The 57,671-nt window shown below is 34.4% G+C and carries 51 protein-coding genes (2 of these 51 only partly in view); 31 read left to right on the forward strand and 20 right to left on the reverse strand.

Annotation, left to right across the window (positions count from 1 at the left end; all coding sequences use genetic code 11):
* The 30 genes from H9L01_RS07855 to H9L01_RS07995 form a co-directional block, all read left to right on the forward strand.
* Window positions 1-79, forward strand: the 3' portion of a protein-coding gene (locus H9L01_RS07855) for an exopolysaccharide biosynthesis polyprenyl glycosylphosphotransferase (RefSeq protein WP_187533408.1). The gene continues 1,265 nt to the left of window position 1, outside the view; the window shows 79 of its 1,344 coding nt (coding positions 1,266-1,344); its start codon lies beyond the left edge, outside the window; the stop codon is at window positions 77-79.
* A gap of 26 nt (window positions 80-105) precedes the next feature.
* Window positions 106-1,122 (forward strand): SDR family NAD(P)-dependent oxidoreductase, encoded by a 1,017-nt coding sequence (locus tag H9L01_RS07860; RefSeq protein ID WP_187533409.1) that lies wholly within the window; start codon window positions 106-108, stop codon window positions 1,120-1,122.
* Window positions 1,119-2,234, forward strand: coding sequence for a polysaccharide biosynthesis C-terminal domain-containing protein (locus H9L01_RS07865; protein ID WP_187533410.1), 1,116 nt, complete (start codon window positions 1,119-1,121; stop codon window positions 2,232-2,234). The genes H9L01_RS07860 and H9L01_RS07865 overlap by 4 nt, the downstream gene beginning before the upstream one ends.
* Window positions 2,235-3,365, forward strand: a complete 1,131-nt coding sequence (gene wecB / locus H9L01_RS07870; protein ID WP_187533411.1) for a non-hydrolyzing UDP-N-acetylglucosamine 2-epimerase — start codon at window positions 2,235-2,237, stop codon at window positions 3,363-3,365. It abuts the gene before it with no gap.
* Window positions 3,366-3,469: 104 nt separating this feature from the next.
* Window positions 3,470-4,975 carry a murein biosynthesis integral membrane protein MurJ gene (gene murJ, locus H9L01_RS07875; RefSeq protein ID WP_187533412.1) on the forward strand — a complete coding sequence of 502 codons (1,506 nt, stop codon included), beginning with the start codon at window positions 3,470-3,472 and terminating at the stop codon, window positions 4,973-4,975.
* A 23-nt stretch (window positions 4,976-4,998) separates the two neighbouring features.
* Window positions 4,999-6,114 (forward strand): glycosyltransferase family 1 protein, encoded by a 1,116-nt coding sequence (locus H9L01_RS07880; RefSeq protein ID WP_187533413.1) that lies wholly within the window; start codon window positions 4,999-5,001, stop codon window positions 6,112-6,114.
* Window positions 6,098-7,240 carry a glycosyltransferase family 4 protein gene (locus H9L01_RS07885; RefSeq protein WP_187533414.1) on the forward strand — a complete coding sequence of 381 codons (1,143 nt, stop codon included), beginning with the start codon at window positions 6,098-6,100 and terminating at the stop codon, window positions 7,238-7,240. The genes H9L01_RS07880 and H9L01_RS07885 overlap by 17 nt, the downstream gene beginning before the upstream one ends.
* Window positions 7,230-8,318 carry a glycosyltransferase gene (locus H9L01_RS07890; protein WP_187533415.1) on the forward strand — a complete coding sequence of 363 codons (1,089 nt, stop codon included), beginning with the start codon at window positions 7,230-7,232 and terminating at the stop codon, window positions 8,316-8,318. The genes H9L01_RS07885 and H9L01_RS07890 overlap by 11 nt, the downstream gene beginning before the upstream one ends.
* Window positions 8,318-9,394, forward strand: a complete 1,077-nt coding sequence (locus tag H9L01_RS07895; RefSeq protein ID WP_187533416.1) for an EpsG family protein — start codon at window positions 8,318-8,320, stop codon at window positions 9,392-9,394. Before H9L01_RS07890 ends, H9L01_RS07895 begins: the two co-directional genes overlap by 1 nt.
* Window positions 9,391-10,587, forward strand: coding sequence for a glycosyltransferase family 4 protein (locus H9L01_RS07900; protein ID WP_187533417.1), 1,197 nt, complete (start codon window positions 9,391-9,393; stop codon window positions 10,585-10,587). Before H9L01_RS07895 ends, H9L01_RS07900 begins: the two co-directional genes overlap by 4 nt.
* Window positions 10,588-10,634: 47 nt before the next feature.
* On the forward strand, window positions 10,635-12,383 hold the full coding sequence (locus tag H9L01_RS07905) for an EpsG family protein (RefSeq protein ID WP_187533418.1): 1,749 nt from the start codon (window positions 10,635-10,637) through the stop codon (window positions 12,381-12,383).
* A complete protein-coding gene (locus tag H9L01_RS07910; protein ID WP_187533419.1) occupies window positions 12,359-13,210 on the forward strand; it encodes a LicD family protein in 852 nt (283 codons plus the stop codon). The genes H9L01_RS07905 and H9L01_RS07910 overlap by 25 nt, the downstream gene beginning before the upstream one ends.
* Before the next feature lie 127 nt (window positions 13,211-13,337).
* The gene (locus H9L01_RS07915; RefSeq protein ID WP_187533420.1) at window positions 13,338-15,206 is read left to right on the forward strand and encodes an LTA synthase family protein; all 1,869 of its coding nucleotides are present in this window, start codon (window positions 13,338-13,340) and stop codon (window positions 15,204-15,206) included.
* 44 nt (window positions 15,207-15,250) lie between these two features.
* Window positions 15,251-16,465 carry a glycosyltransferase gene (locus H9L01_RS07920; RefSeq protein ID WP_187533421.1) on the forward strand — a complete coding sequence of 405 codons (1,215 nt, stop codon included), beginning with the start codon at window positions 15,251-15,253 and terminating at the stop codon, window positions 16,463-16,465.
* Window positions 16,437-17,282 carry a LicD family protein gene (locus H9L01_RS07925; protein ID WP_187533422.1) on the forward strand — a complete coding sequence of 282 codons (846 nt, stop codon included), beginning with the start codon at window positions 16,437-16,439 and terminating at the stop codon, window positions 17,280-17,282. Before H9L01_RS07920 ends, H9L01_RS07925 begins: the two co-directional genes overlap by 29 nt.
* Window positions 17,283-17,318: 36 nt before the next feature.
* The gene (locus H9L01_RS10905; protein WP_281381176.1) at window positions 17,319-17,450 is read left to right on the forward strand and encodes a hypothetical protein; all 132 of its coding nucleotides are present in this window, start codon (window positions 17,319-17,321) and stop codon (window positions 17,448-17,450) included.
* Window positions 17,451-17,875: 425 nt separating this feature from the next.
* Window positions 17,876-18,424, forward strand: a complete 549-nt coding sequence (locus H9L01_RS07930) for a YidC/Oxa1 family membrane protein insertase (protein WP_281381209.1) — start codon at window positions 17,876-17,878, stop codon at window positions 18,422-18,424.
* Complete coding sequence (locus H9L01_RS07935; protein WP_187533424.1) at window positions 18,418-21,504, forward strand: CDP-glycerol glycerophosphotransferase family protein; 3,087 nt, start codon at window positions 18,418-18,420, stop codon at window positions 21,502-21,504. Before H9L01_RS07930 ends, H9L01_RS07935 begins: the two co-directional genes overlap by 7 nt.
* Before the next feature lie 156 nt (window positions 21,505-21,660).
* Complete coding sequence (locus H9L01_RS07940; protein ID WP_187533425.1) at window positions 21,661-22,029, forward strand: BlaI/MecI/CopY family transcriptional regulator; 369 nt, start codon at window positions 21,661-21,663, stop codon at window positions 22,027-22,029.
* The gene (locus H9L01_RS07945) at window positions 22,022-23,662 is read left to right on the forward strand and encodes a M56 family metallopeptidase (protein WP_187533426.1); all 1,641 of its coding nucleotides are present in this window, start codon (window positions 22,022-22,024) and stop codon (window positions 23,660-23,662) included. The genes H9L01_RS07940 and H9L01_RS07945 overlap by 8 nt, the downstream gene beginning before the upstream one ends.
* A gap of 122 nt (window positions 23,663-23,784) precedes the next feature.
* The gene (locus H9L01_RS07950) at window positions 23,785-25,545 is read left to right on the forward strand and encodes a phosphotransferase (protein WP_187533427.1); all 1,761 of its coding nucleotides are present in this window, start codon (window positions 23,785-23,787) and stop codon (window positions 25,543-25,545) included.
* Between the two features lie 49 nt (window positions 25,546-25,594).
* Complete coding sequence (locus tag H9L01_RS07955; RefSeq protein WP_187533428.1) at window positions 25,595-25,864, forward strand: ACT domain-containing protein; 270 nt, start codon at window positions 25,595-25,597, stop codon at window positions 25,862-25,864.
* A gap of 8 nt (window positions 25,865-25,872) precedes the next feature.
* Window positions 25,873-27,231, forward strand: coding sequence for a PFL family protein (locus tag H9L01_RS07960; protein ID WP_187533429.1), 1,359 nt, complete (start codon window positions 25,873-25,875; stop codon window positions 27,229-27,231).
* Between the two features lie 17 nt (window positions 27,232-27,248).
* A complete protein-coding gene (locus H9L01_RS07965) occupies window positions 27,249-27,614 on the forward strand; it encodes a PaaI family thioesterase (RefSeq protein ID WP_187533430.1) in 366 nt (121 codons plus the stop codon).
* Window positions 27,615-27,714: 100 nt separating this feature from the next.
* Complete coding sequence (locus tag H9L01_RS07970; protein ID WP_187533431.1) at window positions 27,715-29,208, forward strand: peptidoglycan DD-metalloendopeptidase family protein; 1,494 nt, start codon at window positions 27,715-27,717, stop codon at window positions 29,206-29,208.
* Between the two features lie 132 nt (window positions 29,209-29,340).
* Window positions 29,341-30,339: a choline kinase family protein gene (locus H9L01_RS07975; RefSeq protein WP_187533432.1), complete on the forward strand. Its 999-nt coding sequence runs from the start codon at window positions 29,341-29,343 to the stop codon at window positions 30,337-30,339.
* Window positions 30,339-31,520, forward strand: coding sequence for an ethanolamine utilization protein EutH (locus H9L01_RS07980; RefSeq protein WP_187533433.1), 1,182 nt, complete (start codon window positions 30,339-30,341; stop codon window positions 31,518-31,520). Before H9L01_RS07975 ends, H9L01_RS07980 begins: the two co-directional genes overlap by 1 nt.
* 20 nt (window positions 31,521-31,540) lie before the next feature.
* Window positions 31,541-31,861: a DsrE family protein gene (locus H9L01_RS07985; RefSeq protein ID WP_187533434.1), complete on the forward strand. Its 321-nt coding sequence runs from the start codon at window positions 31,541-31,543 to the stop codon at window positions 31,859-31,861.
* Between the two features lie 89 nt (window positions 31,862-31,950).
* Complete coding sequence (locus tag H9L01_RS07990; protein ID WP_187533435.1) at window positions 31,951-32,796, forward strand: hypothetical protein; 846 nt, start codon at window positions 31,951-31,953, stop codon at window positions 32,794-32,796.
* A gap of 116 nt (window positions 32,797-32,912) precedes the next feature.
* Window positions 32,913-33,740: a hypothetical protein gene (locus H9L01_RS07995; RefSeq protein WP_187533436.1), complete on the forward strand. Its 828-nt coding sequence runs from the start codon at window positions 32,913-32,915 to the stop codon at window positions 33,738-33,740.
* 63 nt (window positions 33,741-33,803) lie between these two features.
* On the opposite strand, the gene H9L01_RS08000 is transcribed toward H9L01_RS07995, so the two are convergent.
* The 5 genes from H9L01_RS08000 to H9L01_RS08020 form a co-directional block, all read right to left on the reverse strand.
* A complete protein-coding gene (locus H9L01_RS08000) occupies window positions 33,804-34,850 on the reverse strand; it encodes a DUF1015 family protein (protein ID WP_187533437.1) in 1,047 nt (348 codons plus the stop codon).
* Between the two features lie 2 nt (window positions 34,851-34,852).
* Window positions 34,853-36,673 carry an aminotransferase class I/II-fold pyridoxal phosphate-dependent enzyme gene (locus tag H9L01_RS08005; protein WP_187533438.1) on the reverse strand — a complete coding sequence of 607 codons (1,821 nt, stop codon included), beginning with the start codon at window positions 36,671-36,673 and terminating at the stop codon, window positions 34,853-34,855.
* A gap of 432 nt (window positions 36,674-37,105) precedes the next feature.
* Entirely contained in the window at window positions 37,106-40,147 is a 3,042-nt protein-coding gene (locus H9L01_RS08010) for an AAA family ATPase (protein ID WP_187533439.1), read from the reverse strand.
* A 7-nt stretch (window positions 40,148-40,154) separates the two neighbouring features.
* A complete protein-coding gene (locus H9L01_RS08015; RefSeq protein ID WP_187533440.1) occupies window positions 40,155-40,754 on the reverse strand; it encodes an exonuclease SbcCD subunit D in 600 nt (199 codons plus the stop codon).
* On the reverse strand, window positions 40,751-41,290 hold the full coding sequence (locus H9L01_RS08020) for a metallophosphoesterase family protein (RefSeq protein WP_187533441.1): 540 nt from the start codon (window positions 41,288-41,290) through the stop codon (window positions 40,751-40,753). The genes H9L01_RS08015 and H9L01_RS08020 overlap by 4 nt, the downstream gene beginning before the upstream one ends.
* Before the next feature lie 103 nt (window positions 41,291-41,393).
* Between H9L01_RS08020 and H9L01_RS08025 the strand changes: the two genes are divergently transcribed.
* Window positions 41,394-42,017 (forward strand): sugar O-acetyltransferase, encoded by a 624-nt coding sequence (locus tag H9L01_RS08025; protein ID WP_223151017.1) that lies wholly within the window; start codon window positions 41,394-41,396, stop codon window positions 42,015-42,017.
* 48 nt (window positions 42,018-42,065) lie between these two features.
* Here H9L01_RS08025 and H9L01_RS08030 read toward each other — a convergent pair whose 3' ends face one another.
* From H9L01_RS08030 to purH, 15 genes are all read right to left on the reverse strand, one after another.
* Complete coding sequence (locus H9L01_RS08030; RefSeq protein ID WP_187533443.1) at window positions 42,066-43,028, reverse strand: hypothetical protein; 963 nt, start codon at window positions 43,026-43,028, stop codon at window positions 42,066-42,068.
* A gap of 9 nt (window positions 43,029-43,037) precedes the next feature.
* Window positions 43,038-44,462, reverse strand: coding sequence for an MBOAT family O-acyltransferase (locus tag H9L01_RS08035; RefSeq protein WP_187533444.1), 1,425 nt, complete (start codon window positions 44,460-44,462; stop codon window positions 43,038-43,040).
* Between the two features lie 164 nt (window positions 44,463-44,626).
* Window positions 44,627-44,857 carry an acyl carrier protein gene (locus tag H9L01_RS08040; RefSeq protein WP_187533445.1) on the reverse strand — a complete coding sequence of 77 codons (231 nt, stop codon included), beginning with the start codon at window positions 44,855-44,857 and terminating at the stop codon, window positions 44,627-44,629.
* 97 nt (window positions 44,858-44,954) lie between these two features.
* Window positions 44,955-45,899 carry an SGNH/GDSL hydrolase family protein gene (locus tag H9L01_RS08045; protein ID WP_187533446.1) on the reverse strand — a complete coding sequence of 315 codons (945 nt, stop codon included), beginning with the start codon at window positions 45,897-45,899 and terminating at the stop codon, window positions 44,955-44,957.
* A 10-nt stretch (window positions 45,900-45,909) separates the two neighbouring features.
* Window positions 45,910-47,391, reverse strand: a complete 1,482-nt coding sequence (locus tag H9L01_RS08050) for an MBOAT family O-acyltransferase (protein WP_187533447.1) — start codon at window positions 47,389-47,391, stop codon at window positions 45,910-45,912.
* 107 nt (window positions 47,392-47,498) lie between these two features.
* A complete protein-coding gene (locus H9L01_RS08055) occupies window positions 47,499-47,729 on the reverse strand; it encodes an acyl carrier protein (protein WP_187533448.1) in 231 nt (76 codons plus the stop codon).
* 2 nt (window positions 47,730-47,731) lie between these two features.
* Window positions 47,732-48,916, reverse strand: a complete 1,185-nt coding sequence (locus H9L01_RS08060) for an alanine racemase (RefSeq protein WP_187533449.1) — start codon at window positions 48,914-48,916, stop codon at window positions 47,732-47,734.
* Window positions 48,913-50,418, reverse strand: coding sequence for an AMP-binding protein (locus tag H9L01_RS08065; RefSeq protein WP_187533450.1), 1,506 nt, complete (start codon window positions 50,416-50,418; stop codon window positions 48,913-48,915). Before H9L01_RS08065 ends, H9L01_RS08060 begins: the two co-directional genes overlap by 4 nt.
* Window positions 50,415-51,770, reverse strand: coding sequence for a HAMP domain-containing sensor histidine kinase (locus H9L01_RS08070; RefSeq protein ID WP_187533451.1), 1,356 nt, complete (start codon window positions 51,768-51,770; stop codon window positions 50,415-50,417). The genes H9L01_RS08065 and H9L01_RS08070 overlap by 4 nt, the downstream gene beginning before the upstream one ends.
* Window positions 51,751-52,461, reverse strand: coding sequence for a response regulator transcription factor (locus H9L01_RS08075; protein WP_187533452.1), 711 nt, complete (start codon window positions 52,459-52,461; stop codon window positions 51,751-51,753). The genes H9L01_RS08070 and H9L01_RS08075 overlap by 20 nt, the downstream gene beginning before the upstream one ends.
* A gap of 89 nt (window positions 52,462-52,550) precedes the next feature.
* The gene (locus tag H9L01_RS08080; RefSeq protein WP_187533453.1) at window positions 52,551-52,784 is read right to left on the reverse strand and encodes a hypothetical protein; all 234 of its coding nucleotides are present in this window, start codon (window positions 52,782-52,784) and stop codon (window positions 52,551-52,553) included.
* A gap of 119 nt (window positions 52,785-52,903) precedes the next feature.
* Complete coding sequence (locus H9L01_RS08085; protein WP_187533454.1) at window positions 52,904-54,094, reverse strand: phosphopentomutase; 1,191 nt, start codon at window positions 54,092-54,094, stop codon at window positions 52,904-52,906.
* Window positions 54,078-54,995: a tyrosine-type recombinase/integrase gene (locus H9L01_RS08090; RefSeq protein ID WP_187533455.1), complete on the reverse strand. Its 918-nt coding sequence runs from the start codon at window positions 54,993-54,995 to the stop codon at window positions 54,078-54,080. The genes H9L01_RS08085 and H9L01_RS08090 overlap by 17 nt, the downstream gene beginning before the upstream one ends.
* A gap of 109 nt (window positions 54,996-55,104) precedes the next feature.
* On the reverse strand, window positions 55,105-56,334 hold the full coding sequence (gene purD, locus H9L01_RS08095) for a phosphoribosylamine--glycine ligase (protein ID WP_187533456.1): 1,230 nt from the start codon (window positions 56,332-56,334) through the stop codon (window positions 55,105-55,107).
* Window position 56,335: 1 nt separating this feature from the next.
* Window positions 56,336-57,671: the 3' portion of a bifunctional phosphoribosylaminoimidazolecarboxamide formyltransferase/IMP cyclohydrolase gene (gene purH, locus H9L01_RS08100; RefSeq protein ID WP_187533457.1), read on the reverse strand. It continues 179 nt past the right edge of the window; 1,336 of the gene's 1,515 nt are visible here — the last part of the coding sequence; its start codon lies beyond the right edge, outside the window; its stop codon occupies window positions 56,336-56,338.

Below are 57,671 nucleotides of genomic sequence, written 5' to 3' on the forward strand. Positions count from 1 at the left end.
TATTAAACTCATTCTAAGAACGGCGACTGTATTGGTTAAAAAAGAAAGTACAGAAGGATTTAACACAGAATCAAAATAAATTAAGTATACAAGGAGGAAATTTGTATGTTTGAAAATTCAGTATTCGTAGTAACTGGTGGAACGGGTTCATTTGGACACGCCGTTGTAAGAAGATTTTTGAAAGAAGATGTTAAAGAAATTCGTATTGTTTCTAGAGATGAAAAGAAACAAGATGACATGAGAAAAGAATTTAATGATGACCGTCTCAAATTTTATATCGGAGATGTTCGTGATCGTAGTACACTAACACATGCAATGAGAGGAGCAGATTACTTGTTCCATGCTGCGGCACTTAAACAAGTTCCTTCATGTGAGTTTTTCCCAATTGAAGCAGTTAAAACTAATGTAATTGGAACTGATAACGTTCTTGAAGAAGCAATTCATGCAGGTGTTAAAAAAGTTGTATGTCTATCTACAGATAAAGCAGCATATCCAATTAACGCTATGGGAATTTCAAAGGCGATGATGGAAAAAACATTTGTTGCAAAAGCACGATTGGCACAATCAACAGGGACGACAATTTGTGGAACACGTTATGGTAATGTTATGGCCTCTCGAGGATCTGTAATTCCATTGTTTTTTGATCAAATCCGTGAAGGAAAGCCATTAACTTTGACAAATCCTAAAATGACACGATTCTTAATGTCATTGGATGAGGCAGTAGATTTAGTTTTATTTGCATTTGAGAATGCTCAACCTGGTGATATATTTGTCCAAAAATCACCAGCAAGTACTATTGATGATTTAGCAGAAGCAGTTCAAAATGTTGCAGGTGTTCATACAGGTACTCGCTTGATTGGAACACGTCATGGTGAAAAAGTATACGAAACACTATTAACTAAAGAAGAATTTGTTAAATCAGAAGATCTTGGTGGCTATTTCCGAGTTCCTATGGATCAACGTGATTTAAACTATGACAAGTATTTTGTTGAAGGAGAAGAGCAAGAAGGATTAGACGAATATAATTCACATAATACTTATCGCTTATCAGTTCCTGAAATAGAAGAAAAACTACGCTCCTTATACGAAATTCAAGAAGATTTGAAAGAATTTAATTCATGAATATTCTCGTGACAGGAGCCTCAGGCTTTGTAGGTAAAAATCTATGTAGTCAACTTCATAATCTTGGTTATGAAGTTTTTAAATATGATAAGTCGGATACTTTAGAAACATTATCCGCATATACTAAATCTTGTGATTTTGTAGTCCATCTCGCTGGTGTAAATCGACCTACAAATCCCGAAGATTTTTTTTCGGGAAACAGAGGATTTACAGAAACACTATGTGACTTGCTTCACCAACATAATAATAAAGCTCCAATTGCTATTTCAAGCAGCATCCAAGCTGAGTTAGATAATGATTATGGTGTAAGTAAGAGAGAGGGTGAAAGCATTCTCTTGGATCATTCACGCAAGAATAATTCAGAAGTATATATATACCGCTTTTCTAACTTGTTTGGTAAATGGTGCAAGCCATTCTACAACTCAGTGGTTGCTACGTGGTGCCACTCAATTGCTCGTGGAGAAGACATTCAAATTAATAATGAAAACGCAGAGCTTACTTTGGAATACATTGACGATGTTGTGAATGAACTTGTAAGGTGCATAAATGGAAAGCCTAATTTTAAAAATGTAGAAGAAAGATTATGCTCAGTTCCAATTAATGAAAAAGTCACCTTAGGAGAATTGGCGAAATTAATCCAATCATTTAAAGCATCAAGAACTTCTCTTCTTATACCCAATATGGGAGATGAGTTTACAAAAAAATTGTATAGTACTTACCTTAGTTATTTACCAACTGATGAGTTTTCATATAATTTAAATTCTCATGTCGATAATCGCGGTAGTTTCACCGAAATCTTAAAAACGATTGATAGAGGCCAAGTGAGCCTCAATATATCCAAGCCTGGAATTACTAAAGGTCAACATTGGCATCACACAAAAAATGAAAAATTCTTGGTAGTTTCCGGACAAGGCAAAATTCAATTTAGAGATATATTTTCTCAAGAAATAATTGAATACGAGGTTACTGGTGATATATTACAAGTGGTTGATATTCCCGTAGGCTATACACACAATATAATTAATACAGGTGAAAATGATTTAATCACAATCATGTGGGTAAATGAAATATTTGATCAAGATAATCCTGATACATATTACTTGGAGGTATAAATGAAAAAATTAAAAGTTATGACCGTCGTCGGAACTCGACCGGAAATTATTCGCTTATCAGCTGTGATTCAACGCCTTGAATCATCAGAAGCTATTGAGCATATCCTTGTTCATACAGGACAAAATTATGACTATGAACTTAACGAGGTGTTCTTCGAAGATTTCAAACTAAGAAAGCCTGACTTTTTCCTCAATACTGCGACAGGAGCACCAATCGGAACAATTGGCAATATTTTAATTAATATTGAACCAGTTCTAAATGAAGTGCAACCAGATGCATTTTTAGTGTTGGGAGATACAAACTCTTGCTTGTGTGCAATTGCAGCGAAGAGAATGCATATACCAGTGTTCCATATGGAAGCTGGAAACCGTTGCTTTGATCAACGAGTGCCAGAAGAAACTAACCGAAAGATTGTTGATCATATTTCCGACATTAATCTTACATATAGTGATATTGCTCGAGAATATCTCCTAAGAGAAGGCATTCCTGCTGATCGCGTTATTAAGACAGGTAGTCCGATGTTTGAAGTAATTAATTTGAGAAGAGAGGATATCGAAAATAATACTATTGTTGAGGCTATGAATCTTGTTAGAGGCAAGTATTTTGTAGTTTCCGCTCATCGTGATGAAAATATCAATTCAGAACGTAACTTTATGAATCTTGTGGATAGTTTGAATGAGATTGCAAAGGTTTACGATATGCCTGTAATTGTAAGTACTCATCCTCGTACAATGAAAATGATTGAATCACGAGGTGTATCTTTTGATTCAAGGGTTCAAATACTCAAACCAATGGGATTTAATGATTATGTTGCACTTCAGGTAAATTCTAAAGCAACTCTAAGTGATTCAGGTACAATTAGTGAAGAGTCATCAATTCTAGGTTTTAATGCATTGAATCTGCGTGAAGCACATGAACGTCCAGAAGCAATGGAAGAAGCTTCCGTTATGATGGTTGGGCTTGAAAAAGAAAGAATTCTTCAAGGTCTAGCCGTTCTTGAAACGCAGGATAAGAATACACTTCGTCATGTTGCTGACTATTCCATGCCAAATGTTTCAGAAAAAGTGCTACGTATTATTATATCTTATACAGATTACATCAATCGAAATGTGTGGAAAAAAGTGAGTTAAGCTTTTTAACGACAAAAATTACGTTTTATTTGTAGATACTGTATAATAGTGTTTGATATTAGTTAAAATTTAAAAATGTGGTAACCATAAGCTTTGGAGGAAATATGAAAAAAATTACTATCGTTATGATGTTACTTTCTGTGTGCTCGAAATTTTTAGGATTTGCACGAGAAATTGTATTGTCAAAAACCTATGGCGCATCAATTGTTTCCGATGCGTTCTTATACTCATATAGTTTACCTGCGACACTATTCTCAGTTATTATTGCAGCGTTTGTGACAGGGTTTATTCCGATGTATACTCGGATTAAAAATGAAGACGGATCTGAAAAAGCAGTTCTCTTCGCAAATAACGTTCAAAATGTAATGGTAGTCATTGCATTGGTATTTGGACTGATTTTCGTAACATTTACAGACGTATTTTTAGGTATGTTGGTTCCTTCAGCTTCACCTGAATTATTAGGATACTTGATTCCATTTACTCAGGTAACTATTTTTACGTTGATTTTCACATGTATTGTTCAAATAATGACAGGATTTTTAAATATTCATGAAAGCTTTATTTTTCCTTTAGCTTTATCATTTCCTTTAAATATAATACTAATCGCAACAGTACTTATTTCAAAACAAACGTCTGAATTTATCATGCCATTTGGTATTCTCTTTGCTTATTTTGTTCAAGCGGCACTAATATTGTGGTATGCAAATCGTAAGGGATTCAAGATTAGTTTCAAGATTAATCTTAAAGATCCAAATTTAAAAGCAATGCTTGTTCTTGCTATTCCTCTAATTATTGGATCAGCAACTACAAGTATTGGTACCGTTGTAAACCAAGCACTTGCTTCAGGAATTGACGGTGGTATTTCTCAAATAACCTATGCTGCTAAGATAGGTGGTATTGTAGAAGGCGTATTTGGCCTGGCGATTATTTCAGTAATGTATCCTGCATTATCAAAGGCAGTTTCAATTGGTAATATGGAGGATGCTTCTAGGGAGTTTGAATCGGCATTATCGTCATTACTCTTCTTTATTGTTCCTTGTGCGATTGGTATGGCAGTTCTTGCAAAACCAATTGTTCAATTTATTTATATGCGTGGTGAGTTCGGAATGGAAGAAGTGTTAGTTCTGACACCAATTTTTAGAGCATACAGTTTAGGTCTTGTAGGATTTTCAGCGTATGGTCTTCTTGCAAGAGTTTTCTACTCATTCCAAGATACTAAGACGCCAATGTACACATCTATACTTTTAATCGGAACTCAAATCATTTTAGGATTATTATTATCTAACCGTATGGGCTTGCATGGGATTACGCTAGCTATGACGATTGCTAATGCTATTGGAAGTATTATTCTATTAGTTCTTTCGTTTAGAAAATTTGAAAACTTTAATTATAAAAAGCTTCTAACAGAAGTCATAAAGATATTTGTGGCAGGACTTTTAATGGGCTTTGTTGCATATGTGATTTATGGATTTGTTGGAAATCGCTTTGGAAATACAATGTCCTTACTCTCAGCAATTGGTGCAGGAGTCATTGTTTATTTTGCAATGGTATATATTTTAAAAATTAATGTTCTTGTTGAATTTATAGGACAAATAAAGAACAAAAAATAGTTTAACTTTAGAAGGAGATTCATATGAAAATTCTAATTTACGGAATGAGTGAGCAAAGAGGTGGAGTAGAAACTTTTATTTATAATTTCTATTCAAATTTTTCAGATGATGTTCAATGTGATTTTGTTACTGATTTCGCGTCAATTCCATTTGAAGATGAATTTGTAAGTAAAGGGTCAAGGATCTTTAAATTACCCAGTCGCCGTAAAAATCTAATTGCTTACAATAAATATCTAGATAGATTATTCACTGAGAATAAGTATGATATTGTTTGGGCTAATGTGTGTACATTAAGTTCAATCGGTGTTCTTTCTTATGCGAAAAAATATGGAGTTCCGGTGAGAATTGTTCATAGTCATAATTCAGAGAATATGGGTGGCAAAGTTACAGCATTGCTTCATGGCATGAATCTCAAGAAAATTAAGAATGTAGCAACTGATTTCTGGGCTTGCTCTCCTGAAGCAGGGGAATGGATGTTTGGAGAAGTCATTGAGACTGAGAAAGTAAAAGTAATTCGAAATGCTATTGATCTCGATAAATTCTCATATTCTTTAGATATTCGTCAACAAGTTAGAAATGAATTGAATGTCGATAATGAATTTGTTATCGGTCATGTAGGACGATTCCATCCTCAAAAAAATCAAAAGTTTTTACTTGATATTTTTAAAGAAATTGTAGCCTTAAAAGATAATTCAAGATTAGTGATGGTCGGTTCTGGTTCTCTTCAAGAAGAAATTGAAAGTTATGCGAAAGAATTAAATGTTTATGATAAGGTTTTATGGTTAGGGCAAAGATCAGATGTTGAAAGACTTCTTCAAGGATTTGATGTATTCCTTTTGCCATCTGCTTACGAAGGGCTTCCGTTTGTATTGGTTGAGTCTCAAGCTGCAGCATTACCTTCATATACGACACTTGGAAAGGTTAGCAAGGAATCTAAAATATCAGATTGCTTAGAATTTGTTGACCTCAATCTTGGTGCAAAGCATTGGGCAACGTTAATTGTAAACAATGCCGATTTACCTAGAGAAAACAATACTGAAGCTTTACGTGCTACTGGATTTGATATAGTTACAGAATCCAGAGATATTGAAAAATTCCTTAAAATGAGAGTTGATAGTAAGAATGATGATAAAAAATAAACGTATACTACTTATTGCGAATACAAGTCGATTTTTCGTTCATTTTATGTTGCCGCTGATTGATACGCTTCGATCAGAAGGTAATATAGTAGATGTTATTGGGAGTGGTGATTCTGCTGATTTAGAAGCGAAATGCGACCATTTTTATAATGTCAATATGACACGTTTTCCTCTGTCAGGAACAAATATCAGTGCTTATCGCGAAGTGAAAAAAATAATCAAATCAAATAATTATGATTTGATTCATGCTCATACACCTGTTGGGGGACTTTTACCACGTTACTATAAATATTTTAATCGAAAAAAGGTACCGCCTATTATTTATACAGCACATGGGTTTCACTTTTTTAAAGGGTCTTCACTTGCAAGCTGGACCATTTTGTATCCAATAGAAAAAGTAATGGCACGTGTAACAGATGCATTAATTCTTATCAATCATGAAGATTACCAGCTTTCTTTAGAGAAGAAGCTTAAAGCCAAGAATATTTACTACATTCCTGGGGTCGGTGTCGAAATTTCTCAATTCAGTAATCTTTCAGATGAGTTAAATCGTGAGGAAATCTGTTCAAAGTTTAATTTAGATCCTAATAAACGATATATTAGTTTTATTGGTGAACTAAACAAGAACAAGAATCAAAGCCTACTTATTCATATGATGAGCTACTTAAAGGATCAAGTCCCTAATGTACAATTATTATTAGTAGGCGATGGTATAGAAACAGAATCATATAAGAAACTCGTTTCCGACTTGAATTTGAACGAATATGTTAAGTTCTTGGGTTATGTCAAAGAAAAAGAAGAAATAGTATTTATCAATGAAATTGCACTCTCAAGTTCCTTTAGAGAAGGCCTGCCGATTAACTTAGTCGAAAATATGGCGGCAGGGAAACCGATTGTAGCAACAGATTGTCGCGGAAATAGAGAATTGGTTATCAATGATAAAAATGGTTTTTTAATTGATTTCGATCCTAAAGTATTTTCGGACCGTGTTTCTCAGTTACTATTGGATTCAGATTTATATGCCAAATTTTCTAGTGAATCGCTACTTTTAGCAGAAAAATACGATGTTGATATTATCAACAAGCAATATATTGATGTATATGAGAGTGTGCTTTATGACAAATAAGATAAGAATATTACAAGTTGTCTCCATCATGAATGTGGGTGGAATTGAGACAATGCTTATGAACTATTTACGAAATATTGACAGAAACCTATTCGAAGTGGACTTTTTAGTGCATCGTGAAGATGAAGGTTTTTTTGATAAAGAAATAAAAACGCTCGGTGCTCAAATCTATAAGGCGCCAAGTATTAATCCATTTAAAAAGGGCGAGTATAAGAGTTTTATGAAAGAATTCTTTAACAATCATCACTATGATATTGTGCATTCACACCTTGACGCACTTTCTTATTTTCCATTGATGTGTGCGAAAAACGCTAATATCGATGTGCGAGTAGCGCATAGTCACGTAAATGGGTTTGATAAAGATGCGAAGTATTTACTTAGACGATATTATACTACTAAGATTCCTAAAGTTGCTACAGATTATGCTGCTTGTTCTGAATCAGCTGGAAAGTTTATGTTTCCTAATGCTGAAAATGTAAAAGTTATTCTAAATCCACTTGATATTGAAAAATTTAAGTATTCTGAACAGTCAAGTCATGATTTAAAACAAGAGTTTAGTATCCCAGAAAATTCAAAGGTAGTAGGTCATGTTGGACGTTTTAACAAAGCGAAGAATCATCCTTTTATCGTGGAATTAGCAAAACTAAATCCTGAATTAATATTTGTATGTGTTGGTGAAGGCGATGACAAGCCAGTTATTGAAAAATTATGCTTGGATCAAGAAGTTGATAATATTGTTTTCACGGGTGTGAGAAGTGATGTTTACAGATTCTATTCACTTTTTGATATTTTTATTTTGCCGTCATTTTATGAAGGACTTGGAAATGTTGCGATCGAAGCTCAATGTGCTGGTATTCCTACAATTGTATCAGAGCATGTAAGTTCCGATGTGGATTTAACGAACCTGGTTGACAGATTTCCATTAAATCTTGATATGTGGTCAAGCGCGATTCAAAAACATATTTCTGATTCTAAAGAATTGATGATCCCTCAAAGCCTTATGAAATATGATATCAAACCTGCCTTAGAAAATCTCGAGTCGTTCTATTGTAAATTAGTGGGAGGAAAAGACAAATAATGTTTATTTATCTAGGTGTCTTATGTTTGTCAGTATTTCCTATTTGGTATTCTGAAAATAATTTTAAAGACACAAACAAACAAAAAAACTATATATTGTATAGTGTTATCTTTTCTGCACTGCTGCTTATCTTAGTGGGATCACTTCGAAGCTTAAGTGTTGGATACGATTTGCGAAGTTATCATGAATACTTTGTATCGGATTATTACTATAACATTGAAAAAGGATATGTAAGTTTATCGAGGATTGTTGCATATCTGAATTTAGATTTCAGAGTTCTACTTATTCTTGTACAATCTATCGTAATTATTCCAATCTATTATGTGCTATATAAAACAAGCAAAATGAAGTGGCTCTCTGTTCTTGGATATCAATCTCTTTATCTTTACGTGAATAGTTTTAATATCCTAAGACAGTCCCTTGCTATGTCTATATTCTTACTGGCTACGTATTTCCTTGTTACTATGAAGGATAACGTTAAGTCCTCTGTTACGTATGTTGGACTGACAATTATTGCATCCTTATTCCACGTTTCTGCCTTACTTCTTATACCTCTCTTTTTCCTTAAATTTTTGAACTTGAACAAGTGGTATATTTTAGGATTAACTGGGATTTCACTAGTTCTGTTCTTGGGTCATAATCAATTACTAAGTTTTTTAATGAGTCTTTTTAGTCGTGAGTACTACGGAGAGTTTACAATTGAAATTGGCTACGCAACGATTGCGATATTTGCTGCGTATATTGGATTATTTTTAATACTTAAACAAAAATTACCGGACTTGTATTTGAATAATAAGTTTTTATCTAATATTCTTGTACTTGCACTATTGTTTAATGTTTTATGGGTATGGTTCCCAAATCATGCCAGAATTTCAATGTACTTTTATATGGTTGTTGCAATCTACTTTCCAACGCTTCTTTACGAGTATTACGAAGTAACGAATAAGAGATGGCAGATCGTAACTTATACTGTTTGTTTAGTAGGGTTCTATGCACTGCAATTAATGACTCGTGATTATGGCGGCGTTGTACCATATACGATTCTAATAAATATTTTAATGGGGGTATTCCTATGAAGGTTTTATATATAAGTTCGACATATTCTGGAATGCACCAAAGTAGTATTTACTTTGATTTAATGCAGGAGTTTCATAAGCATGGTCATGATGTTTATATAGCGTATGCTCGAGAGAAGCGCCTGAATAAAAAAACAGAATTATATCAAGATAACAATATTACTTATCTTGGTGTCAAAACCATGAATATGACAAAGAACACCAATAAAATTGAAAAAGGGTTGGCTACTATTTCAATTGATTCCTTGTTTTTGAGGGCTTTTAAAAAGCATTTTTCAAATAAGGATTTTGATCTTGTATTATACTCTACACCGCCAATTACTTTTTCAGATTCACTAGATTATTTAAAACATCGTAATCCTAGTGCAAAGTTCTTCTTAATGCTAAAGGATATATTTCCTCAGAATGCAGTTGATTTAGAATTAATGAGTCAGAAAGGTCTAGCTCATAAATTCTTTAAGCATAAAGAAATGAAATTATATCAAAGTGCTGATTTCATTGGAGTGATGTCACCAGCTAACAAGGAATACTTTATTAAGCACTATCCAAAGTATTCTGACAAGCTCTGTATTTTACCAAATACAATCAGCATTAAAGATAAGAAGAGCATTGTTGCGAAGCGGAGTGACTTTGGACTCGGGGATGATAAGTTCTTATTATTCTTTGGAGGAAACCTTGGGGAACCACAGTCGATTCCATTTATTATCGAATGTGCTAAAAAAATTGACAACCCAAATATTCAAATTATCATTGCTGGATCGGGTTCTAAGCAAAATATTATTTCTGAATATTCTGAAGAGTTTCCAGATAAGTTAAAGTATTTTGGCCAATTACCTTCGGAAGAGTATCAAAAACTTGCTTCACTTACTGATGTAGGTCTTATTTTCTTGGATTATCGATTCACGATACCTAATTTTCCTCAACGTGTGCTGAGCTACATGGAAAGTGGTGTTCCAGTTATTTGTGCTACGGATGTTGTTTCAGATGTTGGTAGTGTTGCTGAAGAAGGAAATTATGGTTTTAAGGTATCAAGTCAGAATCCTGATGAGTGGTATCAAGCTGTAGAAAATCTTTATAATAGTCCTGATCTCGTTAAAGCAATGGGTGAAAATGGTCGCAAGTATTTGGTTGAAAATTATGATGTAAAATGTAGCTATCAAATTATTATGGATATGCTACAAAACAATCAGTAGGAAAGGGGTCCCTTATGTATATAATTCCGTTTGGTTTATTGCTGATTATGTCAGCCTTTAATAAAAAAATTAGTAAGAAAACTTTCTTAATTTCTTCTGCTGTTATTTTAGCCATCGTATCTTTTTTAAGATTTGGTGTCGGAGCAGATTACTTTTCTTATGAGTACTTATACAACGAATTAGATGTGAAATCGATAGGTTCGATGTTAGATAGTCTTGTATTTATTGAATTTGGGTTTAGAGCCTTGATGTATATTAGTAAGATAGTCGGTCTAAGCTATCATACGTTCGCAAGCATAATTTCAATTGCTATTGTGATTTTGACTCTCGCTTGGATTAATGATAATTCTGAGAACTATCAACTATCGACCTTACTTTTCTATACCTTATTTTATTTCGTTTGGGCAATTTCAGCATTGCGCCAAGGTTTGGCACTGATTTTAGCCATGTATTTATTGTTTAATAATAAATACTTCTTTAAAATGTATCAAAAAGTTCTAATTCTTCTAGCTTGTGCTTCTTTACATGTTAGTGTATTGATTTTATTACCAATAATCCTACTTAGAGACTACACACCTTCTAAAAAGACGTTGATGATTCTCTTTGGAATCTCATTAGTGATTACGTTTATCCCATTTGGATCTATATTAGGAGCATTATCCTCAATTCCTTATATTGGTAAGTTAACACATTATCTCGAAGGATCAGGTCGAGGGTTCTTAGATTTTCCAGGTATTGTTAGAATTCTGTTCTTTATCGGAATTTGGTTGCATTATGATAAATTAATCGAATCAAAAAACAAGTCTATCCGTGACTTAACACTTTTGAGTCTATATAGTTTTATTATTTATTTTGTTTTCAAGTTCTCAGAACTTATGGCGGCACGCTTCTCTGTATTTGGATACTTCAGTGTTATAATTATTTTCCCATCTATCGTTATGCTATATGAAAAACGTCAGCTACGCATGATGGGTATGGCAGGTTTAATGACATTTTCATCCTTATCATTATATAAAGAAATGAAAACAGTCATTGATCAGTCAGGATTTAGAGGCGGACTTGTAGAACTTAATAAGAATACAATTCTAAATGCAGATCGTGGTAAATTCTTTAATCAATATAATTTGATTGCTCAACGTATTGAACTGTGCAAAGCAAATGAAAAAGAATTCTTTGGTAAGTTCGAAAGTGATGCTATCCCATATGCAGATAAAAATAATCTTGGCGATCACTTCCAATCCGTGTTCTTCCCTGATACAAATATGTACGGAATTATTAATGATAAAGGGGAGATTGTAGAACGAGGTATTTATCGTTATCGTCCAGAAATATATGGAGACATTGTTGTTGAAGAAACTGAAGGAACATCGTTTAAACGATTCGTTCTAAAAAATATTCGAACAGGAGAGTATGTTCCTGAGGATCAACTTTCAGCAACAATTGATAATTTTACAGAAGAAACAAAAATGAGAACCAAATGGATTGATTTTGATCATTATACTTATGAGCAAATGAAAGGATCACTGTTTGCTGAGTTAATTCCAGAGGAAGATATCTTAACATCTTCAATTGGTAAGTATGGAAGCCCATTCTTCTATGAAATCGTCGAAGTAACAGCTTATACACAAACTATGTATATTTATTTAGATGATTATTATAATCCTTTAAATAATAGTATTTACTATAGCATTACACCATACGGATCTAATTTTATTGCAATAGGTAAAACTTCTTGTTCATCTGAATACATTAATAGAAACGGGGACATAATATGGATAGAAAAAGAACAGAAATGAGTGACATTCAATCAGAGGGATTAAAAGTTTTGATTGAATTCGATCGAATTTGTAGAAAAAATAATATTAAATATTCGCTCTCGGATGGAACGCTTCTTGGTGCTGTTCGCCATGACGGATTTATTCCGTGGGATGACGATATTGACGTGAGTATGACTCGAGAAAGTTTTAATGTATTTGAATCGGTGATTGCAGATGAATTGAGTGATGAATTCTTCTATCAAACGAACGAAACTGACCCTGACTATTATGCTCCTCATCCTAAAATTCGTTCAAATAATGCATACTTGAAGGAAAAATGTAATCAAAATATTAACATTCATGAAGGGGTCTGGATTGATATATTTGTATTTGATCGTATTCCAACAAATTTAGAAGAGGCTGATGCAATTCAGAATGAAATAAGTAACTTATCGAAGAAAATAGTAAGAATGGTGAATATTTATCCGGATGGCATTGGCTCAAAATTGAACCAATTTGTTAAATCAGTACTATTCTATTTCAACAAAATTTTCTATAAGATTAATCCATTACCAAAGAAGTATTTTAAACAAAGAGAAGCATTGATCTTAAAAAACAAAGATATCGAGGAATTTGATTCATATGCATTATTAGCTTATAACAGCTCATTTGATGAATATCGAAGATTAATTCGTGCAAAAGATTCTTTTGAGAACACAATCGAACATAGTTTCGAAGGCTACGATTTCTTAATTTCTGAAAAATACGATGACATCCTCACTAACGAATACGGTGATTATATGACTCTTCCAAAGGAAGAAGATCGCGTGTCGAATCATCAGGTTGTCAGCTTTACTAAAGAATAGGGACTCTATAATTGAAATGTCATTCTGACATTTCTTTTTTTTCGAGACACTGAGAGTCTGTTTTGTCCCTCGACGGTGTACTATGTGGTTTATTTAATGTATAATCATTTGTGATTGGGGATTTAGCATGAAATTAAAAAAAATATTTATTGTCTTAATTTTAACACTATTATTAACATATGGGTTTCAGGAACTGACCACTGCGAGCTTATTTGATTTTGATTTTAAAGTAGCAGCTGATGCTTATATTGAAAACAAACATAATTTTGATTTTAGTTTCAAAATTGTTTTTACTTTGTTCTTAATGATTTTTGTCATTTCAAATAATTATCTTACTGGGTTTACAGTTATTACAGTATTGACTTTGGCATTATCTGTTATCAACAATATGAAGATTAATATACTTTTAGAACCTGTCTTGCCACAGGATTTAGGTGTCTTTGTTAACCTTAATAAGCTCATGGAAATGATGACTCCAGAGCAAGTTTTTGCGACCATTGGGATTGCGGTAGCCTTTATTTTAGTTACGGTAGGCGTCATTTTCATTAACAAGAAAGTTTATAACTTTAGAATCTTTGATAAATCCAAACTAATTGCTACAATCAGGGTTTTTTCTTTGGGAGGCACACTTATCTTTTTATTGTTGTTGTCGCACTATAATTATGAATCTTCTATGATTAAATCATATGCACAAAGAAATGAGCTTTATCTTCAGTATAATAGTTGGGATCAGCTTTCTAACTACCGGTTATATGGTATGGTCAACGGTCTTGTACTAAACACAACCGGGGAAAACATTAGCAAACCTGATGATTATAATGAAGCTATGATCGATGAAATCTTTGAAAAATATGTATTGAATGCATCAAAAGTTAATGAAACACGTTGGCGCGACGATTTTTCTAATATTAATGTCATTACTGTTTTAAGTGAGTCTCTAACGGCAATTTCAGATTTAGAGGCTATTGAAATAAACAATGATAACTTAACCTATTACAGAGATGAAACAGATAAGGTTCTAATCGGTAATATCTTATCACCAGCATACGGTGGTGGTACTCCAAATACAGAATATGAATTAATTACTTCGATGAGTACGGGTTCTTTAAGTCCGCAAGTATCTACAGCTTTTCAATCTTTCACAGCGGATCGCACTGAATTACCATCTATTTTTAAACAGATACAATCAGAGGGACGAGAAACAACAAGTTTACATAGCTACAATTCTAGATTTTATAAGCGTTATGCTACATACCAAAACTTTGGTGTGGATCAAATCCTATTTGATAAGAATATGAGTCATACGGAACCTTACTATGAAGATGGATATATTTCTGATGAAGCAACTTTTGCAGAATTTTTTGATATATACCGTGATTCTAATGGTCCGCGTAATTATCATATTGTAACGATGCAAAATCATGCGCCGTACACTCATGTTTACGACGATACTGAGTTTGTAATTGAAAGTGATAAATTGAGTAGCAAGGAAATAACGCAAACCGTTGCCTATGCAGAAGGCGTTAAGGAATCTGATCGAGTTTTAAAAGAAGTCATAACCGAATTAAATGAAATTGGCGATCCCTACATATTCTTCGTATATGGAGATCATTTACCAGGACTCTTTACACCACTTATTTCAGAAAACACCGCTAAGGCAAAACATTCTACACCTTTCTTCTTTGCATCAAACCTTACAGATGCTAAAATTTCCATACCTGTTCAAGAAGATATCTCGCTAGCAAACACAACAAACATTATTTTTGATATTGCAGGAGTCGAAATTTCTCCTTATCAAGCACTTGTTTTAGATGTATATTCGGAGTTTCTTTCAATACATCCTTCAGGATATTATCTTTATGGTGCAGATGGACCTGTTTCTAGAGAAGCATTGACAGATGAACAAATTCAGTTAGTTGATGCTTATAATGCTGTTCAATATGATTTGATTGATGGACATGGCTATGCGCGAAAATATTTAAATAGCGCTCATTAACATAAATATGATACGATTAGATCATAGAGTAAGGAAGGTTATTTATGAAAGTCATTATTATTAATTCTGTGGTTGATTATGGTAGCACAGGGAAAATTGTCAGAGATTTGTATGATGAATTAAAAAATGAAGGCAATGAAGTTAAAATGGTATATGGTAGACATGAACCCAAAGATTTAGTAGATACTTTTGATATATCCGATCGTTTTTCGTCTATGATACATTTAGGAATGTCTCGCTTTTTTGGAGGGCATGGATTACATTCAAATAAAGCTACTAAAAATCTAATAGCTTATATTGAGTCATTTAATCCCGATTTAATTCATTTGCATAATCTTCATGGATATTACCTTAATGTGCCGATGCTTTTTGATTTTCTTAATAAAAGACCTGATATTAAAATAGTATGGACTCTTCATGACTGCTGGGCTTTCAGTGGTAGTTCGGCCTATTTTTCCTTTGATGGTTGCCAGAAGTGGGATGATGGATGTGTTATCTGTAACAATACTAGTACATACCCTAAGACGATTGCTAAGGGCAAACAGGAACGAAATTTTAAATGGAAAAAAGATAAATTTACTCAAATTAACGATATGGTTATTGTTACTCCTTCGGATTGGCTCAAAGATTTAACTGAAAAAACATTTCTGAAAAAATATCCGATAAAACGTATTTATAATGGATTTGATACTAATGTTTTTAACCCTGCAGAGAAAGTCAACACCGATAAGAAGATTATTTTAGGTGTTTCTAATATTTGGGAAAAAAGAAAAGGATTGGATGATTTTATTAAATTAAATGAACTTATCTCAGACGAATATCAAATCATGCTAATTGGACTTTCTGAGAAACAAATTAAAGAATTGCCTTCAAATATAATTGGTATCGAACGTACAGATAATATTGAAGAGCTCGTATCCTTGTACTCAAGTGCGTATGTGTATTTAAATCTAAGTGTAGAGGAAACCTTAGGGATGACAACTATCGAATCAATTGCTTGTGGTACTCCTGTCATCGTCTATAATCAAACAGCAGTTCCCGAAGTCGTAAATGACTGCGTAGGGTTTGTTGTAGAAGCAGGGGACGTTAAACAATTATGGTCGCTTATTGAAAATACTGATTTTGATGGCTACAATTCAGATGAATTAAGAGAGTATGGTTTGAAATTTGATAAGAAAAATATGGTAAACAACTATATTAATACATATAAACAACTATTAGGAGAAAACGATGAATCCAATTCAACAAGAAGAATTTAATATACTTTGCGAGTTTGATCGTATTTGTAAAAAACACAACTTAAAATATTCACTGGGCTATGGGACGATGCTCGGTGCGGTTAGACATCATGGGTTCATTCCATGGGATGATGATGTTGATGTAATTATGAGTCGAGACGAGTACAATCGTTTTTTGAGTATTGTAGATGAAGAATTGAATGATAATTACTCATTTGTTGATAACAAGCGTGAAAAAAACTATTGGTATGGGTTTGGGAAGATTCGTAGTAACAATATTTTACTTCCAGAAAAATCAACTGAGTATCTTGGGATTAAACAAGGTGTTTGGATAGATATTTTTCCCTTTGATTCTCTCCCTGATGACACTCATTTAGCTCAATTGCAAAGAGATAATTTAAAAAAATACCATAATCATTTTGTAGCATTTGTTTTTACACACCCGCAATCCGGTGATAAATTTCCCAAAAAAATTGTGAAATCACTTTTCTGTGGTTTTAATAGAGTTTTTGCAAAAGTAAATCCCACTTTGAAGTCTAATTTTGACAAAATGATTGAGGAAGCAACAAAATACAATAACTCTAATTCTAAATACTTAAATGGACTGTCATTGAACTTTACGGATAGAGAGTATACAGGTTCAATTATCAGCAAAGATGAAATTGATAATACAATTGAAGTAAAGTTTGAATCTTCTGAGTTTCCAATTATGTCGTGTTATGACAAGTTTTTGACTGGTATATATGGCGACTATATGTCATATCCTCCTTTAGAAGATCAAAGGTCTGTTCATGATGTTAGCGAAATGATTGTAGTTAATAATAAGAATATGAAATAAAAAACTGGTCCTAACACAAGCGAAAGGAGGTTTATCATGGAACCAACGTTATTTGTTCTTTTATTTACCATTCTAGTAGGGTCTGTAATTGATAATTATCGTATCAGAAAAGAACTTCAAGATATAAAGAAAGTACTGTCCGAAATTAGTCGAAATATGAATGAATAAACAAAACATCTCTAACGAGGTGTTTTTAATTGTTAGCTAATCTTGAATTATACTACATGATGTAGTATAATTTTCTTGGTTTTTACTAAAACTATTTCAAAGTATGTTGCTTGAACTTTAATTACGTTAGACTTTCAATGTTTGTGAATATATATGAGAATTACTCAAATCTAAATATGGCGAGTTTATGAAAGTAATTGTTACAGAGTCTTAAGTGAGTTATAATTGAAATGTTGTGAACGCACAAAATAGAAATAACTAAGAGGTGGAAAAATGCTAGATATTTTAACAGAGCCGTTCTCTAGATTTATAGGGGCTATTTTTGTTTGGACCCTTGGCATTGTTCATGATCATGGACTTGCACTAATTGTCTTAAGTATAGTTGTTAACATTATACTTTCCCTTTTTATCATTTTGCTGACAAAATTGAGAAGAAAGAGAAGCAAGCTCAATTACAAATGAAACCGAAGTTGGATGAATTTAAAAGTGTGTATAAAGGATATGAGCTGTATCTATACACAAATAACGTATATCGATTAAATGACTATCATCCTTCATATGCACTTCGTGGACTTGTTAGCTTGCTAATTCAGATTCCTTTCTTTATGGGTGCGTATGCATACTTATCCCATTTCACTGGATTTGAAGGTGTATCATTTTTATTTTTAAGTGACTTATCGAAACCAGATGGACTCTTATCCATAGGTACTTTAAGCATTAATATTTTACCGTTTGTTATGACGGCCATTAACTTAGCATCAGGTTATGTTTATGCTAAAGATATGACTAAGAGCGAAAAAATTACGCCTATTGTGATAGCTCTGTTCTTCTTGGTAGTGTTATATAATTCGCCATCTAGTTTACTAGTTTATTGGACATGTAATAATATTTTCAGTCTCATTAAAACGCTTGTTTATGCCAAACTAGATAAACAAAAAGCAGAAAAAATTGCAGGAGGTGCGGTAGAATGTTAGTTTTGTACATTGATCCAGGAACTGGAAGTATGCTTATTTCCGCAACAATTGCGTTATTCTCTGTTGCATTCTTTATGTTAAAAGGAGTTATCTACCGTAAGTTTAGTATTGGAGGCGACAAGGGAGAAGCCTTGGATCCTTCAAAAAAATATGGCTTAGTTTTCTATTCAGAAGGAAAACAATATTGGAATGTGTTCCAACCATTGGTAGAGGAAGCAAGCCGTCGTAATATACCTGCAACATACTTTACAAGTGATAAAGAGGACCCAGGTTTAACTGCTAATCTCGAAGGTATTGAAGCTAAATTCATTGGCTCAGGACGTGAAGCGTATTATGTTTTAAACCGTCTTAATGCCGATGTTGTTGTTATGACGACACCAGGTCTTGATGTCTTGGAAATTAAACGAAGTAAAAATGTTAAACATTATGTACACGTAACTCACTCTGCTGGAAGTGTTAGTGAATATAAAGCGTATGGTACTGACTATTTTGATAGTGTTCTTGTCGGAGGTGATGGGGACTACAGCTTAATTCGAGAATTAGAATCTAAGCGTAATATTAATGTTAAAGAAATAGAAATAATTGGTAACACATATCTCGATGTGATGCGAACTAACCTAAAGAATGAAAGTTATGAATATACAATTTTCGAAGAAAAAAGACCAACTATTCTATTATCGCCAACTTGGGGCGACCATGGCTTGCTAACAAAATTTGGAAATGAACTTCTATCCAAATTAGAAGAGACAGATAAATTTAACATTATTATTCGCCCTCATCCGCAATCTTTTATTTCTGAAGCGCAAGTTATGGAAGAATTGATGACTAAATTCCCTAATAATGAACATCGTGTTTGGAATAGAGATGTTCAGAACCTTAAAGCAATGGCACATGCAGATATCATGATTAGTGATTTCTCAGGTATTATTTTCGATTTCTATGCACTGTTTAAAAAACCTATATTGACTCTCAATGGGCAATTGGAAAAGCGCGGTCGTGATGCAATAGATGTTGATGGTGATGCATGGCATATCGAATTACTCGACGTTATTGGAAAAAATGTATCAGATAAAGATATCCCTAATTTAATTGACATCATTGATCAGACACTTGAAAATGAAGCTGTTAATAATAGTGCAGGAGATACACTATCACTCTCTGATAAATATCCAAATGAAGCGGGTACTCGAGGTATGGATTTCATTTCTAAGAAACTAGAAGCAGTTAAAAGTAAAGAGACAGAAAACGAAGTCTCCAATGTTGCTTCACAGCCACTTCTTAATGAAAACTATACATTTAATAATCGTTGTGAAGGGGTTCAAGGAAACTGGATTACGAAGTTTATTAAATCAATTTTTAATCCGAACATGCTCATTCAGCTTGCGATGGGATCTGCATTGTTAGTTGGATATACTTATTTAGGTAAGAGATATCTTCCAGAAGGCGGATTGAACTCATTATTCTTAATAGGGATTTTATCAAAAACAGTCATGATTACAATTGGACTATTACTAATATTTCTATTATTTACATGGGTTCAAGGAAAAGGTAAGATTTCACTTCAGAAACAATCAGAACCAATCGATTGGAAAGATTTATTCTTTGTTGCCTTACCAATGACACCGATCATCCAATATATCATAGCTAATCAAGATATCTTGGACTTCAAGAGTTCTGTGTTAGTATTTGCAACGTTTGCTTTAATAGCAGCAATTGCTATCGTAATTCTTCCTTGGTTTATGAGTACTGTTCTTGCTAAGGATGTTTCAGTTGCTGTCACAATGTCGTTCTTATTTATTGTATTCAATATGGCTAGTTTCGGTAAAGTTACTGAACCAAAAACAATATTCTGGATTCTTCTTGGATTGTGTCTTGCTATATTCTTAATATTATTCTTAGACAAAAAGAAATTACTAATAATTATTTCCTTGATTTTCTTCGTCACAAACTTTGTTACTTCAGTGACCAAAGGGTCAAATAATGAAAAAGAATTTGTAAATGAAACAACAGAATACAATACACGAATTGCTGAGATGACTGAAGGTAAAGAAGTAAAACATACGCCTGATGTGTATATCATTATTTATGATGCATACTCTAATCAACAAACATTAGATGCATACGGTATTGACCACAGTGATCAATTTAACTATATGCTTGATAAAGGCTTCGCGATTTATGATGGTACGTACTCTGTAGGTCCTTACTCGATCATTGCGATGTCACATTTATTAAACCCTCAACCAATTCCTGAAAGCTCAACTGAATTCAGACGTATGCTAGCGGGAGATGGTTCTGCAGTTCAAGAATTTAATAAACTTGGATACTTTACGAACTCTGTCCATGAATCAGATTACATGACAAAAGACTTCGATCCGAAATTTGATTATTCTTATCCAGATAACAGTTCCTCAATTGCGCCGCATAAGATTATTAATAAAGCAATTTTAGAGGGAGAGTTCAGGTTCGATGTGGAGTTCTCTGAAAATACATATCCTGATTTTATGGTTGCAAAACGGAAAGTGCTAGCGCAAAATCGTAAAGAACCAGAGTTCCTATATACTCATGGAAGTAATCCTGGTCATACTCAAAATTCGGGCGTATTAACGCAGGCTGATTTTGATCAACATGTGTTCGCATTAGAATCTGCCAATGTGGAAATGCGTGATGATTTTAATGCGCTTGATATTGATAACCGTGAAGATGCCATTGTTATTATTGCGGGTGATCACGGACCATACCTTACAAAAACAGGGATTGGATTAGGTGACTTCCCACTATCAGAAATTGATCGATTAGACATTCAAGATCGTTACGGAGCGCTTCTTGCAATTCACTGGCCTAAAGGTGTGGATCCAACTCGCTTTGATATTCGTACAGTTCAAGATGCTTTACCTGCAGTTCTTGCTTATATGTATGATGACGACGAACTTTTTGATCAAATTCGAATGGGTCGTGATATCTTAGCACCTTACACAGTAGGGGAAGCGAATGTTATTGATGGCAAGATTGTCGGAGGTCCTAATGATGGAGAACCACTCTATCTTGACCGAAAAGTTAGATTTAAAAATGCTAACTGATAAATAAATATATTAATACTTATATCTAAAAAGCTCTACATAAGGAAACTTTACCTATTTGTAGAGTTTTTTTATGTGTTCTAGATACTACAACATGTAGTGTTGACAGAATTAACTACATGTTGTAGTATGTCTATGTCGACATGTGGAGGTACTATGAAAACTATAAGTGATGCAGAACTTGAAGTCATGCAATTGATTTGGGACCATGAGGGGGAACCTATGACTGTAAAAGAAATTCAACAAAATCTTATTTCGGAAAAACAATGGAAAATTACTACAGTTCAGACCTTTATTAAGCGTCTTACTGACAAAGGCTATCTTAATGTTGAAAAAATTAATGGTTTAAATAAATATAATGCCAAGGTGAGTCGCGATGCTTTTAGTTCAAGCGAAACCAAGAAAATTATAAATACTATTCATTCTGGATCAGTGAAGGATTTCGTTGCTTCACTTATAGATTCTGATGATTTAACGTCAGATGATATTGATGATCTTCGAAACTGGTTGAATGATCATGAGTAATATAGGATTTCATCTTATAGTTATGTCTTTTGTGACATCGATAGTTTATGGTGTTGTTGCACTATGCATAAAACTAAATAATAAATCTTTAAAAGAACAAACTAAATATCGAGTATTTCTTTTAACCATGTTACTCTTAGTTTTACCTTTACATCTTGTGTTTCCACAAGTAAATATTGTCAATAACAATAGCATTGACAACTTAACCATGAAACCAGATGTTACCTTGATTTCTGCAGAAAAATCTGTAATTGAGACAAAAACAAGTGTGGATTTTCAAAATGAAAATCTTAATAATACCAGTCCTTTCAATGAAGTTAGTACACAAAGCGCATCACTCTATATCTATGTATTTGGTGCAATAATTCTTTTAGGCAGTTACTTAATTTCAATTCTACGTTTTAATACTCGAATTCGTAAATTTTTGAAAAGAAATGAAATTAAATCAATTGCTGATAAACCTGAGATATACATTATTGACGAAAAAATGAGCCCGTTTGTATTTGGATTAATTAATCCAAAGATAATCGTTCCAAAGTATTTAAAAGAAGAAGAAAACTTCCAATTAATATTGGAACACGAACAGACACATATCAAACGCCATGATGTGTTGATTAAGCATCTCGCTAACCTGCTCACAATTATTCACTGGTTTAATCCAGCAATCTATCTACTTAAGCGTGATTTATTTAATACCATGGAATCTTCGTGTGATGAAGCAGTTCTCGAAAACTGCTCAACTTTGGAGAGAAAAGGTTATGCAACTCTAGTTTTAGATACACTTGAAACAAATATTATGAATTCCAGAAAATATTCTTTAGGATTTGCATCAAGTAATAAAGAAAAAACGAAGGAGAGAATTTATTTGATTATGAATGATTCTAAGAAAAGTAAATTTAAAAAAATATCTACTTATTTTACAATCGGTTTTGCGCTAATCATTACACTGTTCATTTCGAGAAACTTAGTATTTGCTAATACGTTAAATGCACCTGAACCTGTAGAAGATATTACTGATGTAATGGGTGATGAGAATGATTCTTCGGATACTAATAATATTTCCAATGAAACAGATGAACTGGATGAAACATTAGAAACGACAGAAACTGAAGAAATCGTCGAAACTGAAGAAAAGAACGAAGAGACTGTAGTGCCAGAAGAAAAAACTGTCGTTGAAGAGAAGCTACAGCAAGTTGAGAAAAAGGAAATCATACAAAAAGTCGAAGAACCTAAAAAAGAAATAAACGATCCCAATCGATGGGCAACTAATCCTGTAAGAGGATCAATTATCTTATGTGAGTGGGGATGCTATAGCGGTCACTCAGGAACTGACTTTAGTATGGACCCTCAAGTTGAAGGCGTTAATATCTATCCAATTGCGAAGGGTGTTATTATTAAAGTTGATTATAATGAGGGTGGCTACGGTAATTATATTGTCATTCAGCACGATAATGGGTTTAAATCAACTTATGCTCATATGCAAAGTCTCGACCATAAAGTTGGGACGAAAGTAACAACTGAAACTGTGATTGGAAAAATAGGAATGACTGGAAGAACGACACAACCACATGTTCACGTGGAAGTTCATAATCCTGAAAATGCCAAAGTTGATTTAGGTAAATTTTTAAAATAACACTTCAAGGTATGAATTTATTCTAATAAATTCATACCTTTTTATAATACTCAAGGATAAACTCTTTAATTATTCACATATTTTGGTATAGTAGTTGTAGAAAAGAAACAGGAGTATATTCTATGAGGCAAGCATTATTTGATTTATTGCGTATCAAGGCGATGAACCCACACTTCAAATCGCAACGTGATTTCAAGGAAAAACTTGATTTTTCGTTAGGAAAGATAAACACACTTATAAATGAAGCAATCGAGTTGGATTACATGAGAACTCCCGGCTACGATTTAACTCCTAAAGCACTTGAATTTCTAGAGAAATTTAAGGTAGATAATGCTATAATTCTTGCCGCTGGAATCAATGCTCAAGACACGACTACAAATTATCGTTATCCTAAAGGTATGTATGAAATAAACTCTGTACCTCTTGTTGAACGTCAGATTCAACAATTAAATGAAGTTGGTATTTATGATATCACTATTGTAGTAGGGTATGCCAAAGAATCCTTTGAGTATCTTGTAAGTAAATATAATATTGATTTAGAGTATAATGACCAGTTTTCGCATGGGAATAATATTTTAAGTTTAAAGTGTGTTGCAAATAAATTAAAGAACTCATATGTATTAGACTCAGATATTTTTATGCCCATAAATCTATTCTCAATTTACGAGTTAAATTCATGGTGTGCAACTGTAAAATCCAACGATGCAACAAATGCCTGGATTCTAAAAGTTGGATCACACGATAAAGTTGAAAATATTCTTTATGGCGGAAACAAAGGCAATATTATGACAGGACCAGTCTTTATTAATAGTGCATTTTCTGCGAAACTTGTCGAGGACATGAATCAGGACCTCATTGCTAAAAGTTCAAGATATTTGTTCTGGGAAGAAATATTCATTAATAGAATCAAGGAATATGAATTGTATGCACGTTTTTTTACTGCTGAGAAAATATTGGAGTTTGAGAGTTTAAGCGAAGTCCAAAAGTATGATACTTCGTACCTTCAATCTTTAAATGATGAAATCAAGAGTATTATCTCTACAAGTGTCGAGTGGGATGTTTCGTCTATAAGAAACATCGAATTGTTAAAAAGAGGAGTAACAAATGAAACGTATTCATTTATAATAAATGAAGAAAAATATTGTATTCGAATTCCACGTGGAAGGTCTGAATCCCTTGTTTCATATTCTAGAGAAAACAGTGTTTATGAGGCTATGAAAGATTCGAATCTTAATGATGATGTTATTTTCTTGGATTTAGACAAAGGCTATAAAATATCTCGATATATCGAAGGCGAAATGCATGAAATAACGCTTACTGAAAAAATAAATACATTAAAGAAAGCACATCAAAGAAATATTGAGGTTAAGGAATCATTTGACTTGATGAGTGGAATTCGAAATCTTAGAAAATTGTGCGTACGTCGTGATGCGATTATGTACCGTGATTATAAGGAAGTAAATAAGAATATCGTTTTGATTTCCAATTTATTAAAAGGAATTAATCGCCCTGCAGTTATTTGTCATGGAGATCCAGTTGAAGGTAATTATATCAAGTTGCAAGATGGAAGTATTGTTATGATAGATTGGGAATATGCTGGGATTGCTGATCCGCTTCTTGATGTAGCGATGCTTGCAGTGTTCGAGCCACGTTCTTCTAAGGAAATTGATGATATATTGACGCTGTATTTAGAGAGAAACGCAAACAATGAGGAACAGGCCGTATTTTACTCCTATGTAGCTCTATGCGGCTTCTTTTGGGCTCTCTGGTCACAGTACGAACAATCTCTTGGAGAAAATTTTGGAATGTACAGTATTTATCAGTATCAGTATGCCCGAAGCTACTCTGAGAAAGCGTTAGACGCATTAAAGAAATTAGGTTAAGCACGATTAACTTTCTAAATATGATAAAATAATCTAGTTGAGGTGAAATATGAAATCAATTATTACAGTAGTAGGTAAAGATAAAGTCGGAATTATTTATAATGTATGTAAATATTTATCCGAGGAGAATATTAATGTTTTAGACATTAGTCAAACAATCGTAAACGATTATTTTAATATGTTAATGATTGTTGATACGCAAGCATCATCGAATAGTTTTGAAGTTATTAACGATAACATTCAAAGCATTGCCAAAGACTTGGGTGTTGTAATTACAATGCAGCGCGAAGATATCTTTGTTTCGATGCATAGATTGTAGGGGTTGTTATGATTACAAGTGAAGAAATATTTGAAACAAATGATATGATCGTCGAACAAAATTTCGATGTTAGAACGATTACAATGGGTATCAGTCTTATGGATTGTGTGTCAGACGATATCGATGTTCTAAATCAAAATATTTATAACAAGATAACAACGAAAGCTAAGAATCTTGTTGAAGTTGGAAATCAAATATCTAAAGAGTTTGGAATTCCAGTTGTCAATAAACGAATATCTATTACACCTATTGCTATTGTTGCATCGGGATGTAAGGTGGATTCGTATTTATCGATTGCTCAAACCCTTGATAAAGCGGCAAAAGAAGTTGGCGTGGATTTTATTGGAGGATTCTCAGCACTCGTTGATAAGGGAATGACACCTTCTGATGAAACATTAATTCGTTCAATTCCTGAAGCACTTTCTAAGACAGATCGTGTTTGTGCGAGTGTTAACATCGGTTCAACACGCCACGGAATTAATATGGATGCCGTTAAACTGATGGGAGAGACAATTTTAGAAACTTCCGTGCAGTCTGTCGATCGCAATTGTATTGGTGCTGCGAAATTAGTGGTCTTCTGCAACTCAGTGAGTGACAATCCTTTTATGGCGGGTGCGTATCATGGTGTCAATGAAGGTGATTGTGTTATTAACGTTGGCGTAAGTGGGCCAGGAGTCGTCAAAACTGCTTTAGAGTCAGTACATGATAAAGATTTTGAAGCGTTATGTGAGACTATTAAAATTACGGCATTTAAAATTACGCGAGTTGGTCAATTAATAGCTTTAGAAGCTTCAAAACGTCTTGGAGTTCCTTTTGGCATTATTGATCTTTCATTAGCTCCAACTCCTGAAGTCGGCGACAGTATTGGAGAAATTTTTCAAGAGATGGGACTCGAACAACCGGGTGCGCCAGGAACTACTCTTGCACTCGCAATGTTAAACGATTGTGTTAAAAAAGGCGGTATTATGGCTTCTTCATCAGTAGGAGGCCTATCAGGTGCGTTTATTCCTGTAAGTGAAGATCATGCGATGATCCATGCTGTAGAAATAGGTGCACTAACCTTAGAAAAGCTTGAAGCAATGACATGTGTTTGTTCAGTAGGTCTCGATATGGTCGCTGTACCAGGTAATGTTTCGGCGACAACACTTGCGGGAATCATTGGTGATGAAGCTGCAATTGGAATGATTAATAATAAAACTACAGCAGTAAGAATTATTCCAGTAATCGGAAAAGATGTTGGAGATACAATAGAGTTTGGTGGCCTACTAGGATGGGCTCCAATTATGCCCGTAAACCGCTACAACAATGATGCATTTATTAATCGTGGTGGCAGAATTCCCGCTCCGGTTCACAGTTTTAAAAATTAAGAATAGAGGTATTTGATATGATGATGAATAACAGTTTTATGGACCACAATAATATTTCAGTTGTGGAAGCAGGTATTGATAAAGCAAGTGTACGTGTAGATTATAATGCGAATGCTACAAATTATTATGATTACTTTCATGGTGGCGTCTATTTCACTATTTCTGATTCTGCAGCAGGTATTGCAGCGCGCAGTAATGGTGATAAATATGTAACCTTGAATGCAAACATCAACTTTATGAAAGCAGTCAATTCAGGTTATATTATAGCGAACGCTAAAGTCGTGAGTCGAACAAATAAGATTTGTGTAGTTGAAGTAGAAGTTGTCGATGATAAAGAGCAAGTCGTAAACACAGGAACATATACTATGTATAAAATTAAATAGGAGCGATGCTTCTATTTTTTTATACCGAATATGTGAATATTGATGTAAGGGGTTACTTCAATGGTGCTAATTCCGTATAATTATTATAGGAGGAACATTTATGGATAAAATACTGAATAAAGTACTTAGTGCTTTTATTGTATTTATTGTATTGGTAAGCAGTGTAGTTACTGCTTCTGCCGCAACCGATAGTGGTTATGTTCTGCTAGCGCATATGAGTGATAAGGCTGTTTCAGTTGGAACAAAGGTTAAGCCAGGTACTGTTTTGGGGACTATGGGAATGACAGGTAATGCAACTGTCGAGCATGTTCATGTGGAATATACATTAACATCGAATAATGAAAAACATAATAGATTAGATCCTAAGAAATACATTAATATCTATCAAACTTTAGATAAACCATCAAAAATCCTATGTGATGTAGGTTGTTATACGGGTCATAAAGGAGTAGATATGATTCCAAGCGATGGCTCCTATTCAGCTAAAGTCATATCTCCGGTAAATGGTGTTGTTGTAGAATCAGGAGTTCAAAAAGCGGGGTGGGGTAATTATGTCCGTATTAGAATTGAAGGAAGTACCACTCCCAAACCAGATAATATAGTTTGGGCGCCAGGCTACTTTTCGGTTACGGAATTAGGATCAACAGTCCAACTATCACCAAGTGAGTCAGGAAAAGTTGTTCGAAAGTATAAAAAGGACTATGTGGGTCAATATGATGGCTACATTGATACTAATGGATACCGTTGGCTAACATGGACTGAAGGAAACCAACGCGTATACATGGCACAATATGTATTAAATTGGTCATCTGTTTATGCGGATGCTGCAGGGGTGAAAAAAGTTAACGAAACTTCTGAAACTGGATATTTCACAGTCTCAAAAATCGGTGCAGGCGTACAAGTAATGCCGAGTGAAAAAGGAAAGTTTGTACGTAAATATCAAGAAGGATATGTTGGACAATATGACGGGTACTTTGATGCAAATGGGTATCGTTGGCTTACTTGGAAAGAAGGGGATCAACGAGTTTATATGGCCCTATACTCTCTTGATTGGTCATCTATCTATGCAGATGCCGCTGGAGTGAAAAAAGTCAATGAAACAACTGAAACAGGCTACTTTACAGTGACAAAAATTGGTGCCGGAGTTCAAGTGGTCCCAAGTGAAAAAGGAAAGTTTGTACGTAAATATCAAGAAGGATATGTTGGACAATATGATGGATACTTTGATGCAAATGGATATCGTTGGCTTACTTGGAAAGAAGGAAATCAACGAGTTTATATGGCCCTATACTCTCTTGATTGGTCATCTATCTATGCAGATGCTGCGGGTGTGAAAAAAACAAATGAAGTAACTGAAAACGGAACTTTCACTGTAACGAAGCTCGGAGCTGGAGTTCAAGTAGTGCCTAGTGAGAAAGGTCAATTTGTTAGACGATATCAAGAAGGTCAAGAAGGTCAGTATGATGGGTATTTTGATGCGAATGGCTATCGATGGGTGACCTGGAAAGAAGGAGATCGTAGAGTGTATATGGCAATTCACGTCATCAATGATAGCAATACGATTTATGCTAAAATAAGAAAAAATCCAAATTAATATTCAATAATATAAAACCATCATTCAGAAGAGCGATGGTTTTATGTTTTCACAATTTACACACATATAACTTGTATTTTCTGTTCAATAACGGTAAAATATGCGTAATGTTGAACAGACTGGAGAATCTCAATGAAAGCAGAAACAATAAAAGAATATCTGAAAAAGAACAATAATACGATTGAAAATTTTTTCGAAAGTAGTGATGACTTTAATGAAGTAACAACTACATCAAACTTTTTTATAGATGGGTATGAGAACTTTTTCAACAATATTAAAAAGGTAATCAAACATGATGTCAGTGAAATTAGTGATGTAGCGTTTGTAAATGATGGGTTAACAAACCGATCATTTCGTTTTAAAGTAGAAGATAAGTACTATATTTATCGTCATCCTGGAGTAGGTACAGATGAATATATTCACCGTGAAGGTGAAGCATTTGCTGAAAAAATTGCAGCGAAGTATGGCCTTGATGATACCTTTATTTTTGTGGATCCTGTAGAAGGATGGAAAGTTTCTTATTATATTATGGATTCTCATACACTAGACTATAATAATGAAACAGAAGTAACAACTGCACTCCAAGCAATTAAACGTTTCCATGATTTACAAATCAAAGGAGATTTTGATTTCGGTATCTGGGAAAGAGCTCTTGAATTCCATGGTAAAATTAACCATCTTGGAGAGCAACAATTTAATGATTACTATGAATTAAATGAAAAAATGTCGCGTGTCTACGAACTTGTTGAGTCGGATGGTGTCGAAGCTGTCTTATGTCATTGTGATTTCTATGACCCTAACATTTTATTTAAAGATGGTCGTATGTATCTCATTGATTGGGAATATGCAGGAAATGATGATCCGGCATGTGATCTCGGTACATTTATTGCTTGCTCTGAATATACCTTGGATGATGCAAATCGTATCTTTGATATTTATGAGGGAGAAACGATGTCTGATGAACGCCGTCGACACTTCTTTGGTTATGTAGCCTTGTCATCTTACTATTGGTTCGAATGGGCAATTTTCCAAGAATCAAATGGATCGATGGTTGGTCACTACTTAAAACTTTGGTATGACTATTCTCATAAGTATGCGAATCATACTCTAGAATTGTATGGTGATCGTTAATGATAATTGTAAGTAAAGTTATTATTTATATTATTATGGCTTGTGCAGCGGCGGGATGTATTGCATCAATTGTGAAACCTGAATCTGAGCTTGGCCAACAATTCATGGAAGGTATCAATGCAATTGGAAGTATTTTTCTTCCTGTTGCAGGGATTATGGCATCGCTGCCTATTCTATCAAAACTAGTAACTGTTGGTATTGGGCCTGTATTTAAACTCTTCGGAGCAGATCCTGCAATTGCAGCGACAACTTTACTTGCTGTAGATATGGGTGGATATCAACTTGCGGAATCTTTAGCACAAACTAAAGAAGCATGGATTATTGCTACGATAACGGGTTACATGGCTGGAGCTACAATTGTATTCAGTTTACCCATAGCCTTAAAGATTGTTAAAGAGAAATTCCATAAACAACTGTCTTTAGGTATGATGATTGGTTTTATTACCATTCCTGTGGGAGTTTTCATTTCATGTATCATGATTATGATCACAAATCCTGCAATTCGTGAGGTTGTCTCAACAGATCCAAATGCAGCAACTGTCGTCCTTTCAATGACGTTCCAACAAATCATCATCAATCTCATTCCTCTCATAATCGTATGTTCATTACTTGCATTCGGCTTATGGAAGAATTCAAATGTTATGATTCGGGGGTTTCAAGCATTTGGTAAATTCGTAGATGCTTTTACAAAAATCGTATTTACATTAGTAGTTATTGAATACTTTACTTCAGTATTCTCGACGTTGTTTGGTGGATGGATTTTCGATCCAATCATTGCTGACTCTATTGATCAAAATAGAGCATTAGAAGTAGCCGGTTATATTGGTATGATGTTATGTGGGGCATTCCCAATGGTTTATCTCATTCAAAAATTCGCATCCAAGCCAATTGAGAAAATGAGTGAAAAAATGAATCTTTCTAGTAATTTCGCTACAGGAATTCTTGCTGCTACTACAAACGTGATCGCTTTGTTCTCAATGATTGATGATTCAATGGACGATCGTGATATTGTATCACTTATTGGATTCTCGGTCTGTGGAGCATTCCTTATTGGTGACCACTTAGCATTTACTGCAAACTTTCAACCGAACCTTATTGTCCCTGTAATGCTTGGCAAATTAGGTGCAGGTATCTTAGCAGTGGTAATTGCTCGCAAATTTGTTAAGGGTCAACTACAATAGAATCATAGGAGGTATTCTTTATGAATGTTATATTTCATTTATCAGAATCCGAACGATTTGATCATTGTTATGCTAATATTATTAATTTGATTAAATTACAAAGTGATGTTGAAACCATTGAACTTTTAGTCAATGGAGAAGCGATTAACCTTTTAAGACGTGGAAACAATGATAGGATTGCTAAGCTTATTCCTAGTGTTCATGTAGTGGCTTGTAATAATGCCATGATAGCACATCAAATTAGTGAAGAAGACCTTGTAGAGGGCGTTAACGTCGTTCCTGCGGGTGTCTATGAGTTGGTTAAGAAACAAAACGAAGGATATGCTTATATTAAACCTTAAAAACGCGATCACTCGCGTTTTTTTTCACATGTATTTCAATATTTTTATAGATGTAGATGTTATAATTTAAGAAAAGGAGGAAGTATAGTATGAAACGATTGATTAGCTTTTCTCTAGTGCTTATGATTGTATTGGTTGGATGTTCTAAAAAGGAACCGGAAGAAACAAAAGAACCTGAAAAACCAAAACCTACTGTTGTCACAAAGATTAATCCAGACAAGGATTATGTTTACGTCGAATCAGTACGAACTGAAAAGAATTCAGATCCAGATATCGACTATGATAAGTTTATGTGGGACACTTATTTTTATAGAAACGGTAATCGTGTCGAAGGTGTTCCTTTTCCAGAAATATTAAAATCCAAAACTGTATTTAGTCTGGATAAAGTAATTTTAAACTTCAAAGAAGGAGATTCCGATAAATTTAATCAGCAATTTGCAAAAGATATAGAAGATTTGCTTGCAAAAGAAAAAGAATATCCTGATGTGGGTTATACATATTTATTAGCTGATTATGCTGAGACGAATAATACTATCTCAGTTATGATACGAGAAATTGCTCTCCCTAGAATCGTTGGCGAGGGTATCTCAAACAACACTAAATCTTATGTTTTTAGTAAAGAAACTGGAAAACTATTATCACCAGAGGAAATACTAGATGTCATATCAATTTCAAAAGATAATATCTATACCAATTTAGACAAAAATTCTTATCATAGAGCTTATGATTCAGATCAAGATAAAGTTAGAATTATGAAAACTAAATCTGAATGTAGTATTGAAGGCGTTTATAAGCGTTGTGAGTTTCCAAGATATGAAGAGGGACTGTTCATTACAAAAGATAACAAGCTTATTTATATCACGGAGGAATGGAGTCTAGCAGGACAGGGATTGAACCCCGAAATTCCAACAATTAGTTCTTATCTTTACAAATGAGTTCTAAAATACAATAACATGCCAAAGGCTGACAAAATTGAAGTTGGCCTTTGTTTTTCTTTGCTGAAATTTTGTAAGGTCTTCATGGTATAATGAAAAAAAGGGGGAAGTTTATTATGAAACGACGGATTGGCTTTTTTCTAGTGCTTATGATTTTACTGGTTGGATGTTCTAAAAAAGAACCAGAGGAGACGAAAGAACCCGAAGATCCAAAACCTACTGTTGTTGAAAAGATTGATGAATCTAAAGATTACATTTATAGTGAAGTGATTAGAGACGGTAAGACTTTAGAGGGAATCCAGATTGATAAGATTACGGAAGAGAATAGGAAAGAAAAAACTCCAGATTATTTACCTAAACTTTTAGCTGGAAAAACAAACTACACACTTGAAAAAATAATCTTTAACTTTAAGAGCACCAGTTCTAAGATTCAAGGAGAAAATTACTCTGTTTTAATCGACACATATCTTGAAGAAGAGGAAAAATTTCCGCAAACTGCACATACTTTTGTAGTTGCAGACTACGCCGAAACTGATGATACTATTTCTATAATAATTCGTGATGAATATTTAGCACTTCATAACGGAGAAGGTATCAAATCATCCTACAGTGCTTTAGTTTTCAATAAAAAAACAGGTGATTTAATGACAAATGAAGAAATACTGGCTCATTTTAATTTGAAAAATGATGATATAACATCAAGTTTATTGTATAAATCAGTTTCTAAAAAGCAGGATACTGACACAATTAAAACATTAATTGCTCAAAAATACTCCGAATGCAATCCTGGAGGAGCGTTTCAAAAATGCGAATACCCACGTGAAGAAAAAGCATACTTCATTACAAAAGACAATAAACTCGTCTATATGACAGAAGGATGGAATAACTACGAAGAAGCCATAAATTTCACCATTCCATTTTCCTATATCTATAGATTTGAATAGATTAAACAATCTAAATTTCAAGTCCAACATAAAAGACTGACTTTCTATAAGTCAGTCTTTACATTAGTCTGAGTATTTCTTAAATATCAAGAATGAGGGGAACTTGGGCGAGAATGCCGTTGATTTGGGCGGCATGACTGCTTCTCTGTTGGTAATAAAGAGAAACTCTTCCATTGTAATTGGAGCCATCTCGATCAATACAGCATCTTTGTTGTGCTGGAAATTTTTCTGACACTGGTCGGGGCAAATGTAATAATCAAGCAAACTAGTATCAAAAATTCCAAATGCTTGTGATAGAATTTGGGTGTTTAATCGATAAACATCATTATTCCAAAATGCATCCGATTCAAGATCAATTAAATTCACAACATAAGAGTGCTCACGATATGTGATCCGGAGTTGTCCTTTTGTTATTGGTTCAGAAGTCTCAACACATTTAAACTGACTCTTTATAAATTTATCAGCCCTTTCGAAGTGTTCAATGGGAACGTTAGGGAGAATTCGATTAATAGGATGAATATTAGCATCTTCTGTCTGTACAATGCAACTAAATACTGTTGATTTTCTACCTAATAATGAACTTGTATAAAGACGGTGATGGCCATCTGCCACAGTTAATTTAGGTATTTTCTTTAAATCTTTATGGATGATATTTGCAGATTCTCCTGTAAAAATATGTAGAATGTAAGAATCTACATTAACGGAATCGTGTTCTAAATCACTAAGATATTTTTTAAAATTAATTTTCGATTCGCTAAGTAATAAAACAGGTGCTGCTTCAGCGTTATACAGTTTAACATTACTTAACATACCTTGAACAGTATCGGGTAAGATCAATTCATGGGTAATTATTTTCCTATTAAGGTAATCATCAACAGAAACATCACAAATGAGACTAAAGTTGCCGTTATGTTCACTAATATAGATAACATCTGAATATGCTGCAATTTCTTGTGCGTTTAGAAAATCCTTTTTTTCCTTACTTAAAAAACGTGTGCGTTGATCAAATGCTAGACAATCGTCGTTAATAATTGCAAGGTTAATAAAATCAGGATCATAGATATTGCCACTAATATTGATATAGCTCTTCTTAATGGGTTTAATATTCATAATTAAGCTTCTTTCATTATTGTTATTAATGCATTAATAAGTTGATTGTTTTCTTCAGGTCGTTTCACTGCAACTCTTAGGTATTCACCTTCAAATCCTGATTTAGGCGAAAGGTCCTTGATAAATACGTCATAATCAGCAAGAAGTCGTTCGGTAACATAACGTGCAGTTTTGCCATTTTGAATCTTCAACATAATATAGTTTGCTTGCGATGGATACACTTTAATACCAGGTATTTTGCTTAAATTATAGACATACTCAGCTCTTACATTACGGAATTTATCCATTGCAACTGCAAAATCCTTAGTGTATTTATCCACGATTTGCATGTAGTATTCGCCAAAGGAATTTATGTTCCAAATTGAAACATCTTTCTTAATGAAAGCGATTGTATCGCTATCCGATGTTGCTAAAATGCCAAGTCTAAATCCTGGTACACCATAAGATTTAGAAATACTTTTCACAAGATATAAATTCGGATATTTATCAAGAATATCCTCTTGTAAGAGGGTTCCGTGAGATTCAATACCAACAAAATCAATAAACGATTCATCAAGAATAAGTTTTATATCGTTTGTCGATGTCCAATCGAGGAGCCTTAAAACATCATCTTTTTTAATATAGTTTCCAGATGGATTATCAGGATTGATAAGAACCAAGTGATCGAGCTTTTTATCATCAAAATAACTAATAATATCATCAGTATGATATTGGTAATCTAACTTCGATGTATCAAATTGAATCAAATTCAGATGTGGGCAACGATTTGGATATTCTTCGAAAGTAGGGGTAATAACACCCATGGTACCTTCAAGACTTTCCATTAATGATTTGATTAATTCTGCTGCGCCATTTCCAATTACGATTTGATTTTCCCTGAGTTTAAAATGCTTTGCTGCAAGAAGGGTATTTACGCCCATTCCTGAAGGATAATCGCATACCAAGCGTTCAAAGTTTGATTTGATTTCATCCAATAGTTTTTGATTGGGATAGAAGGGATTAACAAGGTAACAAAAATCGATAAGTGTGGGATATCTCCAGTAACCACCAAAGCGACGTTGCATTAATTCGAGTTTTCTTGTTATATCAGATGCAAACATCACTTGAGCAATGTCAAGATCTTGCTTATCATCAACTTCATACCAATTAATACCGTTGTTAACGACAGCTTTAAACTCAAAGTCGTCTGAATTAACGATGTACTTAAATGCACTTTCGTAGTAGCTGTTTACACCAACAGATTGCATATGTGCTTCTAAGAAGGGCATATAAACGTCTTGAATAAACTTTTTAGACAACTTATAGATATTTATTGTCTTATAGTAGCTTTCCTTTTGTAGGTAATTAAAGTCATTTTTACCAATAAAGTCAGTAATATCATCATTTTCATCAATCTGAACGACTGTACCATCCATCCACGCTTTATACTTATCAACTAAAGCCGCATTTTCGTATGGGCTTGTTAGAATCAAATCTAAAAGGCGTTCATCAAAAATTAAATCCGACTCTAAAAGTAATGTGTCTTCTTCAACAAAATAGTCTTTAGCACACATCAAAGAGTAGATATTATTAGTTTTATTATAAATTTCATTTGTAACAAAGTGAATCGGTGTTTTAATGCCCATATCAGTAATAAAGGCCTCAAGTGTATCGTTTTTGTATCCATCAACAATTACAATTCGTGTGAAATCACGATGATCTAGTTGTTGTAACATTCTTTCAATCATAGAGACAGAATCTACTTCAACCATACATTTAGGTTGTGATTCTGTTAGATTACCCAATCTTGAGCCGAGTCCAGCGGCGAGTATTAGTGCTTGCATTATTTTTCCTCCATTGATAATTAAGTGTTCAATATTTATATTGTATCGATATAGTTGAACAAAGTAAAGTTACTGAAGGTATAAAAGTATGCAAATGATTGTTTAATCTCTTATAAATGCTATGTTATGGTTGAGTTTGTGTTTTTAGAGTCTTTATGTCATAAAGACTAATAGATCTTAACTGACGGATTGTCTAAGATTCTCAATATTAGTATTTCATATCTTACTTCGCATAATGTATATTATGTAATATTTTCAATTGTATATTAATATGGCTTGTTTGGCAAGTATTTTATCGTTTTTTAATTATTCCTCGTTTTATACATATTTAATGTTTTTTTTTTGATTAAAGTAAAAAAACAGAAGTAATGTCCCTTTTTTAAGGATACTATCACTTCTGTAATGAAAAACAATATACTGTGAACTAAGCCACTAAGCTGTTTTCAGTTTAATATCACTCCCAGATTGATCTTTAGTTACGATTATTTGCTGATCGATCTGGTTTTTTAAATCTTGTACGTGTGAGATAATCCCAACCATTTTAGTTGATCCAGCGAGATCGTTAAGAGCTCTCATCGCTTGATTCAAAGAGTTATCATCAAGTGTCCCAAAACCTTCGTCAATAAACATTGCATCCACGCTGACGACGCCTGAATGTTCTTGGATGACATCAGAAAGTCCCAATGCAAGTGAAAGTGAAGCTTTAAAGGATTCCCCACCAGATAGTGATTTCACTGATCGAGATTTCCCGGTATAGTTGTCAAAGACATCTAAGTCTAAGCCTGAACGACTCCCCTTGTTTGCTGCTTCTACTTGCCTGATTAGTTCATACTGTCCCTGTGACATGGTCTTCAAGCGCTTATTTGCAGCTTCGATTACAAATTCAAAATAGGCAGCTTGAACGTAATGTTCGAGTGAAATCTTATCTTTTCCTCGTAAGTTTCCGTTAGCAGTCTGCGATAACAATACAACTTCCTCATATTCTTTTTCAAGTACTTTCATAGTGACAATAAGATTTGTAATTTTTGTAAAATTATGTTCAATTGCATCAAGAGATTTACTGTTACTTTGAAGTTCTTTCTCACGCTGATTAATATCATTGATTAGTGAAGTAATTTGAATCTCTATATCTTGACTGGAAGGTAAAACCACTTCTTTGTTTCTTGTTTCGAGTTCTTGGATAGATTGTTGGTGTTGTTTTACAGAATCATGATAGGTTTTAATATATTCTTCTTCTACATCGAAATTATAGTCTTCTTTTCGATGTTGTATATACTCATCAAGTGTATTAATACCCGCATAATTCATCGCTTGAGTTAGGAGGTCATAATGACCATTTAGTTCAGTTTGACTCGTAGTTAAAGTTTCATTTAGGGTACCTCTCTGCCCTTCAACATGACTAATCTTCGCAACTAATTTTGTAAGTTCATTGTCATAATTTTCAGATTTACGGTCAAACTCAAACACTTGTTTTTGAAGGCCGTCAATTGTATTATTGGCTTCGTCCTTAGTTTTGTATTTCAGGATTTTGCGTTGGTTCTGAATTTGAGTATCTAACGACTCGAGACGTGCTATTTGAGTAGTTCTATCATCCAATAAAACTGAAAGGTTCTTTTCGAGTAGTTCCAATTTATCGGGACTATTTTCTAATTGTTTGACACTATTTTGATGTGCTATGTTCGAAGTAGTTATATCTTCAATAGTCTTTAAGTGGGCACCCTCCTGGATTTGTAATTGTTTTAGAAATTCTGTAACTTCTTGTAATGAATGATACTTTAAGCGTTGGGTTTCAGTTTCAATTTTTGTCTTGATTTCCTGAATTAACAAGGTATCTTGACTAATTGTCTCACTAAGTTCGTTCTTTTTTCTAGCAAGACGGTCTAGACCCTCTTTACTTAATGTCTCATCTTCTATAGAAGCTGGATTAGGGTGTTCTAATGATCCGCAAACAGGACATGGCGCATTATCTGTAAGCGAACTCGCAAGGATTCCAGCTTGTTGCCTGTAAAAATTGAGTTCATAATTGCCAAATTCATGATGAATTTCCTGAAGCTTCTGGCTGTTTTCATTGAATTTTTCTTGTAGAGGTTTGAGGTTTTCTTTAAGTTTTTGGATGTCACGATGGTGTGACACTTCTTGGATTAATGCTTCTTTTTGAGCCTGTATTTTTTCTAAGTCAAACTGATATTTTTGGAGACGTTCCCCTTCTTTATTTAAAGTGTCTTTTAAGGTATGAAAGGCTAGGATATCTTTTTTTGTGGACTCAATCTTTGTTTTGACTGTTTCAATCTCAATTTGTGTGTTTTTAGTTTTTACCTCGGAGTCATTGAATTGTTTTAATTGATCATCTAGAATTGCATAGTCATTGATTTTATCTTGAATTTCTTTAATTTGGTTCTTGAGGTTTTGACTCTCTTGCTTGTAGCGATCATACTCAGGTTTCTGTTCTAATAAACTCTGATGACGTTCATTTAACTCTTTAGTCGAATTCCCATTTTCTTCAAGTTTATTTTGATAGCTCTGAGTCCGCTGTAAAGCAGCCTCCCACGTTATAAAAGCGGGTTCAACGGTTTCTTTATACTGCTTACGTTTCTTAAAAACTGATTCACGTGTCGCAATCTCTTTACTTTGATTTAATAATACATCAAGGTTGTACTTTTTCTGACGTAAAGAAGCTTTGTCTGCTTCAAAATACTGTGCTTTTGTAAGTGTTTTAACAAGCTCAGTGTGTTCTGCCCTTTTCTGGCTTAAATTGAGTGTCTCAACCTCAATATTTTTTTTGAGAGATTTAATATGGCTATCTACAAAGTCTAAAAAATCAACAAGGGGTAAATTTGCAACATCTTCTTGTACAAAATCGAAAGTATCTCGTTGATTACTGAGTTCCGCTTGAATCGTATCAAGTTGTGCTTTAACGCCGAGTTCTTTGTTCTTTAATTTGGTTTGTATCTGTTGATAGATCGTTGTATCAAATATTTTTTGAAAAATAAGTGACCGATCTTGAGAACTGGAATTTAAGAGTTTTAGGAATTCTCCTTGGGCTATCATAACAATTTGTTTAAATTGATTTGCATCCATTCCTAGAATATCAATAATTTCAAGGTTTGTTTGCGTTAATGAATCATGGACTGTCCCGTCTGGTAGTGTAAGCTGAACCATTGGGTTTTGAACCGTCATTCCCTCGCCCTTTTGCTTGGGTCTCATATATCGCGGACTTCTTCTAACGGTGTATCGCTGTCTATTATGCTCAAAAGTAAATGAAACAAAGGTTTCTTCATGAGGACTTGCAAAATCACTACGAAGCATTGTTGGATCTCTCAGTGAACCTGATGAAACATCGTAAAGTGCAAAAGATATGGCATCAAAAAGTGTAGTTTTCCCAGCTCCGGTATCACCAGATATAAGAAAAAGGCCCTCTTCGAATTGTGAGAAATCTAAAGTTGTTTCTTTAGCGAACGGTCCGAATGCAGCCATTGTTAAGCTAATTGGTTTTATGATTAATTTCCTCCATGATTGATTCTAAAAGCTTCTTTTCTGAATCACTAAATTCCCGTTGATTTTGGTGCTTGAAGAAATTTTCAAATTGATCTGTAGGTGAAAGATTGAGTACTTCTGTTGCTTCTTGAAGACGTACGTTGTCACTACTACTCAAATTGTGATATTGGATTGAAATGATGTTTGGATAAAATTCCTTAAGTTTACTTTTGGGATCATAAATTGTTTCTTCATCCTCTAAAACAGCTTGAATAAAATCTTCGCTGTATTGTGCATGCTCGATGAGAGCATTAAAAGGCCCTTTGATAATACGGACGTCCCTTTTGGGAATCAGTGGAAGAAGTTCAATGCTTATTTCCTTTTCATCAAGTGTAATGTAAGGCATTGACTTATGATCTTTTGCTTCAGAGAAAGAATATTTCAAGGGTGATCCTCCATAGCGAATTGTTTCTTTACGAAGTTTTTGTGGACGATGGATGTGTCCCATTGCTACATAGTTAAAATCGTTTAAGTAGTTGATGTTGATTGCATCAAGTCCCCCTACTTGCGGTCCGATTTCTGAATCGGAGAGCTCGGGTTGTGTCATTCCATCAATAAAGAATTGATGGACAATTGCGATGTTCCGTTCAAGGGGTTTAGGTTAATGCCCTTGATAACATGTTTAAAGGCATCATCATAAGTTGAACCTGTGAAGTCAGGGTCTATATTTTTAATTGTACTTGCTCGTAAGAAAGGAATGGGATAAAAGTTAACCGGTCCCCATTCATCAAAAATAGATATCGGTACGATTGGAAGTTCGAATCGCGAAATAAGATGAATCTTATGATCGATAAATAGCTTATCTCCTACTCCTAGACGTTCAACAGAGTCGTGATTTCCAGAAATAATGATGACTTCATAATTTTCCTTAGAAAACGCAATTAAAAGTTCATTCCAAAGTGTGAATGATTCTGAACTTGGTGCAAAACGATCATAAATGTCACCTGCTACAATCACAACATCCACATCTCTACTCCTAATTTCTTCAAGTATTTGGTTAAATATATAGCGTTGGTCTTCAATGAGACTGACGTCTTCAAACCTTTTCCCGATATGTAAGTCCGATAGATGAATGATTTTCATGAAAATACCCCCTAATGATCATATTATACCATGTTAGGTATCATCTCTTGCTTAATAAAGGCTTTAATTTGATATAATAATAATTGAATTTATGGAGGTTTTTATGACTGAAAAAGAGAGAATGTTATCAGGGCTTTTGTACAAAGCTAATGATGAAGAACTAAGACGAGATTCGCATCGTTGTCGTATGTTTAATCACGAATATAATCAAACAACCGTTTTAGACATTCCGCGCCGAAAGGAAATCATTAAAGAATGGCTTGGATCTGTGGGTGAACATGTTGTACTCGTTCCACCAGTCTATTTTGATTATGGAAATAACACCTATATTAAAGATGATTTCTTTGCAAATGCAGATCTTATCATCCTTGATGTCGCTCCAGTTGAAATTGGGAGTCGCGTCATGATGGGACCACGAGTTGGACTCTATACTGCAGGACATCCAATTGACGCAGCTATTCGTAGTGAGGATTTAGAATTTGGTAAAAAAATTGTGATTGAAGATGATGTCTGGTTAGGTGGTAATGTAGTCGTTAACCCTGGAGTTACTATTGGCGCTCGTTCAGTCATTGCTTCAGGATCGGTTGTGACAAAGGACATCCCTTCCGATGTGGTTGCGGGTGGCGTCCCTTGCAAAGTGATTCGCAAGATTACTGAAAATGACCGTGTCGAATGGCAAAAAGAAAAAGATGAGTACCTTGCCTATCAACTAACTAAAGGAATTTAATACCAATTATTCTATTCCAATAAAAAAAGCTGAAACTTTCAGCTTTTTTTATACGTGTCGATTCTTTTTCTTAGCAATAATATCAGAATATTCCTTATAATTGCTTTTCCAAGTTTCGAAATTTGGGTCATCTTTTTTATTTACGAGTTCGGTATTATTCGAAAGGTATTCAGCAAGATAGTTACTTACTTTTAAGGCACCACTGTAGTTTAAATGATCTCCTGCGTCATAAGTGTCGGTGTTCCAATCAATACCAACTTCATTTAATAATAAATTTAAATCGAGATAATCTATATTATTGTTTGATGCAATTTTAGAAACTGCATTATGCTTCGTGTAAGTCCAATTTGATGGACTTGGTGCAGAATAAATAACGATTTTAATATCATGTGATTTTGCGAAGTTGAGAATTTTCTCGATGCTTTGTCTCTGGTAACCAGGTATCTTATCTGTTTTTTCTGATTCTCTGACATAGTTCCCTTTGGTGTAAGGTTTTACATCAACTGTATAATGATACCCTTTGAGTGGACTTAGAGATGGTTTTTCAGGCTTATCTCTTTTTTTATCGTGCTTCACATAGGACTTCCAATTGTTATGATCTGCGAAGATTGGGAAGAATTGAGAGAAAAAATCACCGATATTCTTCTCTATCTCATTAACCATTCCTTTATCTCTAAAGAAAAAGTTTGATTCAATGAGGAGCACTTTTGGTTTTTGCTTTGTTAAAGCTGTTTCGAGGTCTTCAAATCCTTTTAAAAGCGATTGAGCAGAACTTCCGATGTTATAGCCAACATAACCCTTTGTATTCCATATCTCCATTGGAGATACCGAGGAATAAGCCTCACTATCACCTAGGATTAAATAGTCCATGGTATTATCTTGTTCTGCAAGAACTCCCTTTAATGCTTTGGGTTCATCTGAAGGCTTGAGCACACTTGAGAAAGCAACAAGCAATAAAGAAAGGATAATGAGAAATAGAATACTTTTGAATATATTTTTATGCTTTTTCATGTTATCCTCCTAAAATCCTGCATAGATGATATCTACAGGTGCATACCCGTTACCATATGCTCCAAAAATTACGATTACTAAAATAAATGTGTAGGTCAGACTCCAACGTGCCCATGTTGGCCACGTGATAACCGTTTGGAATGGATCGAACCCCTTCTCTTTCAACATATCAACTGCGAAGACGACGATAACTGCAATGAGGACTACTGCTATATCGACGATGTTGAAAGCAGGAACACTGTTTAGTCCATTTACAAAATATGAAAGTCGAAATTTAAAGATGACATTTTTAAACATCATAATGAGCTTTTGGATACTTTCGACTCTGAAGATTAGCTCACCAAAGATAATAATCACAGACATTTTTACTGTTTGAATAAACCTTAAGGTGAACGGATGTTGATCTAACTTCAAGACGTCTTTAATTTTGATAAATACCGGTTCAAATATAAGAGCTAATGTGATTAAGGTAAAATAATACATTCCGTATAAAACAAAATTCCATCCAGCACCATGCCAAAAGCCATTGCAAAGCCAAACAACAAACAATGCAATTGCATTCGTAATGATAAGCGACGCATTTTTACCGAATTTTTTTCGTGTTTTCTTTGTCAGTGATTTAATATGGCGCGAAAGCATAACTGGATAAAAGACATAGTCCTTTAACCATGCTCCAAGTGTCATATGCCAGCGTTTCCAAAATTCTGTAACAGTCTTAGCAAAGAATGGTTGGCGAAAGTTTTCAGGTACTTTAATATTGAATATATCACTGGTTCCGATACAAATATCAACGATACCGGAAAAGTCCATATATAATTGGATAGTATAAATGAGTGCTCCAAACAAGATAACTGATCCTGAAAAATTACTATGATTCACATCAAGGATTGCGGAAACAAGTGCATTGAGACGATCCGCGATTACTATCTTTTTAAAGAATCCCCAGATGATTCGTTGCAAACCGCCACTAAGCGATGTCATTGTAATAGGATTCCCAGCATATAATGATGGCGCAATATCGTTATATCTTGTAATCGGTCCCTGCATGATAGTTGGAAAAAAACAAAGATAGAGACACAATTTTAGAAAGTTCTTTTCGGGTTGAATGACACCTCTATAAATATCCACGCAATATGATATTGCCTGAAGTGAATAGAATGAAATCCCCAGTGGAACAATAAATTTCATAATTGGAATTTCAACACCAAAAGAAAGTGATGAAACTATTGTTTGGACGTTTTTAGAAATAAAGGGTGAATATTTCAATACAATCAGAATAAGAAGTACGAACCCAATAACTATTTTCAAGAAATGTCTCTTTTTAATGAGTGCTTGTGTCTTTAATTCACGGAGATTCTGACTTGCTTCATCCTCTTTAGGAATACTTTTAGAATCGATATGACTGATACCCAATCCGAATAAATATATCAACAACGTCGTAAGTAAAACAAATACAAATTGCCACTTACTGATTAAAATATAGAATACAAAACTTGAAAACAGTAAAACCCCCCAGCGAAACTTTTTAGGGGCTAACTGATAACTTAGTAGTGTAATGGGGAGAAAAAGTACAAAATATACGGGCGATACGTATGACACTATGCTTCGTCTCGCAATCTACACATTAAGTTCCATAATGCACTCGCTGAGTTAAAGTTAGCTGGCACTAAATCGATGGGCGAAATGTCAACATCGAATTCTGATTCAAGTTCGGTAACGAGTTCAAGAATTGACATAGAGTCTAAATGTCCCCCGTCTACAAGATCGGTTACTGTATCATAATCGATAGTAGGATTAATTTGATTTAAAATTGCTAGTAGTTTTTCCATGTTTGTCTCCTTTAGTATTAAGTATTTCTTCACTTAATATTCTAGTATGTATTGATAACAAATAAGTGTAAGAATGATGATAAATTGTAAATCACACTTAAGATTTTTTTGCTTTGATTATTTCTGCGTATTTTTGATAATCTTCTTCCCAATTAGTATAATTGGAATTGTGTCGCAAATCCTCTAAGTTTGTATTCTTTGATAAGTACTCCGATATATATTTTGTAACTTTTAGCGTACCATTAAAATTTAGATGGTCGCCAGCATCATAGGTATCTTTGTTCCAATCAATTTCTAATTGTTTCGTAAGTAGATTAAGATCAACGTATTCGCAACCATATTCCTTTGCCAGATCTGCTACTGTATTATGATTTGAATAGCCCCAATTTACAGGAGTAGGTGCTGAGTAGAAGATAACTTTTATATCATTGTTATTACAAATTTCCATAATTTGATCAAGAATAAATTTTTGATACGTTGGTACAGATACTCTATTTTGAGTTGGATTAACATATTCCCCTTTTGTATAAGGTTTTACCTCAAAGCGGTATCGATATCCTTTCAGTGGATTTGAAACAAACTCTTGATCATCAAAGGACGGTAATTTTCCTTCTTTGATCATCTTTTTCCAATTTGTATGATCATTAAATATTGAAAAGTGGTTCGTGAATAATGTTGATATGAAACTTTCCGCATCATTAATGAACCCTTTGTTTCTGAATATAAAATTAGATTCAATTAATAATATTTTAGGCTTTTGATTCTCAATTGCTTTTTGAAAAACATCCAACCCTCTCTGAAGTGTTTGTGCGGAAACTCCCAGATTGTAGCCTGTATACCCTCTTTCATTCCAAATTTCCATGGGCGAAATAGAAGTATAGGCCTCACTATCTCCGAGAACTAGATAATCAACCGAATTTTCTTTTTCCGATTCAATACCAGATATTTCTTTAACAGAAAATCCCTTTGAAAGAACCAGTAAAATAAGTCCAAGTATTGTGACAAAGAGTATGAATTTCATAAGTTTTTTTCCTTTTTTCATTCAAGACCTCCTAGAATCCAGCGTAAATAATATCTACTGGGGTGTATCCGTTGCCATATGCGCCGAAGACAACAATTGATACTATGAAGACATAGGAAAGTGTCCAACGTGCCCAGATTGGCAAGGAATTTAGTTTATCAAGAGGGTTAATATTACGTTCTTTAAGGAAATCTACAATAAATACGAGTATTATTGCAATCAGAACAATCCAAGCGTCCCCTATGTCAAACTTGAAACGTGCCAATAAATCTGTAGTGAGCTCAGAAACATTAAAATTAAATAAAATATTCTTGAAAATGATCAATATCTTACGTATACTCTCCACACGGAATATAAGTTCACCAATCATTATGATTAGTGCCATTTTGGTTGCTTGAATCGTACGTAACAATATCTTATGGTTGTCGAGGTGTAATATTGTTTTGACTTTTTCCATAAACGGTTCAACAATCAAAGCAAGTGTAATGAGTGTGAAATAATACATCCCATACATGACAAAATTCCAACCTGAACCATGCCAGAATCCATTACATAACCAAACCACAAACAACGCAATCGCATTAGTAATAATTAAAGAGGCATGTTTTCCAAACTTTTTACGCGTTTTCTTAGTCAATGATTTAATTCTTCGGGATAACATGACCGGATAGAATACATAATCTTTCAACCATGATCCCAAAGTAATATGCCAACGTTTCCAAAAGTCAGTCACTGTTTTTGCAAAAAATGGTTGTCTGAAGTTTTCGGGAAGTTTGATATTGAAAATTTCGGCGGTGCCTAAACTAATATCTACAATACCGGAGAAATCCATGTAGAGCTGAATGGTATAGATTGCTGCCCCTAAAAGCATAATTGAACCTGCAAATTGCGCATTATCAGCATCGATAATTGCAATCACAAGTGAGTTGAGGCGATCAGCAATCATTATTTTTTTGAAAAGACCCCAGAAGATTCGCTGGATACCATGAACAAACGAATCGGAGTTAATGGCTGTTCCTGCAAAGAGTGTCTCTTTAACATCACTATAACGTGCAATCGGTCCTTGCATAATTGTAGGGAAGAAACTGAGAAAAAGAAGTAATTTAAAATAGTTTCTTTCAGCTGAAACGACGCCTCTATAGACATCAACACAGTATGAAATGGCTTGTAAAGAATAGAAAGAGATACCCAAAGGAACCACAAACTTTAATATTGGAACTTTAGCTTCTATTGACAGATAAGCCAGAGCCGAATTTATAGAAGATGTAATGAAAGGCGCATACTTTAGAACTATTAGTGTTCCGAGGATTATAATAATCGTCCACTTTGTTACCCTCTTCTTTTTGAATTGGCTTTGTTGTCTTTCAACAGTCGCAATTTCAGGTTCAAGATCCTGTTTCACTAAGCTTCGTTTCGAAATGAAATCAAGCAACAACCCCGCACTATAAATTACGAATGTTGTGATGATTATGATTAAAATCAACCATGAACTTACAAGAAAATAAAATAGCATACTTACCAATAACAACGTTACCCACCGATATTTTGAAGGGAATACTTGATAAATAAGAAATGTAAATGGCAGAAACAGAGCAAAATAAAGTGGTGAAACGTACGACACTATGCCTCGTCTCGCAATCTACAAATTAACTTCCACAATGAATCCATAGAATTGAAATTAGCTGGTATTAAATCTATCGGTGAAATATCGATATCAAACTCTGATTCAATTTCAGTAACGAGTGATAAGATTGAAAGTGAATCAAGTAAACTGTCATCTACAAGTCCCGTTGCTTTTTCATAATCAATGCTTGGGTTGATTTCTACGAGTATATCTAATAATTTATCCATAATTATTGCTCCTTTGCCATGTTTAATGGGTATGTTTCAATCGAATTTCTAACTTTTGTGAGTCCTTTTGCTTCTGAGTAGAAGTATACTTGTGGTAAGTCGCGACTTAGAAAAAGTGCGATTCCTTCAGTAACTGAGTAGGCTCCTACCTTGTCAAAAATAAGGAAATCTCCTATATTTACATTCTTAAGTTCGCAACTCTTTACAAGAATATCGCTTGTCGTGCATAACGCACCACAAAGTGTCCAAGATTCTGTTTCATCGCGTTGCGATACATGAGTTTCAATATGTTTAAAAGGTGGTGTCTTCATTGCCATTGACTGTCCGAAGTAATTTACTTGGTGCATTCCCCCATTAACGATGGCGATATGAAGGTCACGATGATGTTTTATATCTTCAATGCGAGTTACGTAGTGACCACAATTAGCGACAAGGTATCGCCCTAATTCTACTGTTACCGGTAAAACTTTTGCTTGTTTCTCTAATGCCTCGTAAAGCGCAGTCGTCATAACATCCTCAAATTTTTCATCTTCTTCAAAGTAATCGATGGGTAAACCCGGACCATATTCTAACGAAAGTTTGGATGAATCTAAATAGGGTAAAGAGATGACAAACTCATTGAGTTTTCTAAAGTCTCTTTCATATTTAGTGGCTGCTTTTCGCTGTGTCCCAACAAAATAGTGAATCCCAACTATATTGAGACTTGGATATTGTGAAATATTTTCGCATATCGAAGTAATATCTGCTTTAGACATTCCAAATTGACTTCCTGAAGATAAACGCAAATAAACATTAAGTGTGGCATTGAATTCTTGTGAAGCAGCAAAGAGTAGCTCCCAATGTCTTAAAGATTCTGCTGTATAAACGATCGTTGAACCGTACTTTTCCACAACCTTATCAATGTCTGACTTTCCTTTAAATACTCCAGAAAGTACAATTTTCGACATATCAATTCCAAGGTCTTCGCAGATATGGAACTCACCAAACGAACAGACCTCGAAAGTGTCAATATGGGGTTCCAATACTTTCACAAGAAATGGATTGGCCTTCATTGCATAACATAGTTTCGCATTTGAATTAAGATGCTTCCTTACCTCTGAAATATGGTCCGTAAGTGCATCAACGTCAAAGATATAAGCGGCATGTTCGAATAAATCTTGGTGTTCTAGGATTAGTTTTGAATTCATAGTGATTGATACTCCAGTCTAATTTGTTTTCGGTCAAGCTTGCCATTATTGTTGAGGGGTAAGTTTTCAAATTGCTTGATAATAGTTGGAACCATATAAGACTCAACTTTTTCAATAAAATATTTCTTCAATTCGGTAGCATCAATTGAACCACTATAACAGAGAATAATTTGATGTTTTTCTTCTATATAGAAGCAACACGCCTGATTTACTGATGTATTTTTATAGGCCATAACTTCAATGCCCTCTAATTCAATACGATGTCCCATGTGCTTGATTTGGAAGTCTTTACGACCCACGTAATAAAGCTTGTTATCGGGCATTCTATATCCCAAATCACCCGTACGATACATGCGTTCAGGATAAACTTTGTTGAGAGGATTTTGTACGAAAAATTTTTCTGTTTGTTCGGGATTGTTGTAGTAACCCAGGGCAAGACATCTTCCAGTTACACATATCTCCCCTTTTTGTTCGTATTCAGTAATGAGATGATTGGTTTCGTCGAGAAGAAAGACTTCTTCATTAAGGAATGACTTCCCGATTGGCATCGCATAATCATCATTTAGCGTTTCAGGGATTACTTCATAGGTGCAATTGCATGTAATCTCAGTAGGTCCGTACAGATTAACGTAAAGAACTGAAGGTAAAGACTTTTGAAGTTTCTTTAGAATGGGTAAAGGCATTTTCTCACCACTAAACATGATTTTATTGATATGCTCAGGAACTTTATAACTCAGTCCTTTGAATTGGACGAGCATGCTAAGGGCAGATACGGCCCAGATTAAAGTCGTAATTTCATGATCAATAAGATAATCCATTAATGAAGTTATCACAGAAAAGTATCTCTTCGGAATAACAACAAGAGTTGCTCCGGTTGAAAGGGCACTGTATATATCTTTGACTGAAACATCAAAATCAAAAGGTGCCTGATTTCCAATGATATCTTTATCAGTTATCTTGAAGGTCGTAGTAAATTCATCAATGAAATCAATGACAGAGCCATGACTTACAATGACCCCTTTAGGAACACCCGTTGTTCCCGAAGTGAAATTACAATAAAGCGGATCTGTATCTAAAGCAGAACATTGAACTTTATTCAGCACATTTATATCAGGTACTTCAGAAATAACATCTTGATAATTCAAGGTTTTTCCTGAATATTGTATTGTTGAAGGAAGGCTTGATTCATATGTAATCATGAGTTTTGCATTACTAATATCAAGGATTTGTTGAATTCGTCCTTCATGTTGCTTTGGATCTATGAAAATATAGAAGCACCGTGCATAGGCAACTCCCATGAAGAGGCTCAACGCTTCAGGTCCCTTCTCCATAAAAATTATGATTGGGCTTTTGGGTACCATTAGCTTTGAAAATACAGTTCCACTAGACTGCGCATGGTATAAATAGTCGCCATAAGTTAGTAATTTATCTTCACAGACTATTGCTTTTTTATCACCGTACAGTTCAGCTGTTCTCTCTAAATACTCAGTTATATTTTTCATACTTCGTCCTCTACTAGTAACGATACCGTCACAATAAATTTACTTGCGGTTTGATGTACTTCAAAGTTACCACCCAGTTGCTGCATAACATTTGCACATGTTTTTAGCCCAATGTTAGTACTCTTTGAATTCATTTTTCCAATATCTTTAAAATTTTCAAATTCTAATACATAGTTTTCACCACGATCTAAGCCTGTGATAATTACCCCCTCTTTCAATGCGTAACGACTGATGTTACTAAATAAATTATCAAAGAGACGGTGAAGATACTGAACATCAACGCGTATGACCTTATCGGTTTCTTCAAGATTTACAGTTACTTCGAAATCATTTGCCTGAAGATCAAATACTCGTTCATAAATCAATTGAGGCAACAGCACCATAAGTTCGTATTCTTGTGTATTAGTATCCATGAATCCTTCATTAAAGTTAAAGGAATATTGGAACATTTTATCGGTAATTAGTTTTAATTGAAGTGTTTTATCTTTACTACGGCTGATATAGTCTCTTTTCTTTTCTTCACTCAATTCAGGATGTTCATCTAATACCTCCATGTAACCTATCAATGCTGTGAGAGGTGTACGGACATCATGAGACAATTCACTTACCAGGTCATAATTAGTTTTTACGACTTCTTGTTCTCGTTTCATCTGATCAACCAATGAAAAACGCATAGAATCAACATGATAGGCAAGCTGTGTTAGTTCACTACACCCTTCCTTTGTAACAGGATAGTTAATATTTCCACATTCAATTTGTGTTACTTCATCGGAGAGTCTTTTGACTTTACGAATGATTTTATTAGTGAATAAAATTTGTAAGAACATAAACATGAGGATTCCAAAGCCTATTGAACCTATTTTGATGAGATTGTACCAAAAGACTTCCGTTGATTCACTGACATATAACATAAAGTTACCATCAGCAAATTGAATATCACGAACAGGATATGCAATGGTCGTCTCTAATACTTCATCGTCAAAACCCTTAACTTCTTCCACAACAGTTTCATCAAGATAAACAGGATCGGTCTCTGACCAATGACCGGATTCATAAACTACAAATCCCTCTTCATCAATCAAGAAAAGATAAACGTCTGGATTTTGCTTTATCCATGAGGACATTTTATAGTAGTCCATTGAAGAAAGATTATTATCGACAACATAATCTTCGAATGAATCTTCGTATGCGAGACGTCGTGACTCAACGGCACTTTGTTTGAGATAAAATTTTTCGATAAGTTGTGCCCCTGTAAGATACAAAATCCAACTAAACAGCGAACAGATAATTAAGCTTATGAGAAAATACGCAATATGAATTGTTCTTAATCGCTTAAATTTCAAATTTTCCATCAATACGATACCCCTTTCCCCATACGGTTTTTATGATTGAATCATTCTGACTTGTATCCAGTTTCTTTCTAATATTGAAGATATGAACCATGATAGTATTGTTTGCGGATGCGAAATAAGGTTCATTCCAAATTTCTTCAAACAGTTGTTTCGCATCGAACACTCTTCCTGGATTGGTAATCAACAAGAATAGGATATCTGCTTCTACAGATGTGAGGTCAATTTTCGAATTATTACGTCGTACTGTTTTGTTTTTAAGATCAAAGTCAGTTCCTTCAAAGGTCGTAATTGTTTTGTCTTTTTCATTGTATCCATAATTATAAATGCGATAACGTCTGATTAATGCCTCAACCTTAGCAAGAAGTTCTACTTTAGAAAACGGCTTGGAGAGGAAATCATCACCCCCGTTTGAATAGGCTTCAACAATATCGATCTCTCCAGATTTTGCTGTTAGAAATAAAATAGGCGCTTTCGTCATTTCTCGGATCTTAATACACGCTTCAAGTCCGGTGACACGAGGCATCATAATATCGAGAATTATTAAGTCAAAGAGATTATTGGAATCGGTGATGATGTCAATAGCATCTTGGCCGTCAACAGCTTCAGAAACATCGTAACCTTTAAATTCAAGTTGCAATCGGATGACTGCACGAATATCTTCTTCATCATCAACAATGAGTATTTTTTTCATAGATACCTCCTCTTATTTTTATTATAGCATTGGGTTTGGTTTGAAAATATAAGTAGAAACGTTTATTAAGAAATATTAAGAAAGTCATGCTATTGGCCATCTTGTTGTATTTTTTTTATTATAAATTTAGTTAAGAAAAATGAAATAATCAGTGTGCATAGAATGAGAAAGATAAAAACAGAATCCATCCAAGATGCTTTCTCAGGACTAGGATAATAACCGCCTTCTGATACAATTTCTGAAATCGATGCAATTATATATTCATTAAAGAGTAGAAATGTAAATACCATTGATATAATAAGTGCTTTTACGTTATTTGACATAGTAATCTCCCTATTACTATAGTAATGGCCTGGTGTGAATATCATGTGTAATTTTAATGATAAGTCATGTAAAAAAGCCTGTACTCATGAAATGTACAGGCTTTTAGGTATTAATAGGTTTATTTAAGTAAATTTAAAATTGAATGACCGTTTGCAGTAGGTTCAACCCCAAATGCATCAGTGATTGTAGCACCAAGATCTGCGAATGTGTGTGACTTAGGAAGCAATCCACTTCCCTCAAATTGAGGTGAATAGAAGAGTACTGGAACCTCTTCTCGAGTATGATCTGTTCCTGTGTGGGTTGGGTCGTTACCGTGGTCAGCAGTAATGATTAAGAGGTCACGTTCACCAATAAATGGTAAGAGTTCCCCTAATTGGCCATCAAATTCTTCAAGAGCATCACCATAACCTTGAGGATTACGACGGTGACCAAATAGTGCATCAAAATCAACGAGATTCACAAACAAGAAACCATTAAAGTCCATATCTTTTACAATACGAATTGTTTCTTCCATACCATGATGGTTTGATTTTGTACGGTAAGCATCTGTAATGCCTTCATTATCGAAGATATCAACAATTTTACCAACACTAATTACATCATAATTAGCTTCTTTAAGTGAGTCTAATGCAGTTTTTCCAAATGGTTTTAAAGCGTAGTCATGGCGGTTAGGAGTACGTGTGAATTCTCCTTTACCAGGTCCTACGAATGGTCGTGCAATAACACGCCCTACTTTCCATTCATCACGCATTGTAAGTTCACGTGCAATCTCACAGCAGCGATAGAGTTCTTCAAGACCAAATGTTTCTTCATGAGCAGCAATTTGTAATACAGAGTCAGCAGAAGTATAAACAATCATATCTCCTGTTTTCATATGTTCTTCACCAAGTTCATCAAGAATAACGGTTCCACTTGATGAGTAGTTACCGATGATACCATGTCCGGTACGAGCAGTTAGTTCATCAAGTAATTCTTTAGGGAATCCTGTCTCTGTAAAAGTAATGAATGGGTTTTGGATATTTAATCCCATCATTTCCCAGTGTCCTGTCATGGTATCTTTACCATTTGACGCTTCAATCATCTTAGTATAATAAGCAGCGGGATGATCTACTTTCTTAACACCTTTTATTTCATGGAGATTTCCAAGACCAAGTTTTTCCATATTTGGCATCTTTAAACCACCAACAAATTCAGCAATATGTCCGAGTGTATCGGTACCTAAATCGCCAAATTTTTCTGCATCGTGTGCTGCGCCAGCACCGACAGAATCCATAACAATTGTAATGATACGATCAAATCTCTTCGTCATCTTTTTGTCCTCCTTGATTCGAAAAGCCACCTTTAAGGTAAGCATCGTATTCACGTTTCATCGTATTTTGATGAACGTGGGTGTATATTTGGGTTGTTGCAATATCAGAATGTCCAAGTAATTCTTGAATGATTCGTAAATCGACACCTTGCTCTAAAATGCCAGTCGCAAAAGAATGTCTTAGTGTATGAGCCGATATTGGCTCAAGGCCTGCATGTTTACAGCGACGCTTAATCATTCCGTCAACATATTGACGTGTTAATCGTTTGCCCTTGCTATTGATAAATACATAAGGACTTTGTGCTGTTACCCATGAAGGTCTTACATTTTCAATATAATCAAACAATGCATTTAAAGCATCGTCAGCAACTGGAATCATCCGTTCTTTTAGCCCTTTACCAATGATTCGAATCCATTTCTCTTCTCTATAAATTTGATTAAAGGAAAGATCGACGCATTCACTTACTCTCAGACCACAGCGATAGAGCATCAGCAAGATAGTGTGATCATATAAGTCTTTGAAAGTTGTGATTGGAAACGAAAAAAGAGCTTGAATGGTTTCTTGGGATGCAACTTTGGGTAATCGGCTTCCCTGCCGTTTTAAAGATAAATACTGAGTTGGGTCCTGTGTTACTTTCCCACTCTTAATTAAGAATTGATGAAATTGCCTGATACTTACGATTTTGCGTTGAATCGTAGCAAATTCATATTCTTCATTGAGAACACCAAGATAATCTGTAATATTGTGATATGAAATATCTCTTAATTCAAAGATGTCTTGTTGTTCGATAAAGCTTAAATAGTGATTGATATCAGAATTATAAGCAGAAATTGTATGATCACTTCGTGGGTCAACAAAACGCATAAAATGCATAAATTCTTGTCTTTCTAATTCGTACATAACTATCACCACTCATATTATACAACGAAACAAATAAATATTAAATACAGTGACTTATAATGACTAACAAAAGAAACAAAGCCTCATCTAAGAGACTTTGTTTAATTATTTATATAAGGCCAATATCTTTGCGATACTGTTTATCTTCAAATTGTAATGAATCTATTCTTTGATTTAGTTTTTGATTCATAGTTTTAAGATTATCACCAAGTTCAATGAACGATAGAACGCGTCCGCCATTGGATACTAATTGATTATTTACTCTAGAAGAACCATTATGAAAGATTAGTTCTGAATCATCGATATCTATAGAAATTCCTTTACGATATTGTTCTGGGTAACCCAAAGCAGTTACTACCGTCGTCATACATGATAAATCAGACCATTTTAAATCTTCAGATTGTAAAGTATCGTTCTCGATTTTTTTGATAATGTCTACGAGATCTGTTTCAAGGCGTGGAAGTAATACCTCTGTTTCAGGATCTCCAAAACGAACATTAAATTCCAACACATATACCATATCGTTGACGATCATCAATCCAATGAAAAGGATTCCATTATATTTATAACCATCAACTGACAATCCATTTTCTATCTTATTCAGAATAGTGAAAATTTGTTCTTCAATTGTCTTATCAAGTTGTGGACCAGGAGAATAACATCCCACACCACCTGTATTTGGTCCGAGATCACCCTCGTAAAGTTTTTTGTAATCACGTGCTGTTTGCATTGGAACACATCGGTTGTTTGCGACAAAGCACAATAATGATGTCTCATAGCCATCCAGGTAAGTTTCAATCAAAACACGGCGACCTTCTTCTCCAAATTTACTTTTAATAAAGAAATCTCTTAAAGTAGTTTCCGCCATGACAAAGTCATCGCAAATAACGACACCCTTACCCAGACATAGACCATCGGCTTTGATAACAACAGGATAACTGAAACTATTTAACGTAGATATCGCATCATCATATGAAGTAACTGTAACAGAGTGTGCAGTTGGGATTTGATGTTTTAACATAAACTGTTTGGATACATCTTTGCTTTTCTCAAGATTAGCACATTTCATATTAGGTCCAAAGATGCGTAAATCATGCTGTTCAAAGAGATCCACAATTCCCATACACAGAGGTTCTTCGGGTCCAACCACTGTAAGATCAATGCGATGATTAAGAGCAAATGTTAACAGTCCTTCAAGATCGTTGGCCGCAATGGGGACATTTTCATAGGTTCCCCCATTTCCGGGACTAACATAAATTTTAGATACATGAGGTGATTGGTTAAATTTCCATGCTAATGCATGTTCGCGGCCACCACTACCAATAATAAGAATCTTCATACTAGTGTTTAAAGTGACGTGTTCCAGTGAAAACTAACGCCATATTGTACGAGTCAGCTAATGCAATTACTTTTGGATCTTTAATAGACCCTCCAGGTTGAATTATTGCGGTAATTCCTGCTTTATAGCACCGCTCAATCGTATCTTCAAAGAAGAACCCATCAGACGCCATTACACTACCCTTTACATCAAAATGCGATCTATCAATTGCTTTCTCACAGGCCCAGTATCTTTGAACCTCACCTTGTCCGATACCCAGCGTCTTACCATTATTAGTAACGACAATGGCATTTGAATCACAGGCCCTTACCGCTTTCCAAGCAAAGTCTAGGTCATGTAGTTCATCATCTGTAGGTTTTCTTTTTGAGACAACTTTAAATAGACTATCACTATCATCTTGATTATCACGTTCTTGGACTAAAATTCCGTTTAAGACATCTTTAGTAGAAAAAGAAGGTTCCGTGAATGTAAGGAGATTTTCACATTCCAATAAGCGAATATTTTTCTTTTGTGTTAGAAGATCCAATGCTTCTTGCGTGTAGGAAGGTGCTAGGATGACTTCTAAAAATATTTCCGAAAGATGAACAGCAGTATTTAAATCAACAGGTCTATTTAATGCGATGATGCCTCCGAAAATAGATTCAGGATCACAAGACTTCGCTTCAACGAATGCTTCTTCAATGTTTGTGGCTTGTGCAATGGCACAAGGATTAGCATGTTTCACGGCAACAACAGTTGGTTCTTGGAACAAACGTAACGAGCGTACCGCACCTGATAAATCATTAATGTTGTTGTAGGAAAGCTCCTTACCATGGAGTTGTGTATAGTTAAATGCTTTCTTTTCACCTTGAAGCGCATAATATGAAGCATTTTGGTGAGGGTTTTCACCATAACGAAGGGATTCTATTTTATCATAGGGTAATACAAGTGTATCGGGATTCGATATTCCCAGATATTTATTGAAATATTGTGCAATGATCGCATCGTATCGTGCAGTATGACTGAAAGCCTTTCTTGCTAATTCAAGCCGATAGCTCGTGTCTGTATCGTTAATGTGCTCAATAACCGTAGGATAATCTTGGTTATCACATACAACGAACGTAAACGGATAATTCTTTGCAGCACTTCGAATCATTGAAGATCCCCCAATATCAATGTTTTCAACGATAACCTCATGAGGAGCACCTTCTAACATTTTCTCTTCAAAAGGATAAAGATTGCAGACCACCATATCAATATTAGCGATTCCTTGTTTCTCAAGACTTGCTGAGTGCTCAGGGGTTCGTTTCGATAAGATGCCTCCGTGAATGTTTGGATGAAGTGTTTTAACCCTCCCA

It is taken from the genome of Erysipelothrix inopinata, from assembly GCF_014396165.1.
Lineage (GTDB): Bacteria > Bacillota_I > Bacilli_A > Erysipelotrichales > Erysipelotrichaceae > Erysipelothrix > Erysipelothrix inopinata.

Coding starts and splice junctions, on each gene's coding strand:
- H9L01_RS08085 (WP_187533454.1), bottom strand. CDS start 54,094: ATGACGAAGAGATTTGATCGTATCATTACAATTGTTATGGATTCTGTC.
- H9L01_RS08075 (WP_187533452.1), bottom strand. CDS start 52,461: ATGAAAAAAATACTCATTGTTGATGATGAAGAAGATATTCGTGCAGTC.
- H9L01_RS07920 (WP_187533421.1), top strand. CDS start 15,251: ATGAAAGTCATTATTATTAATTCTGTGGTTGATTATGGTAGCACAGGG.
- H9L01_RS07975 (WP_187533432.1), top strand. CDS start 29,341: ATGAAAGCAGAAACAATAAAAGAATATCTGAAAAAGAACAATAATACG.
- H9L01_RS07970 (WP_187533431.1), top strand. CDS start 27,715: ATGGATAAAATACTGAATAAAGTACTTAGTGCTTTTATTGTATTTATT.
- H9L01_RS08070 (WP_187533451.1), bottom strand. CDS start 51,770: ATGGAAAATTTGAAATTTAAGCGATTAAGAACAATTCATATTGCGTAT.
- H9L01_RS08030 (WP_187533443.1), bottom strand. CDS start 43,028: ATGAAAAAGCATAAAAATATATTCAAAAGTATTCTATTTCTCATTATC.
- H9L01_RS08010 (WP_187533439.1), bottom strand. CDS start 40,147: ATGGCTGCATTCGGACCGTTCGCTAAAGAAACAACTTTAGATTTCTCA.
- H9L01_RS08065 (WP_187533450.1), bottom strand. CDS start 50,418: ATGAAAAATATAACTGAGTATTTAGAGAGAACAGCTGAACTGTACGGT.
- H9L01_RS08050 (WP_187533447.1), bottom strand. CDS start 47,391: ATGCTATTTTATTTTCTTGTAAGTTCATGGTTGATTTTAATCATAATC.
- H9L01_RS08015 (WP_187533440.1), bottom strand. CDS start 40,754: ATGACACAACCCGAGCTCTCCGATTCAGAAATCGGACCGCAAGTAGGG.
- H9L01_RS07865 (WP_187533410.1), top strand. CDS start 1,119: ATGAATATTCTCGTGACAGGAGCCTCAGGCTTTGTAGGTAAAAATCTA.
- H9L01_RS10905 (WP_281381176.1), top strand. CDS start 17,319: ATGGAACCAACGTTATTTGTTCTTTTATTTACCATTCTAGTAGGGTCT.
- H9L01_RS07995 (WP_187533436.1), top strand. CDS start 32,913: ATGAAACGACGGATTGGCTTTTTTCTAGTGCTTATGATTTTACTGGTT.
- H9L01_RS07965 (WP_187533430.1), top strand. CDS start 27,249: ATGATGATGAATAACAGTTTTATGGACCACAATAATATTTCAGTTGTG.
- H9L01_RS07960 (WP_187533429.1), top strand. CDS start 25,873: ATGATTACAAGTGAAGAAATATTTGAAACAAATGATATGATCGTCGAA.
- H9L01_RS07935 (WP_187533424.1), top strand. CDS start 18,418: ATGTTAGTTTTGTACATTGATCCAGGAACTGGAAGTATGCTTATTTCC.
- H9L01_RS07880 (WP_187533413.1), top strand. CDS start 4,999: ATGAAAATTCTAATTTACGGAATGAGTGAGCAAAGAGGTGGAGTAGAA.
- murJ (WP_187533412.1), top strand. CDS start 3,470: ATGAAAAAAATTACTATCGTTATGATGTTACTTTCTGTGTGCTCGAAA.
- purD (WP_187533456.1), bottom strand. CDS start 56,334: ATGAAGATTCTTATTATTGGTAGTGGTGGCCGCGAACATGCATTAGCA.
- H9L01_RS08045 (WP_187533446.1), bottom strand. CDS start 45,899: ATGAAAAAAGGAAAAAAACTTATGAAATTCATACTCTTTGTCACAATA.
- H9L01_RS08025 (WP_223151017.1), top strand. CDS start 41,394: ATGACTGAAAAAGAGAGAATGTTATCAGGGCTTTTGTACAAAGCTAAT.
- H9L01_RS07980 (WP_187533433.1), top strand. CDS start 30,339: ATGATAATTGTAAGTAAAGTTATTATTTATATTATTATGGCTTGTGCA.
- H9L01_RS08090 (WP_187533455.1), bottom strand. CDS start 54,995: ATGTACGAATTAGAAAGACAAGAATTTATGCATTTTATGCGTTTTGTT.
- H9L01_RS08000 (WP_187533437.1), bottom strand. CDS start 34,850: ATGAATATTAAACCCATTAAGAAGAGCTATATCAATATTAGTGGCAAT.
- H9L01_RS08060 (WP_187533449.1), bottom strand. CDS start 48,916: ATGAATTCAAAACTAATCCTAGAACACCAAGATTTATTCGAACATGCC.
- H9L01_RS07990 (WP_187533435.1), top strand. CDS start 31,951: ATGAAACGATTGATTAGCTTTTCTCTAGTGCTTATGATTGTATTGGTT.
- H9L01_RS07900 (WP_187533417.1), top strand. CDS start 9,391: ATGAAGGTTTTATATATAAGTTCGACATATTCTGGAATGCACCAAAGT.
- H9L01_RS07985 (WP_187533434.1), top strand. CDS start 31,541: ATGAATGTTATATTTCATTTATCAGAATCCGAACGATTTGATCATTGT.
- wecB (WP_187533411.1), top strand. CDS start 2,235: ATGAAAAAATTAAAAGTTATGACCGTCGTCGGAACTCGACCGGAAATT.
- H9L01_RS07860 (WP_187533409.1), top strand. CDS start 106: ATGTTTGAAAATTCAGTATTCGTAGTAACTGGTGGAACGGGTTCATTT.
- H9L01_RS08040 (WP_187533445.1), bottom strand. CDS start 44,857: ATGGAAAAACTACTAGCAATTTTAAATCAAATTAATCCTACTATCGAT.
- H9L01_RS08020 (WP_187533441.1), bottom strand. CDS start 41,290: ATGAAAATCATTCATCTATCGGACTTACATATCGGGAAAAGGTTTGAA.
- H9L01_RS07895 (WP_187533416.1), top strand. CDS start 8,318: ATGTTTATTTATCTAGGTGTCTTATGTTTGTCAGTATTTCCTATTTGG.
- H9L01_RS07885 (WP_187533414.1), top strand. CDS start 6,098: ATGATGATAAAAAATAAACGTATACTACTTATTGCGAATACAAGTCGA.
- H9L01_RS07905 (WP_187533418.1), top strand. CDS start 10,635: ATGTCAGCCTTTAATAAAAAAATTAGTAAGAAAACTTTCTTAATTTCT.
- H9L01_RS07910 (WP_187533419.1), top strand. CDS start 12,359: ATGGATAGAAAAAGAACAGAAATGAGTGACATTCAATCAGAGGGATTA.
- H9L01_RS07940 (WP_187533425.1), top strand. CDS start 21,661: ATGAAAACTATAAGTGATGCAGAACTTGAAGTCATGCAATTGATTTGG.
- H9L01_RS07925 (WP_187533422.1), top strand. CDS start 16,437: ATGAATCCAATTCAACAAGAAGAATTTAATATACTTTGCGAGTTTGAT.
- H9L01_RS07915 (WP_187533420.1), top strand. CDS start 13,338: ATGAAATTAAAAAAAATATTTATTGTCTTAATTTTAACACTATTATTA.
- H9L01_RS07945 (WP_187533426.1), top strand. CDS start 22,022: ATGAGTAATATAGGATTTCATCTTATAGTTATGTCTTTTGTGACATCG.
- H9L01_RS08055 (WP_187533448.1), bottom strand. CDS start 47,729: ATGGATAAATTATTAGATATACTCGTAGAAATCAACCCAAGCATTGAT.
- H9L01_RS08080 (WP_187533453.1), bottom strand. CDS start 52,784: ATGTCAAATAACGTAAAAGCACTTATTATATCAATGGTATTTACATTT.
- H9L01_RS07950 (WP_187533427.1), top strand. CDS start 23,785: ATGAGGCAAGCATTATTTGATTTATTGCGTATCAAGGCGATGAACCCA.
- H9L01_RS08005 (WP_187533438.1), bottom strand. CDS start 36,673: ATGCAAGCACTAATACTCGCCGCTGGACTCGGCTCAAGATTGGGTAAT.
- H9L01_RS07955 (WP_187533428.1), top strand. CDS start 25,595: ATGAAATCAATTATTACAGTAGTAGGTAAAGATAAAGTCGGAATTATT.
- H9L01_RS07890 (WP_187533415.1), top strand. CDS start 7,230: ATGACAAATAAGATAAGAATATTACAAGTTGTCTCCATCATGAATGTG.